The following is a 57,671-nucleotide window of genomic DNA, read 5'->3' as shown; positions in this document are numbered from 1 at the left end:
GTGATTATCCCAAACAAAATCTACGTCGACCAGGCGACTAAAATCAAATTTAGAATCCCAAGAAAATTGTTGCTTTAAATCTTCCGTTGACAAATGATCAGCATAAAAAACGTTGCCATCCTGACGATGTAACACTGGATCAACCAGTGCGCCAATTTCCATGCATCGATCTTGACCAAAGCAAATCCCATCCCGTAGACGCTGATGTCGTATCTCAACAAAAGAAGCCATAATCTTCACCACTACATAAAAAAGAAGGATTCACCAAAATGAATCCTTCTTTGAGAATTATAGTTTAGTAATTAATTATACAAGAGTAAAGTAGGCAAAATATCTTATTTTTCAATATAAACCAATTTACGGTTCACAAATTCCATAATGCCTTCTTTAGCCAACTCACGACCATATCCAGAATGTTTTACCCCACCAAATGGTAAATCTGGGGCAGTCCATGTTGGGCGGTTAATGAAAACCATACCTGTATCAATTTGGCTAGCAACGCGTTTCGCACGTTCAATATCTTTTGAGAAAACAGATCCACCTAAACCAAATTCAGAATCATTTGCCAATTCAATCGCAGCTTTTTCATCAGGAACACGGAAGAACATAGCCACTGGGCCAAAGAATTCTCTGTAAAATACAGGGTTGTCTTTAGTAATATTGGTTAAAATGGTTGCTTCCATAAATGCACCAGGGCGTTCTGGACGTTTACCGCCAATGACTGCTTTTGCACCATGTTTAATGGCTGTTGCTGTTAATTCGGCGATTTCTTGAGCTGCAGCTTCTGAGGATAGAGGACCAAGAGTCGTTGCACGATCCATTGGATCGCCCATGCTTAATTTAGAAAAACATGCTGTTAATCGTTTTAAAAATTCATCAGCAACAGATTCTACAACGATAAAGCGTTTTGCAGCAACACAGCATTGTCCTGTGTTGTTCATGCGACCCCATAGACCCCATTGACATGCTTTATCTAAGTCTGCGTCTTCAAGAACGATAAAAGCATCACTGCCCCCAAGTTCCATCGTTGATTTTTTCAGACATTCGCCTGCTTTACCAGCAACCGATGCACCTGCTTTTTCACTGCCTGTTACTGCGACACCACGAATACGACGATCTTCGATGATCTTACCAACATGCTTTGAATCGACAAACAGATTAATATAAGCACCTTCAGGTGCCCCAGCTTCTAGTAATAATTTTTCAAATGCTTCTGCACATTGTGGAACAATAGAAGCATGTTTCACAACGACAACGTTACCAGCCATTAAATTTGTTGCTGCAACGCGAACCAATTGATAATAGGGGAAATTCCAAGGTTCAACGCATAAAATAATTCCAACAGAATCGTGTTCGACGAAAGCTGTTCCACCATCTTTAGGTTTTAAAATTTCAGGAGCAAGGAATGTTTCTGCATTATCTGCATAATAATCAAAGATATCTGCGGTTAGATCAACCTCACCTTCGGCTTCTGCAATAAGTTTACCCATTTCCAAAGTCACTAATCGCGCAAATTCTGCTTTTTTAGCGCGTAAGATAGAGGCAGCTTTTTTCATAACCGCGCGACGTGTTGCAAAATCTGTTTGACGCCATTTCTTATATGCTGCATCTGCTTGATCAATCTTCGCAGCGACTTCTTGTTCTGTTAATGAAGTAAATGATTTAACTTCTTCATTATTAAAGGGATTAACCGTTTTGTAAGCCATATTTAGATCACACTCCTTAATTGTAATTTATTGATCAAACATGATTAAAATAGAACTAATTTGATCCTATATACTATATATATAGATTATTTTGCTAGAACATCAACCCAAATGATAAAATTTCACATTATTGTTACATTTAATTTTTTATATGCCGCTCTTAAGCCAACACAAATAAGGTTATCATTTATCATGGCAAGTTTATATAATTAAAACACAAATTTTATTGTGAATGTTAAATGAAGCTTAATTTATATTGCAGGAAATTCCATTATGAATTCAATTCTAGTTAGTGGCAGTCTCAATGCAGATCTTGAAACTGACGTTAAACGCTTTCCCAAGCCAGGGGAAACATTACTCGGAGGTCCTCTAAATATCAGTTGTGGCGGAAAAGGAAATAACCAAGCTGTTGCAGCGGCAAAATTGCAAGCGAATGTCACAATGTTTGGAGCTCTTGGACAAGATACTTTTGGTGAAATGCTGCTCAATAATTTAAAGGCTCATCATATCAACACGGACCATATTCTTATCCGTAATGATGTTCCATCTGCAACTGCATTAATCACACGCACCCATGATGATAATCACATTATCGTTACTGATGGAGCCAACAACACCCTAACCCAACAAGATATTATCAACGCATCAAATCTTATCCAAAGCCACGATATTATATTATTGCAACAAGAAATTCCAATAGAGGCTCAAATTAAAGCAATTGAGATCGCTTATGACTTAAAAAAAACTATTGTTGTTAATCCCGCCCCTGTGCGCCCCCTCCCCTTACATATTCTTAAAAAAATAACGTATTTATTACCAAATGAACACGAAATTATTGCATTGAGACAAACCCCATCCGATACTCCACAAGATATTATCTCACAGTCATCAGTACAAATTATTATGACCTGGGGGGCGAAAGGAGTTTTATTCAAAGATGAACATCAACAAACTAAACATCTGCCTTCATATAAAGTTGAAGTCATAGATACAACTGGTGCAGGAGACACATTCTGTGGGGCGTTTTGCAGCTTTTTACATCTAGGATTATCCAAAGCAATAGATAAGGCTTTACAAGCCTCTGCTTTATCCGTTACACGTTCAGGGGCCCAAGGAGGAATGCCAACCTTACAAGCACTTGAAGCCTATCACTTTCACAGATAATTAACCTTCTGTCCTAATTAATCATAACCACATGACTTACGACTTTTTCCATTATATTGATTTAATTGGTACCCTAGCTTTTGCTATCAGTGGCGCATTGGCGGCTATTAACCGTAATCTTGATATTTTTGGTGTCTTTGTCATCTCATTTATTACCGCCTGCGGCGGGGGAATTTTGAGAGATATTTGTATTGGCTCTTTCCCGCCAGCAGGCATGATTAGCCTAGAATATTTACTCATTATTACCTTATCAGTTTTCTTATGCGCCTTTTTTCAACGTTTGTTATTACGTCTTAACCACCCAACTCTATTTTTTGATGCTGTAGGGCTCGGATTCTTTGCCTCTTTTGGCGCGCATAAGGCTTATATCTTTACTGGGAATACAGAAGTCGCAATTATTTTAGGTGTTATTACTGCAGTTGGCGGGGGCATTTTAAGAGATACCCTAACCACAACCATACCTTCGGTTCTAACCAAAGAAATATATGCCTCTGCTGCGATCATTGGGGCTGTCATACAGCTATTGGGGGATAAAAACATTATCAATCCTGGCATTGCACCGTGGCTTGCGGTCATTATTTGCAGCTCTATTCGATTATTATCACTAAAATTTAAATGGAATCTGCCTTCAATCAAACAAGTGCAATAACTGTTTGAACTCAATTTTCTACTATTCTGAGAAAATTTAAAAGAAAAACTAGAAATTTCATAAAGAAGATAGTATTAAGTCATATCCTATAGGGACCCGTAGCTCAGCTGGATAGAGCGTCGCCCTCCGAAGGCGAAGGTCGTGAGTTCGAATCTCGTCGGGTCCGCCAATGAAATAACTTCTTTTCCAACAAACAATTTATAATTGAACACTTACATTCTTACTGCAGGAAGCATACGTATAAAATTTAAAAAACACGTTTCTTTGTACTTACTCGTAAAACAAAATCATATAGGCTAAGATGTGGCCGCACAATTGATTACGTGAACCAGCAATGAATGGTTTTACCATCCCTGAAAATAGTATTAAAATTTTATATTTTTAACAAAAAAAACCACAGCATAGAACTGTGGTTAAGAAAACATCAAATATTACAAAAACTAGTATGTAAACTTATTTTAGGCCTAATTGAGGGAAACGATATTTAACTTGTTCCCTAATTGCAGCTAAACTTCCAATGTTATTTAATAAGAAAGTTATAACACTCCCTAAAACGCCTAAAAATCCGCCTGCACCACCTGAAACAGCCTGCACTTCAACTGCGGATAACTCACGCATTGAACCTTTTTCAAAAGACATCCAAACAATCCTTATCTAAAAAATATTATTAACTACCTAACAGATAGAACGATATCATAACAAATATATTTAATCAATATGTTTTGTAGTCGAAATAATTTTTGAATCGATAGAAATTATATCACTATATTAATAAACTATTAAAAATAGTATTAATTATTTTTTTCTATTAAAACACTCTAAAATACGATAGAATATTGAAAATCATTAATCATCTTGATTTCAGTCACTTTTTTCCTAATTAATTAAGAGAAAGCCCCTATGATTGCCTTTTTTCAAACCCGTTATCTTTGGAAATTTATTATTTTTCTTGGGGTATTATTTTCTCTTATGATCCAATCTGGATATACAAAAACAATAACACTCTTGAATGTCTCTTACGATCCAACCAGGGCTTTTTATCACGAATATAACAAAGCATTTCAAAAATATTGGAAAGAAAAAACAGGTGATACGGTCGTTATCTACGAATCCCACGGACCATCTGGCAAACAAGCACGATCTGTCATTGATGGTATGCAAGCTGACGTTGTTACCTTAGCATTATCAGGTGATATTAATGCGATTAACAAATACCAACCTCTTATTGATCCGAATTGGCAAAATAAACTACCTAATCACAGCACACCCTATATTTCAACAATCGTATTTTTAGTCCGTAAAGGGAATCCTAAACAAATTCATGATTGGGATGATTTAATAAAACCAGGCGTGCAGGTTATTACCCCAAACCCAAAAACCTCTGGTGTCGCACGATGGAATTTTTTGGCTGCTTGGGCATATGCCTTGGAAAAATATGGCAGTGATGAAAAAGCTTATCAATTTGTAAAACAAATTTACCAACACGCCCCTATTTTAGATACGGGGGCCCGTTCTTCCAGTCTTAGTTTTATACAACGTGGTTTAGGGGACGTCTTAATCTCGTGGGAAAACGAGGCATATATGGCACTAAATGAATCTTCTAAGGAAGAATTTGAACTGATTACCCCTTCAACCTCCATTCTAGCCGCCCCACCTGTTGCTGTTGTTGATCAGATTGTAGACAAAAAAGGTACCAGGGCAGTAGCCACTGCTTATTTAACGTATCTATACAGTGACGAAGGACAAACCTTGGCTGCACAAAACTATTACCGTCCTAGCAATCCAGAAATTGCCTTAAAGTTTAAGGATAAATTCAAGGATTTAAAATTAATTACTATTGACAAAGTATTTAAAGGATGGAAACAAGTAAATAACAGATTTTTTAAGGACAATGCGATCTTTGATCAGATGATGCGTGAAATTAACCACTAATTTTTGGATAATAAAGGAAAGCGATGTCTTTTTCTAAATACTCTGTAATACCAGGATTTTGGCTCAGTTTAGGATATACGCTATCTTGGCTTTCCTTAATTGTACTAATTCCCTTGGCTGGACTTATTCTATATACCACTCATATTCACTGGCATCAATTAGTGACAACTTTGACAAATGGTCAGCTACTTAGTGCTTTGAAATTGTCATTATATACCTCTTTTTGTGCATCATTATGTGCTTCCATAATTGGCAGTTTTTTTGCATGGATGTTAACACGCCACAATTTCGTTGGTAAAAAAATCATAGACTCAATGATTGATCTTCCTTTGGCCTTACCCACTGCTATTGCGGGGATCGCCTTGACCACGCTTTATGCACCTAATGGGTTAATAGGATCGGTATTGCCCTTTAAAGTTGCGTATACTCCCCTTGGAATTATTATTGCCTTAGTTTTTGTCACTATTCCTTTTACCATCCGCACCCTTGAGCCCGTTATCAAAGACATCCCCGCTTCTGTTGAAGAAGCTGCCAAAACGTTGGGTGCAACACCATTGCAAAGTTTCTTGTATATTATTTTTCCAATGCTATTCCCAGCTTGGCTGACAGGATTTTCATTGGCCATGGCTCGCAGTCTGGGGGAATATGGATCAGTTGTTTTTATTGCCGCCAATATTCCTTATAAAACAGAAATTCTCCCCATTCTTATTGTTTCTAAATTAGATCAATTTGATTATGTCGGAGCCACGATTATAAGTGTGCTTATGCTTATTATTTCTTTTGGCATGCTTTTTATTTTCAATATTACACAGCGTTGGATTAAGCCCCATCGCCTAATCTGGTTTATTACCCATTTCTCTTTCCGTGATTTTACCAAGAAGAGATCATAATGATACCAACATCTTTTACACACAGATTTTTAAAAAGAATAAGTTTAATCACGACAACATGGGTTCTTTTTATTCTTATTTTCGTTGCCCCATTATCGATCATTTTGGTTCAGGGTTTGTCCAAAGGATTGATTTTTTTCTGGGATACGTGTTCAAATCCAATAGCAGTTTCTGCCCTGAAATTAACCTTATTAGCAACGTTGTTGTCCGTAATTTTGAACAGTATTTTTGGCGTTATGGCGGCATGGAGTGTAACGAAATATGATTTCATAGGAAAGAACTTACTTATTACCTTTATTGATTTACCCTTCTCAATCTCTCCAATTATTGTTGGTTTAATTTATACTCTACTTTATGGCTCTCAAAGTATTTTATATCCCTTCTTAACCAGTCACCATCTACAAATCATTTATGCTGTTCCTGGTATTGTTTTAGCAACCATTTTTGTTACATTTCCCTTTGTTGCACGCTCCCTAATCTCTTTGATGCAAGAACAAGGAAATCAAGAAGAAGAGGCTGCGCGTTTATTGGGGGCAAACGGTTGGCAAATCTTTTGGTATGTTACTTTTCCCAATATCCGTTGGGCATTATTACATGGCGTTGTTATGTGCACAGCCAGAGCAATGGGTGAATTTGGTGCCGTTTCGATTATTTCTGGACATATTGAAAAACTAACCAACACGTTGCCACTGCAAATTGAGATTTTATATAATGAATATAATTCTACAGCTGCATTTAGTATTTCTATCCTTCTTTTATTGATGGCAGTGATTATTTTATTCATAAGACAATGGTGTGAACGAAAAATGACGAATGTCAATCTCGAGATCAGGAAATAATTATGACTATTCGTATTCAAAATTTAAATAAATATTTTAATCACTTCCATGTCTTACAAAACATTAACCTAGACATACAAAAGGGGGAATTAATTGCTTTACTGGGCCCCTCTGGATGCGGAAAAACCAGTCTCCTTCGTATTATTGCAGGACTAGAACAACCCAGCAGTGGGAAAATCTTTTTTAATGACCAAGATATCAGCGATAAGACCATTCGAGACCGTCACATTGGATATGTTTTTCAGCATTTTGCCTTGTTTAAACATATGACTGTATTAGATAACATTTCTTTTGGATTACGTGTGAAACCAAAAAAAGAACGGTTATCCCCCCAAGCCATCAAGGAAAAAGCAACTTATCTGCTTGAAATGGTGCAGCTAGACAATTTAGCCAATCGTTATCCCGACGAATTATCGGGCGGGCAACGTCAGCGCGTAGCACTGGCCAGGGCACTGGCTACCGATCCCCATGTTTTATTACTTGATGAACCTTTTTCAGCTTTGGATACGAAAGTACGACGCGAATTAAGGCAATGGCTCTCTAAATTGCATCATGATATTCAACTGACCAGCATATTTGTTACCCACGACCAAGAAGAAGCCATGGAAATTGCCGACAGGGTGGTAATTATGAATAAAGGGAACATTGAACAAATCGGTTCCCCCAAAGAGATCCTGGACGGACCTGCAAACGACTTTGTTTATCACTTTCTTGGAGAATCCAATCATATCTCTATTGGTGAACGAAACTTTACGTTTAGACCACATGAAATTTTGGTCAGTATTCACGATCCTAAACAGGGATATTTCCAAGCAACAGCGATCGATATTCGCCCATTAGGTGCCATGACAAAAATTATTTTACAACCCCAAGAGACAGCCTATACAATTGAAGCACATATTCCCAACACAACGTTGAACCTTTATAAACTGGTTAAAGGGGATACTGTTTATTTCAAACCTATTATGGATTTCGAAATCTAGAAAATAATTTCTGAATTAATCAAATAAGATCCTTGATTGTAACGGTAAATATTATAAAAGTTGTTTGAAAATTACATTAGATCAAATATTATACAAATACCCTGGGTAATAAAGCCTTATCTTTTACCGAATAATCAAGATCCTATTTAAAATTATTTCACCACAAATTTCTATTTAGCATCATCAACTATGCTAAATGGCCATTTGATCTATAAAAGATCAAATTATAATCGTTCAAACCTTTAAAGATAATAATTCGCGTTTCACTTCATTGTTGATAGCTGTTATTTAAAACAAGCGTATTTTGCCTCTAGGTTAATTTTCCATCATATTTGAATGTTTATACTTCTTAGTTTTTCTTGGCTATTTACTTTATACCTATGGTGTAATTTTCCATTTATCTAGCATAATTCGTTTTCAGTTTCATCTATTGAACTTTGCTAAGATTTGTTTAAATAAATTTTACAAACCTACACTACAATAAAATACATAATAAAATGATATATAAATTATTATACTATTTTTATTGATTTATTATCATTAGTTCTTTATTTTGTACATAAACAAAATGTTTAAAATTTTTTATATTTCATGTATATCATGCACACGATACCTAGTAGATCTTCCTTCAAGGTTAAAAGATGGATTATTCTTTAATATCACTCGTTCCGTTCGTTAACAAACCTATTCAAAAGTGAAATTTCAATGACCCCAATCGAGCTTTATTCTAAGAATCCAAGTGATCAATATGATCGTAAACTCCTTGAAACACAGGAGATTCTGCGCCAAGCCGTGCAAAACTACAAACCTATTGTACAGGCCACCAGCCTTGGGGTCGAAGATATGCTGATCACCGACATAATTCGTCGTTTGAATCTGCCGATTACTGTAGCCATGTTGGATACAAAAAAATTACATAAAGAAACATTGGATTTAAAAGAAAAAGCAGAATCTTTTTATAACATAGAAATCAAAACTTATTATCCAGATCCAGAACAAGTCACTGAATATAACCAAAAACACGGTGAAGACGCAATATTTCGATCCGTTGAGTTGCGTAAGGAATGCTGCCATATTCGCAAGCTTGTTCCTCTAAAATCGCTTTTAAAAGGGCACGAAGCTTGGATTACTGGCCTACGAAAAGAACAATCAAACTTTAGAGCTAATTTGCAAGTTATTGAACAAGAAAACCCAAGCGATGCCACGCAGCCCAAGGTCAAAATAAATCCTTTATTAGATTGGACGATTGGGGATGTTTGGTATTATATCAAAGAAAATAACGTCCCTTATAACCAATTACACGATGAATTTTATGTCAGTATCGGATGTGAGCCTTGCACCCGTGCCATTGCTTTGGGTGAAGATTTCCGCGCAGGACGGTGGTGGTGGGAACAAGATGGCGCCAAGGAATGTGGGCTGCATGTGCATGAAGCATCACCTTTATCAAATAGACCTACAAAATAGTAAATGAATTACGTATTTGAATAATATTAAGGGAAATTTTATGACTTCTCATACACCAAACACCTATACCCCTCTGTCGGATTTAGAAGAGGAATCAATCTTTATCATGAGAGAAGTCGCAGGATCATTTGAACGCCCTGCCTTACTTTTTTCTGGGGGAAAGGACTCCTGCGTTATGTTGCGCCTTGCTGAAAAAGCGTTTGGGCAGGGCCAATTTCCATTTCCTTTGTTAATGATTGATACAGGACATAATTTTCCGGAAGTTATTGAATTTCGTGATCGTAGAGCCAAAGAACTAAATGCTAAATTAATTGTCCGCAGTGTCGAGGATTCCATGAAACGCGGGACCGTTCGACTGAGCCACCCCCTAGAAAGCCGTAATCCGCACCAATCTGTCACGTTGTTAGAGGCTATTGAAGAATTCCGCTTTGATGCCTTATTAGGTGGGGCAAGACGCGACGAAGAAAAAGCCCGTGCTAAAGAACGTATTTTCTCTCATCGTGATTCTTTTGGTCAATGGCAACCCAAGGCACAACGTCCAGAGTTATGGAATATTTTTAATACACGTATTTTGCCAGATGAGAATTTTCGCGTTTTCCCAATCTCAAACTGGACGGAATTCGATGTATGGAAATACATAGAACAAGAAGAAATCCCTTTACCAAACTTATATTATGCACATCAGCGTCAGATTATTCCACGCAAGGGACTGTTGGTGCCCGTTACAGAGGTCACCCCACCCGTTGAAGGCGAGACTGTTGAAACCCGTACCGTCCGTTTTCGTACTGTTGGCGATATGACCTGCACTTGTCCAATTGAAAGCACTGCTGCAAATGCCAGTGACATCGTCAAAGAAACTGCTGCTGTTACCATAAGCGAACGCGGCGCAACCCGTATGGATGATCAAACCTCTGAAGCATCTATGGAGAAACGTAAACTAGAAGGTTATTTCTAAGTTCACACTGTCACCATTTTAATCCGAGGAAACAAAACATGTCATCTTTACAAAATAAACACACCCTAAAATTTCTAACCGCTGGCAGTGTCGACGATGGGAAAAGTACCCTGATTGGGCGCTTGTTGTTGGACAGTAAAGCCATTCTTGCCGATCAGCTTTCTGGCATTCAGCATAAATTGTCAGATGATGAATCTTACGATTTAGCAAGACTGACCGATGGATTGCAGGCAGAACGCGAACAAGGTATTACCATCGATGTTGCTTATCGTTATTTTACGACACCAGACCGGAAATTCATTATTGCCGATGCTCCAGGACATGAACAATATACACGTAATATGGTAACAGCGGCCAGCAGCAGTGATGCAGCAGTTATTTTGGTTGATGTGACAAAATTAAATTGGGAGGCCGAAAACGTTGAATTGCTTCCACAAACACGCCGCCATACTTTATTAGCCAATTTATTAAAAGTACCTTCCATTCTTTTTGCAATTAATAAACTAGATGCAATTAAAGACCCAGACACGGCATTTATCAATGTTAAACGCGCGTTGGAAAAATTTAGTCAACAAGCCAATATTACGATTACAGATATTATCCCGATTTCAGCCCTAAAAGGGTTGAATATTATTACCCGCAATACTGACAAAAATGGCAATATTCTTTGCGAAAAAGTTTATCATGGTCCCAGTTTATTAGAAGCCTTAACAAAACTTCCTTCTCATACCGCCTCTAGCACGCAAGCTTTTCACTTTCCTGTTCAGTTTGTTCAAAAGTTACAGGATACTTATGATGGGTCATCTACCCAACATGGGCGTCGTATCTTTTGGGGCAGAATTGCTGCAGGATCTGTTAAAACTGGCGACGAACTGGTGGTCCAACCCTCTGGTGCCAAAGCAAAAGTAAGTAAGATCTTTGCCAATGCATTACAAGAAGAATTACAAACAGCATCGACAGGAACGTCTGTTGGACTAGTTCTTGATCAAGAAATTGATATTTCCCGTGGTGATTGGCTCATTACTCCCCCAGCGAATAATCAACATAAAGAAGCCAAGGCAACCTTGGCCTGGTTGGATGATGAGCCATTGATTGTTGGGCGTGCTTATTGGTTAAAACACGGACATCGTTGGATTAAAACCAAGGTAGCTGCTGTTAATTACCACCTAAATATACATACGTTGGAAACAGAACTTGCTGAAAATATAGAAAAAAATGGAATTGGTGAAGTGTCTTTGATTTTACAGCAACCCATTCCTATATTGCCTTATAATGATGCCAAAGACGTTGGTGCTGCAATCCTTGTCGATACTGCGACTAATCGCACTGCAGGGGCTGTTTTATTTAAATAATAAAAAAATCTTCCCTTGCATATCGAGGGAAGATTGAAAAAACTAAGTTTTTCTGTTGTTCAGATTACTTATGATGCAAAAGTAAATTTATTTAGGGCAAACAATTATACAAATCATAGCGTATGCATATCTGTGCTAATTACATTGAATTGAAAGCCCTTTTATTCTTTATATTTATACCTTCATCGCCGCTTTGATATTGCCACAAACGATCACTGAATTAATTTTTACATTTGCATTATATCGCTAGCAAAAAAATGGCTGCTATGTCGATGTAAGGACATTGACAATCTCATAAATATAAATTCTAATTATAATCAATGTATTATTGATAAAATGATTATATAATGCACCCACCTTTAATCCCGTCACTATGTCCTATATAAAAAATTTTATGTAAAAAGAGCTTTGTTGTGTTTAAAAATCACAATAAAAGAGAAAATATTTTTCAATAAAAATTTTCAATATTTATCAATTAATTCGCTATATTGTCCACTTGGCTGGGCATATAAAAAGGAACCTTTCCTTTACCTTTGACTGACATCCACGCCGAAGCAGCAACATCCCCACCAGACGGTAACCACTGATCAGAATTTTGGATCCAACTGATAATATCCTCTGCAACCACTTTACGATTTTGGTCGCGCAAAAGTAAATGATACCCACCAGGGACATAATCTTTACGCACTTGTTTTGGAAATTGTTTCCAAACCCGATACATCGCAGCAGCAGGGACCAATTGATCATTATCACCATATAATACCAAAGTCGGGACTTTGATTTGCGAACTGGCTTTGACAGCTTGATCCATTAATCGAACCAACCCGTACAAAGCGCCGATTTTTGTTTTATGCAAGGATAATGGATCAAAATATAATCGCATCAGGGATTCATTATTATCACTTGCCACGATTTTAACAGGCACTTTACGCCCACTCAGTCGCCAATTTGGCGCCACTAAATTCAAAAAACGCAAAGAAATATTCCCAACAACTCCAATTTGTTTGGATCCCCATACGGCAGGGGCTAATAAAATATATCCATTCACTTTGGGAGCATCCGCGCGCGCTGCCAGACACATTAACACAGCCCCGCCCATACTTTCCCCCATTAAATAAAGAGGCGTATTGGGGAAGCGTTGTTTTAAAATGGTGATTTCTTCTATAACATCATCAACCATACGACGATGTCCAGCCCATCCCCCCCTTAATGGTGCCTCTCCGAACCCGCGTTGATCAGGAGAATAAAGACTGATCCCCTGTGCAAGGAAATAAGAGGCAGAATCTTCCCATGCATCACGACTATCGTTAAATCCGTGTAATGCCAAAATAATTGCCTTTTGAGGGTAGGCTTGCCAAACACGTACTGGAATTTTTGCCCCATCAGACAAATTTAACCACTCACTAGCAGGAACAAACTGCTTAAATTTTGCATAAGGATCTGATGCCGACTGTCTGGGAATTTCAATAGTATTTTTTGTTTCCGCATAGGCGGTGTTATGATGACTATTAAAAAAACCACATCCCATTATAAAAGATAAACATGTGCGATAGAAATGTGTTAAAAAAGACTTATTGAAGATTTTCATGGGGCACTCAATACTGATAGTAACATCTTTGTTCAGTAATGACGGTTCTTTTGACAATAAACAAGGATATTTTTATGAAAACCGATCAAAATACAACTTCACCCAATCCTTCACAACGAGGTTATATTGAAACTGTCTATACGCTTTCAAAAACCGTCTCATGCGAAGGAAACACACAAAATGCGGCCCTTGGTCATCCACGTGTTTTTTTAAAACTTAAAAACGGCCAAGCAATCTGTCCTTATTGCTCTAAAACGTTTATCTTTAAAGATACTGCTGACAATTAATTAACATTTTATAGAAATTCATGTCCTCACACGCTTCTGAAGAAAAACATCTTATCTTGGTCGATGGATCGGGATTCATCTTTCGTGCTTTTCACGGTATTCCCCTAATGACGGATCCCTCTGGCACGCCTGTTAATGCTGTCTATGGATTTACGAATATGATGATGAAGCTTATTCGTGATCGTAAAGCTAGCCACATGGCCGTCATCTTTGATGCTGGTAGAAAAACATTCAGAAATGAAATTTATCCTGCTTATAAAGCACAAAGACCACCACCACCACCAGAACTTATTCCGCAGTTCGCTTTGGTTAAAGAGGCATCACGCCTGCTGGGTCTGCCCACCATTGAGCAAGAAGGATGGGAGGCAGATGACTTAATTGCCAGTTATGCCAAAGCAATGGTTCAAGCGGGTGGACAATGTACTATTATTTCTTCAGACAAGGATTTAATGCAGCTAATTAACGATCATGTTTGTATGCAAGATCCCATCAAAGAAAGATATATTCGTGCTGATGCTGTTTTTGAAAAATTTGGTGTTAAACCAAAGGATATGGTTTCTTTACAGGCGTTAATGGGAGACGCTGTTGATAATGTTCCTGGTGTTCCTGGAATTGGTCCTAAAACCGCAGCATCCTTAATAAACGAATATGGTAGTTTGGAGGGGGTATTGGCGGCAATCCCCACCATGAAGCCCTCAAAACGTCGTGAAAATCTGGAAAATCATCAAGAAGATGCGCGAATTTCTTATAAACTGGTTCAATTAAAAGATGATCTCCCCTTACCCACCCCTATTGACGAGCTGGGATGTTGTCATGGGGAATCAGAGCCCTTAATTGAATGGTTACAACAACGTGGGTTTCGCTCTATCTTAGCACGATATACCAAGGCCCAAATCTCAACGCCGTCTCAGACACCTACCGAACATAAATCAGAGCAGCCTGCTGATCATAGTGATATTTTGGGGTCAAATTATTTAAATTACGAAACCGTCACAACGTTATCACAATTACAACACTGGATTAATCAAGCCCAAGAAACCCATTATTGTGCTATTGATACCGAAACCAACAGTCTAGATGCGGTCCAAGCAACAATCACGGGTATTTCCATGGCCACTGCCCCTGGTACAGCGTGTTATATTCCCATTGCGCATCAGCAAGACGATGGTACTTTATGCCCTAATCAACTGCCCCTTAAAGATTTGATTGAAGCATTCAATCCGCTTTTTACAGATCCATCCGTTTTAAAAATCTTCCATAATGCAAAATACGATTTTTTGGTATTGCAACATAATGGATTTGCACTGCCTACGCCTTATGACGATACGATGATGATCTCTTACGTCCAGTCCTCAGGTAAGCATCGTCATAATATGGATGAGCTTTCTCAAATCCATTTAAATCATGACACGATTTCTTATGACAGCTTAACAGGCACAGGACGCAAACGGATCTCTTTTACACAAGTTGCCATCGATAAAGCTACCGAGTATGCTGCAGAAGATGCTGATGTAACCCTGCGGTTATGGCAAATCCTGCGCCCAGAATTACGATCTTTAAAAGTCCTAAGTCTATATGAACAAATCGAACGTCCATTAATCCAAATTTTAACCCAGATGGAACAAGATGGAATTCTTATCAATCCTGAACTATTGAAATCTTTGTCAGAAGAATTTAGCCAAAAAATGATGGTTCAAGAACAAGAAATCCAAGAAATGACAGGAAAAGAATTTAATTTGGCTTCTCCTAAACAGCTTGGTGAGATCTTGTTCGATGATATGGGCCTGCCTGGTGGCAAACGTATGAAAACAGGAGCATGGGGAACCGATTCCAAAGTTTTACAAGATCTTAGCGACAAAGGTCACGTAATTGCAGATAAAATTTTGGCATGGCGGCAATTGGCCAAATTAAAATCGACTTATACCGATGCATTAATTGATCGAATCAACCCACAAACCAACCGCGTTCACACCAGCTTTAATATGGTAGGAACGGTTACAGGGCGTTTATCATCTACCGATCCAAATCTACAAAATATTCCAATCCGCAGCGAAGAAGGTGGAAAAATACGAGAGGCCTTTATTGCAGCCCCAGGTCATGTATTGGTTTCTGCAGATTATTCACAAATTGAATTACGTTTATTAGCCCATGTCGCCGATATTCCCCAACTAAAAGAGTCGTTTATTCAAGCCGAAGATATTCACGCCAGAACAGCCTCTGAAGTCTTTAACATCCCCATTGAGGGGATGGCCCCATTAGTACGTAGGCAAGCAAAAGCCATTAATTTTGGGATCATTTATGGAATTAGTGCTTTTGGCTTGGGAAAGCAACTTGGTGTTTCTGCAGCAATGGCAAAAAAATATATTGATACTTATTTCGCTCGTTATCCAGAAATTAAGGCATATATGCAAAATACACAAGAAGAGGCCAAGGAAAAGGGCTATGTCCTGACCCCATTTGGTCGCAAATGCTGGATCCCAGGGATCCAAACTGCTAAGGGCCCCTTACGTGCCTATGCTGAACGTCAAGCCATTAACGCCCCTCTACAAGGTGGGGCAGCAGATATCATTAAACATGCAATGCTGGATATGAACAAAGCCATCAAAGACCATGGATTACACGCAAAAATGTTGGTCCAAGTACATGATGAATTGTTATTCGAAGTTAAAGAAGAAGAAGCACAAGAACTGGTTTCTTTAGCAAAAACAATTATGGAAAAAGCAGTTACTTTGTCCATTCCATTAGTGGTCGAAGCTGGTATTGGTAAAAACTGGTCAGAGGCCCATTAAAATAAAAACTATAACCATAAATAAACAGATTATATTTAATGAAAAAGTTATAATATGTACGATAATATTTTTTCTTATTAACCTATCTTACACCAACGCCAAATCATGTCAAAACGTGGTTGGAACTTATCGTATTATTCCTTTTGCCCAACCGCCAGGACTAAATAATTTATCTGCAACTTTCATCAGTCAAAAACCTTTTGGCAGTCCTATACTTTAAATTATTAAAATCCAAATGATACACAGAAACTGCAGCTCATTTATGAAGATATACTGGTCCTAGCACCTGGGAAACATGTCTCTAATATATCCATTAATTCTGTTACAAAACAAAATACCACCTATATAGACATGCTTTTCAATGCTCATATATCCAATTGCTCTTTGCAACTTGAAAGAGATGTTCATATCATTCAGGTTGACCTCAACCCTCTTAGCAAAAAACATCTTAACCAAGGGATGGAAAATCTTCGTAAGCTATGGGAAAGATTTACCTATACTGATCAATCCACGCCAATGTCAGATAAACCCGTTCAACAATATAAGCTGGACATCAAATCCCTCAGCAAGATAAAATGTTTTTTAACATTTCATTTCTTTATGGTAGGAAGAACAACAGAAGCTATTTTCATTGTTCTACTAGAACAACTATCAGATACAACGCAATTGACTGCACACCGCCATTCTTTAACCGAGATTAAGTAAGCTATAATGACTGAAAAAAAGAAACTTCCCTTATGGATATTTTTTGTTATTGCCCTAATTATTGCTCTGGCTGGTGGGTATGCTGCCATTCATTATACCGTAAAATCTACCCAAGTTGCACCACAACAAAGCAACACAATTGGAGGTAGCTTTCAACTACTCAGCCCTTCTGGGAATGTCGTTAATGATGGTATTTTCAGGGGAAAATGGATGTTAATGTATTTTGGTGCATCCCGCTGTCTGCATAACGAATGCAGCAAGAACCTAATTAAAATGGGAAAAGTTATAGAATTACTGGGAAATAAAGCTTCTAAACTTTCCCCTATCTTTATTTCATTTGATATTCAATATGACACGCCCAGCCGCCTGATGCTGTATATGAAGCCTTTCAATCATAAAATCCTAGCTTTAACAGGTGGGGAATTAGCCATCAGAGATATCTCTATCTTGTATCATATTCCACTTAACAAAATAAAAGCAGGCGAAAAAACGGAATTGATAGTTCCATATAACCAGTTCATCGTTATGGATCCTCAAGGCATATATAATAGTTCGATTCCTACTGAAGATTCGGCAGAACAAATTGCCCAAAAACTTGACAAAATTATATAATAACTATTCAAGAACAGATTTAACTTATGATCTGTTCTCTAATTTTTATGTAATGTAAACGTAACAGGAATCACCGTTTTAATTATGGGTTGATCAGACGCTGCCTCGCACTTGACCGCTTTAACGGCTTGGACAGCGGCTTGATCTAAATCAGCGTATCCACTGCTTTCAACAATTGAAATCTGGTCAATTGCACCTGTTGGTAATACATGTACCCCTATTTGTGCTATTCCTTGTTCATGTCGTCTGCGCGCAGCAACGGGATATTGTTGAATTGGACTGCTACATCGTTGTTTAAAAGATAAAGGTTTTATGCTTTGTGTTGTAGCTGAGTGGTTCTTAGATGGTTCTTGACCCTTTCCTGTTGCATCTGCGTAAGAGGAATGATGCTCTGAATCCTTTTGTTGCTTTGAAGAAACAGTTGGCTTCTGAGCTTTTAAGACCACTTTATTGGAAACAACTGTTTTGGGTAATGGTATTAAAGCCAAACGATCAGTTTGTGGCAAAGACTCTGATGTGATTGGTAAGGATACAGATACTTCATTATCATCGATATCTGATAAAGCTGAAATATCATCAGGGACGGTTCGTGCTTCCTCTTCTTGATACTCTATTTGTATTTCAGAGATTGAAGGAACCGTATGTTGAGGAATAGTCATGCAGAAAACAGCAGCAATTAATCCAATAACATGCACCAACACAGCAAAAGTAAAACCACCCCCCAAATAGGAATACTGACCACCAACAGCCGTCAACATTCGTTTTGGAATATTTTGCGCAATGTTTAATTCATCCACTGAAGGTAAAACAGGATCTTGTTTCATAGTGCTTTTCTATATCGTATCGTGACATATTATGCCGATAATTGGTTTGACGTACCCGCCACATCTTAAGAACAACGCAGTAACATAAGCAAAAGATATTTGACAATTCGTCTTTTTTTTACCAAAGAAGGTAAAGCAATTGCACGAAAAGAAAAGACCATAATGCCCTTCTCCCTTAAACAGTTTTTGTTAACAGGAAACCATTTAAAAATATATTTTTTAAATAGCAGGTTAATTGTTCTTTTTTTATTTATTGTACAATTGTTGCTGGCCCCACTGACATTTACTAATTTATGGCATTGTCCAATGATGGTGGATAATAATCATCAAACGATGTCAGAACATGCAATGTCTGCTATGGATATGCATAAGATGAAAGGGGAACACCAAAAAAATATGACCCATTCTGGTCATGGAATTTTCATTTGCCCCTTATGCAACAGCTTTGCTCTACCCAGCCCTTTATTAAACCATACACCCGTACTGCCATCGCTGAGTGTAGTTACGGTTATTTATCGATACAAAGGATATTTAGCACAGGCCCCGCCTGTTTTACCCGTTAAAATCCATTATTCCCGAGCCCCTCCTCTCCTATGATTCTGATGATAGTATGCCAATAAAATGGCATGCATCTATACGCACATTTTGCATTCCTATTTTATATCAGAGTCAAGTCATGCCTTTTTTCCAACGTTCGAGCTATAGATTCTCGCTCCTACTCTCAATTTTTGTTGTACATCCTCCTGCCTTGGCACAAGGCCCATCAGACCATTCCACAACAGTTAACACACAAAACCGTACTATTATTCCTGCTATCAATATTGATGCTGATGATAGTCTCGAAGATTTTTCTGAGAACCCTCCTGGTGGGACCATATTAAAGCAAGATCAACTTAAAAATATCGTTAATAACAGTCCTGATACTGCTAATTTATTAAAAAACCAATTAGGGGTCAGTTTATATGGTGCAGGACGCATTTCATCCTTGCCTGCGTTAAATGGTATGGCAGATGATCGTGTAGCAGCCAATATTGATGGCGTGCGTATCACCGCTGATTGTCCAAATCATATGAACCCTGCACTATCTTATCTTGACCCCCATGATGTTGCCGTCGCTAAGATAGTGGCCGGTATCACGCCCGTCAGCATGGGAGGGGACAGTTTAGGGGGGACTATTGATATCGAACGACAATCCCCAGTATTTGCAAAAAAGAAAAACAAAATCCTAGTCGCAGGTCAAGTTTCAGGATTTTTTCATAGTAACGGAAAAGGATTGGGATCATCTGGAAATGTTACTGTTGCCAACGATCACCTCAGTATCCGTTATAATGGTTCATGGTCGCAATCGCGAAATTACCATGCTGGGGCTGGTGGGGGGAAAGTGCATTCCACCCAATATAAAATGTTCAGCCACGATGTCACTTTGGCTTATAAAAAGGATAACCACTTGTTATCCTTAACCATGGGGCAAACTGATACCCCTTACGAGGCATTTCCCAACCAATATATGGATATGACCAAAAATCAATCCATTTTTATTAACGGAAAATACCAAGGGGATTTTGATTGGGGAACCCTTGAAGCCCGTGGATATTGGCAACGGGTGACCCACGTTATGAATATGCTTGGCGACAAAGGTGGACATACCCAAACAACGGGTATGCCCATGAATTTAGTCAGTCGTTTGGCGGGATATTCGATTAAAGCCAATATATTTTTAAACGATACTAATACTCTACGCGTTGGCAATAGCTTTGATCATTCAGGACTAAATGATTGGTGGCCCCCCTTGCAAGGCAGTATGATGATGGGCCCATATACCTATCACAATATTAACAATGGGCACCGTAATCGTTTAGGCACCTTTGCAGAATGGGAATCCCAATGGACCCCTAAATTCACAACATTATTAGGGGTTAGAAACGATGTTGTTATGATGAATACAGGTGAAATATCAGGATATAAGGGCCTAAGCGGCATGAATGCTGCAGAAAGGTTGGCCATGAATCAGTTTAATGCTGCCAACCGTGGGAAAACCGATGTTAATTTTGATGTCACTGCTTTGGCAAAATGGCAAGCCAACCATTACATCACTTGGGAAGGAGGATATGCCCGTAAAACCCGATCACCCAATATGTATGAACGTTACAGTTGGGGAACAACCCCCATGGCCATGAAAATGTTGGGATGGTTTGGGGATGGAAACGGATATGTTGGCAATATCAACCTAAAACCAGAGGTTGGTAATACAATCAGCACAACGCTAACCGTTCATGATCCAAAGCAAGAAATATGGGAGGTTAAAATTCAACCTTTTTATACCTACATCCATCACTATATCAACGTTAACTACTTGGGCAAAATTGCTGGCCGCGGTGCACTGAAAACAGTTTCCGCACTACAATTTGCTAATCACAATGCACAGATTTATGGAGTTAATTCTTCTGGTTCGTATAAATTATGGGACAATAAAAACTATGGCAAAGGATTGATCCAAGGTAATTTGAACTGGGTCAAAGGGACTGACCTAACCAACCATAATAATTTATACCACATGATGCCTGTTAATGGGACTTTAAGCCTCAATGAAACCGTTGGACCATGGACAGGACGGGTAGAGGTCAATTTCGTTAATACAAAGAGCTTAATTGATCCTTTGCGTCGTGAGCCCAAGACCCCTGGATATATTTTGCTTAATCTAGGGGGCAGTTACAGCTGGAATATGTTCCGTGTTGATGCTGGTATTGATAATGTTATGAACAAAAAATATTATTTACCCCTTGGAGGCATGTCCTTGGGGGATTTGATTGCTACCAACACAGTAAGGGCTGTTCCTGGCATTGGACGTTCTTTCAATGTTTCCCTAACCGCCAGCTTTTAATGGCATCTGTTGTAATGCATGCCATACTGTATGCATTGCATCATCAAAGGAATGATTCATTTCAACCGTAATACAAGGTTCATCCCGACCTGGGGGTTCCAAGGTATCCAACTGACTGGTCAGCAGACTGGACGGCATGAAATGACCTGTGCGATCTTGCAAACGTTGACGTAAAATCTCTTTGGATGTTTTTAGATATATAAAATATAAGGCAGACTGAATATCATCTATTAAGATTTTTCTGTACTGTTTTTTCAAGGCAGAGCATGTCAAAATTCCACAGCCGTTATGATGTTGCTCGCAATTTTGCAGCCATGCATGGCATTTCGCTAACCACGGGTAACGATCTTCATCCGTTAAAGGAATACCCTTAGACATTTTTTTAATATTCTCTGAGGGATGTAATGCATCCCCCTCTTGGAATGGCCACCCCAATTTTTGCTTTAATGCTGTGGCCATTGTCGTTTTCCCACATCCAGAAACCCCCATAACCACCAATAAACAAGGTTGAATAGTCGCATTGTTCTTTACTGGGAAAACCATTTTAATAACCTTTATTTTCTTAAATGTTGAATACCATTTTGACCTGCAATAAGAACTTCATCCGTACAATCAATAAATAAACCGTTTTCCATAACCCCAACAATATCATTAATTGACTGACCTAATTTTACAGGATCATTGACCAGACCAAAATTACAATCCAAAATCATATTCCCACCGTCTGTAATAAAGAAATCTTCACAATCCTCTTTAAAACGAACACTAACCTTTTTGTAGCGGATACTGATTTCAGCACCGATTTTTTCCAAATGCTTGGCGGTTGCTTCCCATCCAAATGTTGATACCTCTACGGGGACTGGGGTATGATCCCCAAGGTTATCAACCATTTTGCGTTCATCAACGACGACCACAAACCGTTTAGCAGCATAACGTACAATTTTTTCACGTAATAACGCCCCGCCTAACCCCTTAATTAAATGAAAACCTTGGCGCGTAACTTCATCCGCCCCATCAATATCCAGATCTAGCTCTGGGCATTTGCCAAGCGTACTCAATTCTATTCCAAAAGATTGTGCTAGACGGGCGGTTTCTTCAGATGTTGGTACACCTATAAATCGTAATCCTTCTTCTTGCCACCGTCTTCCCAAGGCACGAACTACACAAGCCGAAGTACTACCGCTGCCCAATCCAACCTTCATTCCAGAAGTTACCAAAGATGCCCCGACCTCACCCACTTTTTCTTTGTAAACGTCGATTTGATTTTGATCTAAACTCATCAATATTTCTTTCAATCCAGCAAGATTTTAATTTTCCCATCACGGATCGTAATGAGATTTTTATCTTTATTCACCGCCCGCAGCTTTGTCTAAAACCCAATGTAATTCACCTTCTGTTTTAATCGCAGCAGAAGGATAAGGTTTATCCCCATCTCGAACTTCACGGATGATTTGTGTTTTGCTTTCTCCACTAACTACAAAAATAACAAAACGACTGGACTCTATTGCAGGATAGGTCAACGTTAATCTGGTATGTGGTGCATCAGAAGGCACACTCCATGATACCCATTTTTGTTTTTCTTGTAAGACTGGGGTTCCAGGGAACAAAGAAGCTGTATGACCATCAGCACCCAAGCCCAATAAAACAATATCAAACAAAGGCTTGCCTTTTTGTAGCTCGCTAGAACCATATTCCGCCTGTAACTCGGCCTGATAAAGTGCAGCTGCTTTTTCAGCATCTTCTAACACGGGCATTGGATGAACATTACGAAATGGAATATCTACATGGTTAAGCAATGCTTCTTTTACCATATGAAAGTTACTGGCTTCATCGGTATGGGGAACTAAGCGTTCGTCGCCAAAGAACAAATGAACACGATGCCATGGAATACGGTTGGCGTATTCTTCACTGCCCAATAATTCATATAAACGTTTTGGGGTTGATCCCCCAGACAATGCTATTCTTAAAGGGCCCTCTTTTTTCTCTTCGGCGTGATGTAAAATAGAACTGGCCAAATAATCTGCCTGGGCATTGGCATCAGATACAACCAAAACATATCCAGTTTTTGCAGTATGTCCCTTTTCACCGGTATTTTCTACTTTATCATTCATCGCTAATCCTTTTAAAATTAAGTTTATTTTTAAAAAATAATTGTTTAATTAATCATACTTTAAAATTTATTTTATCACATTAACTGTTTTAAGCTCTGGGTAAAATATATTTTTCAACAGCTTCGGCCCAGCCATTCTCTTCGTTTGTTTTGGTCTGAAAATGTGCATGTTGACAAACCCGCGATGAAGATTGTCCCATCGCAATAGATAATCCTGCAATTTCCAGCATCGGAATATCATTATCCATATCCCCAATACAGGCAACTTCGGAGATATCAATCCCATATTGTCGCCCCAACTCAATAGCAGCAAATCCCTTATTTGCTTTGGGGTGTGTAATATCCAAATAATGATCCGAAGACCTTAATGCTTTTACACGGCCCTCATATTTTTCATTAATCTTTTCTGCCATAGCATCCAACAAAACAGTATTTGTCGTGACCCCTTCGATTTTAACGATACGATTTTTATATTGATCAATACGATCTATCACATCAGGTTTTGATCCAACGACATCCATTTCATGAGCAATAAATTGATCATGTATATTAAATACAGACCAGTCAAATCCACCAAAAAGCCATGCATTCACATCATTTTGTTGTAATAGGTCACAAACCTCGCTGGCATCTTGAAAATCCATAGCCATACTGGATAAAATCGTGCCGTTGTTCCCAATAACCTCTCCACCGTTTAATGCTGCAAATGGGGTAATTATGCCAAGCTCTTTAAAGAACATCTGTATCCCTTGGGGTGGACGACTGCTAACTAGACACAAATGAATACCAGCATCTTTTAATTTTTTAACAGCAGCCAAAGTTTCCTGCGTTAATTTTTTATTATTAGGAATTAAAGTCCCATCAATATCTGAAACCAACAGCCTAATTTTCTTTGCCGCTTCTTTATTTTTCTTTGCTTCGCCTAAACAAGAATGATTCAAATCTACCTCCTGAATATAATTTACAATCCTTGACATAATCTATCACGAAATTATCCGTTCCCTCTATTCAAAAACTAAAGAGAATCTTTATTGTGTCGATAAAAATCAATAAAAAAACCTATCATTATAAAATAACGATAGGTTTTTATAGTTAAGATCGAATAACGTTTGCTTTATTAGCTTTTAAGACCAAAAACCACCGGGCTGACTTCACTGCCTTCAATAGAGGCTAATGTCTCATATTGTTTGAATTTGCGGTCGACTGCTTTCTGAGCCAAATCCATCATCGTTTCTGCTTCATTAGGCCTTACGCGTGCAAGGTTACGATAACGAATTTCATTGCCTGCATATTCTTTTAATGGAATTGTTGGTTTCTGAGAATCAAGTTGGAATGGATTTTTACCAATTTTACGCATCATCGGATCAAAGCGGAACAAAGGCCAATATCCAGAAGCGGTCGCCAAATCTTGTTGCACCAATCCATGTCGCATATCCAGACCCTGACCAATACAATGACTATAAGCAATAATCAAAGATGGCCCATCATAAGCCTCGGCCTGACGGAAAACGTCTAACGTATGTTGTGGATTTGCCCCCATAGCCACCTGTCCAACATAAACATTATCGTAAGTCATCGCCATTAATGCCAAATCTTTACGCACCGTTTCCTTACCAGAAGATGCAAATTTAGCCACAGAACCAAACGGAGATGCCTTAGAAGCCTGCCCCCCTGTATTGGAATACATCTCTGTGTCCATTACCAAGATATTGACATTTTGACCAGAAGCCAGAACATGATCCAAACCGCCATAACCAATATCATAGGCCCAACCGTCACCACCAACAATCCAAATACTGCGGCGAATGAAATAGTCCGCCACCGTTAATAAACGATTAGCGGTAATATCATTTAATTGGGACAATCTGGTTTTTAATTCACCAACACGTAACCGTTGTGCCTTGATTTCAGATTCATGGGTTTGAGACGCATCTAAAATAGCATTAACCAAATCTTCACCAATTTGGTCCTTTAATTTTAACAGATAGCCTGTTGCAATTTCCAATTGCTTATCCGCAGCAACTCGGAATCCCAAACCAAATTCTGCATTATCTTCATAAAGCGAATTTGACCATGCAGGTCCTTTACCCTCGGCATTCATAGCCCAAGGTGTTACAGGCATATTTCCACCATAAATCGAGGAACAACCCGTTGCATTTGCCACCTGCAAACGATCCCCAAACAACTGTGTCAATACTTTTAAATACGGCGTTTCACCACACCCAGCGCAAGCACCAGAGAATTCAAATAATGGTTCAAGGAATTGCACACCACGAACATTTGAAAAATTAACTTTACTGCGATCATTAACGGGCAATGTTTTAAAAAATTCCAGATTTCTTTTTTCTCGATCCAACAAAGTTTCCTTTGCCGTCATGTTAATTGCTCTGACATCGGGTTCGGTTGGACTGTGGGCAGGGCAAACGCTGACACACAATGTACAACCCGTACAATCTTCAACATAAAATTGTAATGTAAAGTTTGTATTTGGATAACCGCGCGCATTTACAGGGGCTGTTTTAAAACCATCTGGCGCACAACTTAATTCTTTTTTATCATAAGTTTTGGCACGAATAACACTATGTGGACAAACATAACTACATTGACCACATTGCACACATAAATCTTCACGCCATTCAGGAACAAAATCCGAAATATTCCGTTTTTCATACGCCGCAGTCCCAGATGGGAACGTCCCGTCCGCTGGCATCAAACTAACTGGAATTTCTTCCCCACGGCCAGAAAACATGGGAACGATAACATCATGAATAAATTTCGGTGCATCTGCAGGTACTGGATTTTCCTGTGCAAGATTGCTGGAAGCATATTCTGGAACGTTAACTTCAAATAAATGACTACAAGCCGCATCTACAGCTTTATAGTTTTTTTCAACAACTGCGTCCCCTTTTGAAGAATACGTTTTCTTAATTGATTTCTTGATATAATCAATAGCCTCGTCACGTGGCAATACACCAGAAATTGCAAAGAAACACGTTTGTAAAATCGTGTTCGTACGCATGCCTAAACCAACCTCTTGGGCGACCTTAGATGCATTTACAACATAAAATTTAAGCTTTTTATCAATAATGCGCTGTTGCGTTAATCGCGGTAAATGCTGCCAAACTTCATCGGCGCTATAATGTGAATTTAATAAAAAGGTTCCATTTTCAGCCGCATTTTCCAAAATATCTTGACGATATAGGAAATGAAACTGATGACATCCGACAAAATCTGCCTGTTGAACTAAATATGCAGCTTTAATTGGATGTTTCCCAAAACGTAAATGAGAAACTGTTTGCGCACCAGCCTTACGAGAATCATACACAAAATACCCTTGGGCATATTGTCCAACATCCTCGGAAATGATTTTCACACTATTTTTATTCGCACCAACCGTACCATCTGATCCCAAACCAAAGAACATCGCCCGCTTTGTATCGGCACCTTCAATATTAAAGGCAGGATCATAATCCAAACTAGTATGGGTTAAATCGTCTTTAATTCCCACTGTAAAACCATGACGGGGTTTATCAACCTTTAATTCATCAAAGACAGCTTTAACCATTGCAGGGGTAAAATCTTTAGAAGATAAACCATAACGCCCCCCAATAATCAATGGTAAATGTTCACGCGTACCGCGGGCAACAGCCTCGGCCAGGGTTGCCATAATATCCAAATATAATGGTTCACCCAAAGCACCAGATTCTTTGGTACGGTCCATAACGGCAATACGTTTTACCGTCTTAGGCAATGCCTCCAAAACTTGTTTTGCAGGGAAAGGACGGTATAATACGACCTTTAAAACCCCAACAGATTCCCCAGATTGACGCAAAACTTCAGCAGTCTGTTCTGCTGTTTCCGCAGCAGAACCCATTAAAACAATAACATGTTCCGCATTTGGATCGCCTTTATATTCAACCAACCCGTAATGACGTCCTGTTAGTGCCTCTAAACGTGCCATATATTTTTCAATAACTTCGGCAGCTTTATTATAATAAGGATTGACCGCCTCACGTGCTTGAAAGAAAGTATCAGGATTATGCGCCGTCCCACGGATAAAAGGATTTTCTGGGCTTAATGCACGGGCACGATGTGCTGTAACCAGATCATCATCAATCATTTTTTCGATTAAATCATTGGAAAGCAAATCCAATGTGTTTAATTCGTGCGACGTTCTAAACCCATCAAAAAAATGAATAAATGGAACCCGTGCCTCTAAAGTTGCAGCATGAATAATTAAAGAAAGATCATGAGCCTCTTGTACAGAGGCCGACCCTATAATACCAAACCCTGTCATTCTGGCTGCCATCACATCGGAATGGTCACCAAAAATAGATAAAGCAGAAGTTGCAATTGAGCGTGCAGCAACATGAAAGACGGTCGAGGTCAATTCGCCAGCGATTTTATACATATTTGGCAACATCAGCAACAAGCCTTGTGATGCGGTAAAGGTTGTTGTTAACGCCCCAGATTGTAGGGCACCATGCACCGTGCCAGCAGCCCCACCCTCACTTTGCATTTGTTGAACGAAGGGAACATTCCCCCAAATATTTTTTAACCCTTTTGCCGCCCATGCATCGATATCCTCAGCCATCGGAGAAGAAGGGGTAATTGGAAAAATAGCACAAACCTCATTCACACGATACGCGATATGCGCAACCGCAGTATTTGCATCCATAATTGTTTTAGACATATATTTTACCCTTATCTCTTAGACGTTCTCTGCCACCATATCGATGGCCTGACATGGACATGTTTCAAAACATACAGAGCATCCCGTGCAACGATCCATATCAACTTCATATCCCTTGCCTGGGCCTAATTTCGTTAGTGCCTGTTCTGGACAAGCCGCTAAACAGTTGTCACATTCGTAACAGTTGCCACAAGACAAACAGCGTTGTGCCTCGTAAACGGCTTCATCTTCACTAAAACCAATGAGTGTTTCTTTAAAACCGATACGTTCTTCGACAGATAATTCTTTTTGAATGGTTTGAGGTGTATCTGCAAGTAGTGGCAGATGTAAATCTTTATAATACGTAATTGGATTTTTTGGGGGAATTTGATAAGCATTCCCACTTAACCATCCGTTTATAAAACGGGCTGCCTTCTTACCAAGCCCGACCGCAGTGGTCACACTACGCGGACCACGAATTGCATCCCCACCCGCAAAAATACCAGGAGCCCCTGTCATCATGTCAGGTCCGATATCAATGGTACCGTCTGTATTTAAAACAATCCCTTCAACGACTTCCAAAAAGCTACTTTGTGGGCGTTGCCCCAATGCCATAATAACCGTATCCATAGGCATATCTTCAAATTGTTCTGTAGGTTCTGGGCGACCAGATGATCCCACAACCATTTTCCTTAGAACAACTTTATCTTTTTCGATCGAAGCAATCGTACTCATGCATTTAAATTGAGTACCTTCCATTTCAGCATCCACGATTTCAAAATCGTGTGCTTCCATATGTGGACGATCCCAAAAGAAAATAATCGTTACCCGTTTTGCACCCATACGAAATGCAGAGCGCGCTGCATCCATCGCTGTATTACCAGCACCATAAACCAACACATGTTCACCAACTTTGGGTTGTTTACCAGCACTGACATCATGCAAAAACTCGACAGCAGATAAAACATGAGAGCCTTCTTGCGTTGGAATATCTAGCAAAGATGGTTTACCCGCACCAATCCCCAAGAAAACAGCATCAAAGTTACCATCTTGTTTTTCCTTCATCAAATCGTCGACGCGATGATTACAGACGATTTTAACCCCCATTTCCTGGATACGATCGATATCTTGTTTCAATATATCCCTTGGCAAACGATAGGCAGGAATACCATATTGCATCATCCCACCAGGAACAGAAAAGGCCTCTCTAATTTCAACTTCGTGACCCATACGGCGTAGATGATACGCAGCAGATAAACCACCAGGGCCCGCCCCAATAATTAAAATACGTTTACTATTCTTATTTTCTGCAATGGGAACTTTCCATCCTTGGGCGTTTGCCATATCTCCCAAAAATCGTTCTACAGCATGGATTGTAATTGAACCATCCAAGTCCCCACGATTACATGAATCTTCACAAGGATGATAGCATGCACGCCCATGCACCGCGGGCATTGGGTTATTCATCAAAATATGTTCCCATGCTGCTTGAAATTTACCTGCCTGGGCCAAGGCTAACCATCCTTGAATATCTTCACCAGCAGGACACGCATGATTACAGGGGGGTAAATGATGATTATAAACAGGTAAGTTTTGTCGAACTGGTCCAGCAAATCCCTTCTTTGTCAATTCGATAACTGGACTCATGTCATGTTGTTTTATAGCCACTCTATACCCTCCTAACATGATGCTGTATTTTCTTTATTCATCAGAATACATACATCTGTTGATTATTTTATTTCTTGAAACCAAAATGATACAACGCTTGTAATTTAAAATTACAAACAAAGATACCTCTAATACCGCAAACGTAATAAAAAATTTTTGTGTTTTTTCCGTAATAATTTCTATTCTTTTTTTGGCCTAAACACATTATTTGTTTTTCTTTTTCGAGATATTATTATCCAACCCATGTCTGTCTACTAAAATACTATTTTTACTCATAAAACACGAATGATCACTTCAAAATTAATTGAGCGAACTGCCATTTTATAGAATGAAATAATATTCATTTAAAAGTCTTATTTTAGTAATAAACATACAAATTTTTCATAAAAAAAGCTTTAACCAAAAAGATTAAAGCTTTTTCTTTAAATTCTGTAATTCTGACGCAGAATTTTATTTCTTTTCTACGTGACCACCGAATCCAAAACGCATGGCTGATAACATTTTTTCAGCATAAGTATTACCAGAGCGTGAACGGAAGCGCGTAAATAGTGCTGCAGTAATAACAGGTGCTGGAACAGCTTCCTCAATTGCAGCTTCAATCGTCCAACGACCTTCACCCGTATCAGCAACATCCCCTTGGAATTTAGACAGATCACCATCTGCAGCCAATGCGTCTGCGCAAAGATCTAATAACCATGAAGGAATAACGCTGCCACGACGCCATACTTCAGCGATGTCAGCCATATTTAGATTGAAACGTTGATCTTCTGGTAAACGGTCTGATCCTTTCATGCGCATAATGTCAAACCCTTCTGCATAGGCTTGCATCATACCGTATTCAATACCGTTATGAACCATTTTTACAAAGTGACCAGATCCTGCTGGACCACAATGTAGATATCCTTTTTCTGCGCGCGGATTTAAATTCGCACCACGTCCTTTTGTACGAGGAATATCACCAATTCCAGGTGCTAAGGATTCCAAAATTGGATCAATATGATCAACGGCTTCTTGATTTCCGCCATACATCATACAATAACCACGTTCAAGACCCCAAACCCCACCAGAGGTTCCAACATCTACGTAGTGAATCCCTTTAGCATGTAATACTTTTGCACGACGAACGTCGTCTTTATAACATGTATTACCACCATCAATAACAATATCACCCTTGCTTAACATATTACCAAGGGTTTCAATAGCTTTTTCAGTTACATCACCAGAAGGTAACATCACCCAAATAATTTTAGGAGAAGGAAGTGCTGCAACCAAAGCTTCTAAATTATCTGCGATCGAACTTTTAGGTGCTTCAGCATGTACTTTTTCACTGACAGCACGGGTACGATTCAACAATACAACTTCATGGCCATGACGAGCCAAACGAACAGCCATATTGCCACCCATTCTGCCCAAACCATACATACCTAATTTCATAATATTGATATCTCCAAAATAAATGAATAAAATAATTATGCCTTATCTTTCAACAAGGTAAGGCATAAAATTTTCAAACTACAAAGCGCTTAACACAGCTTTACTAAGGGATTCTAATCCTGATTTCATATTCCCTTTAACGTGAATGCGGATTACTCTTCTATCACGTTCTGATAAAACATCAAAATCACCCCGAGCTTGAGCCTCTTTTACAATGCCAAATGTATATTTTTCTTCAGGCACTGGCAAGTCATTGGCATCATCAACCGTAATTTGCAAGAAAACGCCCGTTTTAGGCCCACCTTTATAAGCTTGCCCAGTAGAGTGTAAGAACCGAGGACCAAATTCAGCAGCGGTTGCCACTTTTTTCTTATCGCGAATGGCCAATCTTAATTTTTGAATCCAATCGCGTGTTTCCAAGTCCCGCTCAATGTAAGCCAAAACACCGACATAGTCACCTGGTTGAACTTGTGAAAACACGACCTTTAACGCATCGACCAAAGAAGATGCCTCTTTCAAAGGTGCAACTTCGACTTTACCAGCATAAACCTCGAAAATACCATCGGTCACCACTGGGGTGATGGTTGGTAATGATCCGTGTTCATTATAGGCAGTGGTGATTTTTTTAGTTTCAATCTTACTGGCTTCAACGTCAGGTTGATCGAATGGATTAATACCAATAAATGAACCTGCAACCGCTGTCGCAAACTCGGTTTGAAAGAACACTTGTACAATTTGATGCTTGTCATTCAAACTTAGCGTAACGACAGGCTGACCCGCTGATTTTAATGCTTCGATGGCTTTATCTTGTTGCGCATCAACATGACCATTTAATTTCAAATAAATAAATAAACGATCATTTCCATAATATTCAGGGGCATTTAAAGTTTCTTCATCAATTGGCACGATCCCTTTACCAATTTTCCCTGTAGATTCAGCCAAAAGCTGTTCCAACCACGAGCCAAGTGACCCAATGGCAGGCGATGCAATAATAGTGAATTTATCACGCTTAAAGTTTGCAACCGCTGTTCCCCAAATGGCACCTAACTGCAGGCCAAGATTTTGAGATAAAGGTGCATCGGCAGAGCAAGCATGTTCCATTTTTTGTGCAGAATGCAACAAAGTTTTTAAAGAAAGCCCTGCTGCTGCTGCTGGAACAATACCAAAATTGGAAAGAACAGAATAACGCCCACCGATATCTTTTTTCCCATAAAAGATTTTCCAAAACCCATCACGTTTTGCGACATCTTCCATATGGGATCCTGGATCGGTGACTGCAATGAAATGTTGTCCAACCTTGTCCCCAACAACTTTTTTAGCTTCGTTAAAGAAATAAGCTTTTAGAATATTGGGTTCTAAAGTCCCACCCGATTTAGAGGAAACAATGAACAAGGTTTTACCCAAATTCACCTTTTGTTGAAAAGTATAAATCTGTTGTGGATCAGTACTGTCTAGAACATGCAAGGTTGGAAAACCTGCTTGATGACCAAAAACTTCACCTAAAACTTCTGGGCCAAGGCTTGATCCACCCATGCCTAGTAATAAAATATCAGTAAAGCCTTTTGCCTTTACTTCATTTTGAAACGTTTCCAGCGCTGCAAGATCTGCAATTTGATGATCTACGATATCCAACCAACCAAGCCATTGACCTTCATCTTTACCAGTCCAAACTGAAGCATCTTTTGCCCAAAGTTTTTTGACTTTTCCCTCTTTATCCCAAGCATTTAAACCGTCTTTTACAGCTCTTTCATGGTCTGCGGGCAAGGCAGACTGCATATGAATTAAGTGTTCATCCTGCATTACATTATTTCCCACTTTGCAAAGTTGATAATTTTTCTTTAACAGAACCTAATAATTGATCAAACGCAGTCGCAAATTGAGCAACACCGTCACTTAGTAATTTATCTGTAACGCCGGCAAGGTTTAAATTTAAACGTTGTGCTTCTGCTAATACCTTTTTAGCACCTTCAACGTCTTGATCCAGTGTCCGTGATACTGTTCCATGATCACGAAATGCGTCCATTGTTGCGGGCGGAATAGTATTTACCGTATCTGGGCCAATTAATCCGTCAACATAAATTGTATCTGGGAAAGTTTTATCTTTGCATCCCGTGCTGGCCCATAATAGACGTTGAGGTTTTGCACCAGCAGCAGCCAGTTTTTTCCAACGTTCACTTTGCATCACTTCTAAATAGTGTTGATAAGCCAATTTGGCATTTGCCAATGCAACTTTACCACGCACTGCTTTTAAGGCTGCACTTTCTTTATCGTTTGCTGCAACACGAGTATCAATCTCTTTATCAATTGCTGTATCGATACGACTAACAAAAAAGGATGCCACACTGGCAATGTGACCAATTTCATGACCTTTGGCCAAATGCTTTTCTAAGCCAGAAATATAGGCTTCTAAAACACTTTTATAAGCATCTAGAGCAAATAACAAAGTGACGTTTACGTTAATACCTTCAGAAATTGCGGTTTCGATCGCAGGAACACAAGGTTTGGTTGCTGGGATCTTGATCATCAGGTTCTTTTCGTTAACCTGTTTCCACAAACGACGGGCTTCTTCAATCGTTTTTTGACCGTCCATCGCAATATAAGGGGAAACTTCAAGGCTGACATATCCATCGACGCCTTTGGTTCTTTCCCATACGGGGAACATGACTTTGCATGCTGCACGGATATCATCAATTGCAGCGGTTTCGTATAATGTTGCAACATCGGTAACACCAGATGCAATTAACTTCTTAAATTGAGGATCATATTCTGTTCCATGACCCATTGCTTTTTCAAAAATAGCAGGGTTCGAGGTAACACCTTTTAAATTATCTTCATCAACCAGTTTTTTTAGACTGCCATTTTCAGTATAAGAACGTTGAATGAAGTCTAACCAAGGGGATTGACCATATTTTTCTAGTTGGACAAGAGGATTTTCAGCCATTTGACTATGTTCCTTCTAAAATTAATTAAGATACAAAACTAATTTTGTACTATTTAAATATATATTTCAAAGATTAAAGCCCTCTTTAAACAATATCTAAAGAAGGCTTTGATTTATCCGATTTATTTTTTCAGCTGTTCTTTAGCAGCTGCCAAAACATGTTCTAATGTAAATCCAAAATGTTCACGTAACCTATCATAAGGGGCAGAAGCACCAAAACTGCGCATTGCAATGATGGTTCCATTAGGGCCTGCATAACGATCCCAACCAATAGGAGACGCTTGTTCTATTGCAATACGTTTTGTAACTTGTGGGGGCAATACTTGATCGCGATATGATTGTGGTTGCTCTTCAAAAATTTCCCATGAAGGCATAGAAACGACACGAACCTTTTGTCCTTCTTTAATCAGGACTTCATAGGCTTCCATGGCCAAGCCAACTTCGCTGCCCGTTGCGATTAAAATTAATTCGGGTAATTCACCACAACATGCTACGACGTACGCACCTTTTTTCAAGCCTTCTGCTGATGCATATTTAGAACGATCAATTGTGGGCAAATTCTGACGACTTAATGCCAATAATACTGGATGCTCATTTTGTTGCATTGCCAATTTCCACGCTTCAACCACTTCATTAGCATCCGCAGGACGGATCATCCGAATACCAGGGGTTGCACGGAAATGAACTAACTGTTCAATAGGTTGATGGGTTGGCCCATCTTCACCAACGCCAATACTATCATGGGTAAAGATATAAACAATTGGCAGCCCCATTAACGAAGACAAACGAATTGGATTTTTCATATAATCTGAGAAGATAAAGAATCCAGCCGCAAAAGCACGAAGGCCACTGACAGCGATACCATTAACAATGGCACCCATCGCATGTTCGCGAACACCGAAATGAATATTCCGCCCTGCATATGATCCTTTGTATTCAGGGTTTTGGAATACATCAGCGCCAGGGAATTCCAGCCAACTTTTATTTGATGGTGCAAGATCAGCAGATCCGCCAATCATCCAAGGAACATTTTTTGCAATCGCATTCAATACCTTCCCAGAACTTGCACGAGAGGCAATCCCCTTTGGATCTGCTGGGAATACTGGGATATCTTTATCCCATCCCTTTGGCAAGCGATTATGAATAATATCCTCAACCTCTTGACCTAATTCAGGGTATTTTTCCTTGTAAGCTGCGAATAGAGCATTCCATTTCTGGCTGGCTGCCGCACCCCGTTTGCCAATTCCTGCTGCAAAATGTTCCATAACCCCATCTGCAACATAAAAATCTTTATCTTCAGGCATTCCATAAGCTTTTTTGGTAGCCTTAACTTCATCTACACCCAAAGGTTCACCATGCACACCATGTGTACCAGCTTTGTTTGGAGAACCATATCCAATAATGCTATCCAAAATAATTAAGCTTGGTGCATCTTTTTCTTTACGTGCAGCTTCTAATTTCGCTTGGAAATCTGCAATATCGTTCGCATCTTTAACTTGGTGGATTTTCCAACCCAACGCTTTAAATCGATCTGCAACATTCTCAGTAAAGGCAATATCAATAGAACCCTCGATAGAAATACGGTTACGGTCATAAACCCAAATCAAATTGCCCAGTTTTAAATGACCCGCCAAAGATCCTGCTTCGTAAGAGATCCCTTCCATCAGATCCCCGTCCCCACAAAATGTATAGACATAATAATCAAACAGTGGAAATTCAGGTTTATTATACCGTGCAGCAAGCCAGCTTTGAGCAATCGCCATCCCAACAGAGGTTGCGATCCCTTGTCCTAGTGGACCTGTGGTTGTTTCAACACCTGTTGTATGATGATATTCAGGGTGACCCGGAGTTTTTGAATTAAATTGTCTGAATTGTTTCAAATCTTCTAATGTTAATGAAGGCTTGTTTTCAACCTTACCGTCATGACCAACATTTTTAATACCAGCCAAGTGAATCATAGAATACAATAATGCAGATGCATGACCACCCGATAGTACAAAACGATCACGAGCTGGCCATAGCGGTTGTGCAGGGTCATAATTTAACACATTATTCCACAACGCATACGCTGCTGGGGCTAGATCCATTGGGGTTCCAGGATGGCCGGAATTTGCGGCCTGAACCTGATCAATCGCTAGACCACGAATTGTATTAATACAACGTTCATCAATATTCATTCAAATCTCCAAAAAAAGTCATTTATCCTAATAAAAATAGGATATTGGTATATGATTGTAATACCCATAAAAAAAAAGAAAACAAAAATCATTAATAACTGATAAAATACGAAACACTTTATATATAAGACGTGTTGATTATAACTTCACTCCTTATAAAGACTCTTTTGATATAAGCGTCAAAATTGTTAATATTTCGAACTGAGAATAACAATAAACAAAATACATAAAGAATTAGATACTCTTTCAAAACGCTTAATGATATAGGCCTAGTAATCCGTCAGCATCAGACACCACACCATTTATACTGTGCAATCAATCTTCTTTTTCTTTATTTTTTACACAAATATGTTCACCCATATCGAAAAGTAAATATACATAACTTACTTTTAATATATACCTATTTTCTTTACAAATTGCTATAATAAATCACATCTTCACTTAAAAGCTGTACCATTAATGAATTAATACGAAGAGTATCATATATTAAAAAAAAATCAAATTGACTTCCTGATCCGCTGTTAAGAAATATTATGCAATAAATAATAAAAATTAATCAAAATAAATCTAAAAGAGCTTAAAACATGATAAAGGCAAAAGGTCTTTATAAAATTCTACAAGATCACTTTTCTTTCTTCCATGATCCCGATACAATGCAGCTACTTTTCAGCTTCATTGTTCGAGGTAACGACCATGTCTCTTCCCCCTAACGATAAAACGACTTCACCCACCCCTCAACAAACTTTTACTCCCGAGCAAATCGAAGCTTTTTATTTTAGTGCTGCACGCACTGGAGAAACCGAATTACTGCAAGAATTTATTAAAGCAGGTATGGATATTAACCATCAAAATCATGATGGTCATACTGCCCTTGTTATCGCCAGCTATAACAACCATATATCCACCACCCAATACTTGTTGGCCGCAGGGGCAGATCCAAATATTAAGGATAAAACTGGAGCAACAGCCCTTACAGGGGTTGCATTTAAAGGCTATACACAAATTGCAAAAATGCTAATTCAAGCAGGAGCCGAGGTCGATTCACAAAATACCTTAGGCCGTACCCCCCTAATGTTTGCCATATTGTTTGGTCGCACTGAAATTATTAGTTTGTTATTAGCAGCAGGTGCAAACCCAGAACATAAAGATGGTGAGGGTGTCACCCCCATTCAACTTGCGCAACATCATGGCAATATTCACCTAATTACATCATTTAAACGCGATTAAAAATTTTATTAAAAATTAGGAATTAAATTAATGCACAATCAGTATTGGAGCCCATTTGTAAACAATATTGTACCCTATGTCCCTGGGGAGCAACCCAAAGCAACCAATCTTATCAAGTTAAATACAAATGAAAATGCCTATGGGGTATCCCCAAAAGTTTTACAAGCCTTAAAAGAAACTGTTCAAGATACCTTAAAATTATATCCAGACCCCACTGCCCAAGGTTTATGTGACGCACTGGCAGATCTTCACGAAATCGACTCTGATCATATTTTTGTTGGCAACGGCTCAGATGAAGTTTTAGGATTGGCATTTTTTGCCCTATTAAAACATGAGAAACCTATTTTATTTCCCGACATTACATACAGTTTTTACTCCGTCTACTGTAATTTATTTAATATTTCTTATAAATGCATTCCCTTAACCAATGATTTTCATATAAATCTTCAAGCATATGAACAAGAAGATGCCGCTGGAATTGTAATAGCCAATCCAAATGCCCCAACGGGTCTTTTACTGGACAATCAAAATATTGAACACTATTTAAACCAACACCCCAAACAAGTGGTTATTATTGATGAGGCCTATATTGATTTTGGTGGAAAAACGGTTATTCCTTTGACAAAGCAATATCCAAATCTACTGGTTATTCGTACATTTTCAAAATTTTACGCTTTGGCTGGATTGCGCGTTGGTTACGCTGTAGGCAACCCCCATCTTATCGAAGGGATCAGACGCGTCAAAGACAGTTTTAATTCTTATCCTTTGGATCGCCTTGCTCAAGCTGGTGCCATTGCTGCTGTGCAGGACATCAAGTGGTCCCTTAATAGTGCAGATAGAATTATTAAAAACCGCAATTATTTAACTCATGAATTGGCACAATTAGGATTTACTGTTTTAAATTCAAAAGCTAATTTTGTTTTTGCTTCCCACCCACACATTAATAGCGAAAAAATCGCAACCTATCTAAGACAAAACAATATTTTAATTCGACATTTTAGTACACCAAGAATAAAAGACTGGCTACGAATTACTATTGGTACGGAAGATGAATGCAAAATATTAATTGATAAGTTACAAAGAATGTAACCATCTTTATTGTTAATATATAGGATGGATATTATATTATAAATGTCACTATAGTGTATTTTCAAAAATAAAGAATAAATAATATTTGACAGAATATAAGGGGCCTTTATACCTTTTGAAAGGTCTCACGATACTATTTTATAACTATTATAAATAACATTTTATAATGTTGGGGTGTTCCCTTATGTCTGTTCAATTACACCATCCTTTAAACAAACCTTTTATTTACTTTAAAAAAATCTTTAATATAGGTATTCCTATTTCCTTCGCACTCATTGGAATATATCATACAAGCTATGCTCGTACCTCTGCCATAATCAGCCAAGACGCCTCCCCTTCTTCGAATTCCAGTGGGGCAAATCCCACTAAAAAATCTGCTCCACCTGCCAAAATCCTTGATAAAGACACAGGATTACATCCTGAAGACAATGATATGTTATTACGCGATATGTGGGGGGTCAGACCATGGTTGGCGCAATATGGTATTACCTTTACTGCTGTTGATATCAATGAAGTTTGGGGGAATCCCTCAGGTGGCATTAAGCAAGGGGCTGGGTACGAAGGAATGACAACCTTAACCTTAAACTGGAATCCAGAAAAATTGTTAGGTATTAAGCATGGTGTTTTCAATATCAGTGCCTTACAAATTCGAGGCCGCCAATTTACCGGTGAAAATTTGGGAGACTTAAATAATATTAGTGGCATTGAAGCCAACCGTTCAACACGCCTTTGGGAATTATGGTATCAACAAGGTTTTTGGAACGATAAATTCAGTATTCGCATTGGTAAGCTTAGTCTAGATCAAGAATTTAATATTAGTGACTATGCCACACTGTTCTTAAATTCTTCTTTTGGATGGTCAATGATTAACTCTGTTGATACCTATAGTGGTGGTATTGATTACCCACTTGCCGCACCTGGCATTCGATTTGCCTTTCAACCCAATGACAATTGGACGAACCTATTCGCAGTTGCCAATGACAATCCAAATGATAGCTCGTTTTGTAATCCCTCTGGCCCATTTACTTGCGATCCTCAAGAAAAACACCTATCTGGAACGCATTTTAATTTTACAACAGGTGTCTTTGTTATTAATGAATTACAATATCACTTAAATCCAGCCACAGATGATAATAAAAATAATGGCTACCCAGGGACTTATAAACTTGGTGCTTATTTTGACAGTGCTGGTTTTCCTGATCAACGGTTTAACGCCAAAAAACAGCTGCTGGGAGATGCCAATACTCCTCAAACGATGTTTATGCACAGACATAGCTGGTCGGTTTATGGTATTGCAGACCAAATGATTTGGCGTTCACGTCATAATCCAATTAAATCCGTCGGTGTATTTGGTCGTATCCAGACTTCCCCTGGGGATAGAAATCCCATCAATTTAGGAGGTGACGCAGGTATGGTTTATAAAGGATTATTTAACAAAGAACATGATTCTATAGGGTTTGGTTGGGGATTTGGCAGTTTTGGTAATCGAGCGAGGCAATATGATCGCGATTATAAATATTTCACCAATCCAAATTGGCGCACCAGAAAAACGGAACACCACATAGAATTAACCCTGCAAGTCGAAGCAACCCCTTGGTTGGAATTAAAACCAGACTTTCAGTATATATTTAATCCTGGCGGTGGTCTAATTCTTAACGAGGGATCTCATAAACGTATTCAAAACGAAGCTATTTTGGGATTAAGAACAACGGTCAACTTTTAATATTATAAGATTATCTATATTTAGAAAACTATATATAGATAATCTTATAAGTAGCATCAATATCGGTTATATTTAGATTTATCATATTTATTTTCAAATCAATAATATAATCTGTTCAATTATATTAAGTATAAATAATGCTTGTGACCATTACTATAATATTACTTTATCAAGCCGTAATATAAATAAAAAAAGGCTGTGTTCTGATTAAACACAGCCCTGTAATCATTTACATAAGTAATAAGTATAACTTTAAGAATTCAATTTTTTCAAAAGACTGTCTGCAAACTGGGTTACCAACAAACAACATGACGTTGCCCCTGCATCCAATACGCCCTTTGAACGCTCACCCAAACGACTGGCACGGCCAATCTTAGCAACTAAATCTTTTGTAGAATCACGCCCTTTTGCAGCCGCATCTTTCATAATTGTCAAAGATTCTTTAAAGCTTTTACCCTCTTTTACAGCCTGATCAAAGCTTTCCGCAGCAGGGAATAAAGTATCCACTAGACATTTATCCCCCTTCTTAGCAGGGCTAATATCTTGCAGTTCACTAAGACCATTCGCAAACATCGCATTAACGTCTTCTTTACTAAGCTGGATTTTACCCTTAACACTATCTGCCCAACCTGTAAAAATACAACCATATAAAGGCCCCATGGATCCGCCAATGCCTTCCATCAAAGAATCACTTAACTCTTCTAAAGCCTCAGATAAGGAAAGTGTTTTTCCTTCAATCCGCTGCTTACAAATATTGAATCCTTTCGCCATGTTTATACCATGATCACCGTCCCCGATGGCGCCATCGATTTCACTTAAATAATCACGATTACTGACAATGACTTGGATTAAATCATTAACAATATCAACACCATTTTCGATATGAACAACTTCGGACATAATAATTAACCTTGCACAAAACCTAAAGATTGAACGGGAACATCAACCAGCTTTTTCAATTCATCATCTAATTTCATCATGGTAAGCGTTACCCCCATCATTTCAAGCGAGGTAAAATAATTTCCCACGTAACTACGATGAACCTTAACCCCTTTTTCTTTTAACAAACGATCAACTTCAGCATAATATATGTATAATTCCATTGTAGGGGTTGCCCCTAAACCTGAAACCAACACCACAACTTCAGTCCCAGGTTCGAATATGCCTTCATTCATAATGGGCTCTAACATTGTAGCAGCCATTTCTTTTGCAGACTGTAAAGGCAGGACATTAATACCTGGTTCACCGTGGTGACCAATCCCTACCTCCATCATCCCATTATCGATGTTGAAATTTGGATGCCCTACCGCAGGAATGATACAAGAACTTAATCCAACACCAATAGAACGACAATTATCAATGGCTTTTTGTGCAGCAGCAATCACACCATCAAGGTCATACCCTTGGGCAGCAGCAGCACCGCCAACTTTCCACATTAAAATTTCACCAGCAACCCCACGACGTTTATCTTTTTCCGTTACGGGGGCAGAGGCAACATCATCATTAGCAACAACGGTTTTAACTGTAATTCCAGCGGAGGCTGCTTTTTTCACAGCCATTTTAACATTCATGTTATCGCCAGCATAATTCCCATAAAGGCAGGCAACACCTGCACCACCATCAGCAGCTTTAATAGCATCCAAAAATGCGCCCGCTGTTGGGGAGGAAAAAATCTCCCCAATAGCCACCGCATCAACCATATTCTTACCTACATAACCAAGGAATGCAGGCTCATGACCAGAACCACCACCAGTTACAATTCCAACTTTGCCTTTTTGAGGAATAGAAGGATATTTTAATACCCTTTCATGATTTGTTTTGGCAAACAAATCAGGGTGGGCTGCTACATACCCTTCGATCGCATCTTCAACAACGAGATTGGGATCGTTAATAATTCTGTTCAATTTCATAATTTATATACCTTAGTTTAAATACAATAACGATTTAGCTTATTGGACTGTAAAGCCACCATCGATCACTAAATTCGCCCCATTAATAATGGATGCTTCGGGACTTGCCAAATAAACTGCAGCTGCAGCAATTTGTTCTGGTTCAGCAAAGCGACGTGATGGAATTTTTGCCTTAAATTCTTCGCCAATCTTACCAGCCCAAGCCCGTTTTCCAAGCTCTGTCAGCACAACCGTTGGGGAGATTGCATTAACGTTAATATTTGAAGGTCCCCATTCCAAAGCCAAAACTTGGGTTAATCCGATTACCCCTGCTTTACTAGCACAATAGGCAATGTGATTAGGTAACGCAACAACACCAGCTTGGGATGCAAGGTTAATAATTGAACCGTGGCCTTGCTTTAACATAATATTTCCAACGGCCTGACAAACCAAAAAAGTGCCTTTTAAATTAATAGAAAGGGTTGCATCCCACATATCTTCGCTAAGATTTTCTGCTGTATCTAATAAAGCTACGCCAGCACAATTTACTGCAATATCAATACAACCATAGTGATCAACAACAGCTTTAATAGCATTATTTACTTGGTCTTTACTGGTCACATCGACTTGAAGCCCGATGGCTTTGTCACCGCCAAGGGTCTTAGCAATATCAACAATGGTATCAGCACGATCCAACAATGCAACTTTCGCCCCTTTTTCAAGATAGGTTCTAGCTATTTCATTACCGATACCAGCACCACCACCTGTAATAACGGCTACTTTACCTTCTAAATTAAACATTTGTTTTTGTGACATTGCTATGTCTCCTAACTTCTTTTACGATAATGATTTATAGAGCTTCTTTAACAGCCATTTCGACTTCATGTTCGATACTGTCATTTTGCTGTTGTTTAACATTCACAAAGATCATTAAGAATGCAGCGATTAAATATAGTCCTGTATAAATATAAATTACACCAGCGCTGCCAACTGACGAAATGAATAAAGTCACAATGAAATAACCAAAAAAGTAACTCATCCCAGCACCAAAGTTAAGAATAGACATCGCTGCCCCTTTGTCTTTGGGGGCCAACATTGGCATAATAGCAGACAATGGGACAAATGCTGCAAGAAAACAGCCATAGACACTGGCAATTAATGTAAGTGTTAAAACAGAAGCTTGCATTTCGATTGCATAGTAAAACAAAAATGTTGTAATCGCACAGCCAACACAACCAAACCACATCACAACGTTACGCCAGCCTAATTTATCACCAATAACACCCCAAATTAGATTAAACGCAACGTTGACCATCCATAACCAAAAAACAACAGAAAGCCAAACGCTGCTGTCATAGTGTTTTGCAATTAAAAGGGCTGGGATAAATACAGGGAATCCATACGCGGCACTGGTATTAATCATACGAACAATACCACCCATGGTTACTTTTGGTTTTTTGACTAAGATTGTTAGGCCATTTAACAAATAAGAGAAAGATGCTTTTTCTGATTTTGTGCTACTATTTGCACCATCCTTACTTAAAGCAAGGGCGATCACAGCACCCAAAGTTACAAAAATCAAAGCAGTCCACAAGACATGAATATGCTCAATATGATAGTAATTTAACATAATATCAGAATATTTAGTTCCAATAACTGCAACCCCACCAGAATACATAAACCAAAAAATCCCAACTGCTGACCCTAATTTTTCAGCAGGTGCTTCATAGGCAACCCAAACCAAAAAACCATAAGCAAATAAAGGATAAGCCAATCCCCGAATTGCATATGTCGGAATAATCCAATACAAATTATGACTGGGCATTCCAAAGACTAAAAAGAAGAATGAACCAATATAAAATAAAATCAACCCGATAAACATAACGCGTCTTACACCGTAAATTTCGGCCAAGACACCAGAAAACCAGGATGAAATCGCAACCATTAATCCATACACAGTATAGATTAATCCTGTTTGTTGCTCAGTCATACCATTATGCTGTAAATATTCTGGCAACCAGTTTAACTCTAAACCTTCACCAGCCATAAAAATCATCACACCAAAGTAACCCAACATTAATTTTGGTGAAACGAAGATTTTATTAATTATATTGGACATATAATCTTCCCTTATCGAAAAAAGCCCAACCCGTGGGTTGGGCTTTTTATCCAAAAAAATTTATTATTTCATATTCGGATCTAATACGACTTTCAAAGAACCGACACCTTTTTTCATAACTTCAAAGGCTTCCATATATTTCTCTAATGGGAAAACGTGTGTTACAACGCCCTCTGTTGGGAAATCACCATTTTGAATGCCTTTGATCGTCATTGGATAGCAATATGGTCCAAGATGGGATCCCAATACATCCAATTCTTTACGATCGCTGATAATGCTCCAATCTACGGCAACAGGATCTTTGAACACAGAGAACTCGACAAAACGACCCAATTTACGGATCATTGCCAACCCTTGTTCAACTGACTTTCCTGCACCCGTAGCTTCGATATAAATATCGCAACCATAACCTTCGGTCATATCTTTAATTTTTTGAACCACATCCTCTTTAGCTGGGTTCATGACAAGATCTGCACCAAATTGCTTAGCTAGTGCCAAACGTTCTTCACTAAGATCTAAAACAATTAATTTATCTGGGCCTGACTTTTTAATTGCGCCAATCATTCCCAAACCAAGTGTTCCAGCACCAGACAAAACAACAACATCGCCTAATTTCACATTAGCACGTTGTACGGCATGCAAAGAACAAGCATAAGGCTCAATCAAAATTGCCTTTTTCATTGGAATATCGTCAGGGACATGAAAATTGATGGCTTCTTTAGGCAATTTAATATATTCGGCCATACCGCCATTTACATTATTTTGGAATCCATACAGATCATGCTTTTCACACATCCAGTATTCGCCACGGTTACAAAAACGACAATCCCAGCAAGGAACGATTTGTTCGGAAATAACACGATCGTTTAATTTAAAATCTTTCACGCCTTCGCCATGGGCGACAACATGACCAATAAACTCGTGACCTGGGATCATTGGGGCTTTGATATAAGCGGGTTGTTTGTCATCCCCCCAAAAGCTTGGGGCACCTTCAAAAGATTTTACGTCACCAGCGCAGATACCACATGCTTCGACTTTTAATAAAATTTCGTGTGGACCAACTTCGGGAACTGGCACCTCTTCAAAACGATAATCATGAGGAGCATAAGCAACAATTGCTCGCATTGTTTTAGGAATGTTGTCTAATCTAGCTGCAGGGGCAGCTTTTTCTTTTGTGTCCATGATGTAATACCTTCATTATGCAGTCCTGAGACTTTGCTCCACATCATCGGATATCTTAATCGTGAACACAAATAAAATACTTGTGATTTGACCCATAAAAACGATAACTTGTTGGTATAAAAAGATAAAAATGTTATACTTTCAAAATTCATAAAAAATACAACAATTTTTTTTGGTGTATTTTTATCGAATTTATCTTATAAAAACTTAATAAGCTCTTAATTTTGATCTAAGGAAAATACGATGCTACCTATTGCAATCGGTTGTGACGATGCTGCTGTTGAATTAAAAAATACATTAATCAAATGGCTAGAAGCAAACAACTACAAGGTCGTTGATTACACTACAGATTCCCAACGTGACTCCAATTTGTATCCTGATATTGCTTGGTCCGTATGTCAAGCAATCAAAGCAGGGAAGCACGAACGTGGGATTTTGGTATGTGGAACAGGAATCGGTATGGCTATTACAGCCAATAAAGTCCCTGGTATTCGCGCAGCACAATGCCATGACACATTTTCTGCTGAACGTGCCAGAAAAAGCAATAACGCACAAATTATAACCATGGGCGCCAGAGTTATTGGACCTGAATTAGCAAAAAACATCCTGAGATCCTGGATGGAATCTGAATTTGAAGGTGGTGGTTCTGCACCCAAAGTGGAACGTATCTCTTATTATGAACAAAAGGGACGTTCATAATCTTATACGTTTAAAATAATTTTAAAAAGCTGTCTTAAAACCTAAGAGCAGCTTTTTATTTAGCGTCCACTCTCGAATAAAAAGACAGCTGACATTTCATATCGTCACTCCACCCAGCGATACGATGATATTGCCTTGGTGAAATAAAGTCGGGCTGATGGTCAACTGAATAACGACATTTTTGAATGACCTGTTTACCATCGTCTGATAAGAATTCCATTTCTATTGACCCTGATATAATGTGCAATTTTGCCCATACACCAGACTTTGTATTATGACATACTTTAAAAGCCTCAGGTAATGTTGAAGGTGTCCATATCTGAAGGGTTTTATAGCATATCAAATCTTGAGATTGTTCTGTCAATTTAATACCTTTGTTTAGCTGCTATTATTAAAATCCTCTGTGCCAAATCATATCAAGATATTTAAACATAACAAAACATTATATCTTTAGGACTGTATAAGTTAAAGTATCATCACGTGTTAAAAAAAGTTATAAATCCCCTTCTAAAAATTGAGCTCGACCTAACCCAAAAGACCAATCTTCATCACTATTTACAACAATACTGACCATAACATCAGAAGATTCAATATGACATTTTTCCTTTAATAATTCACACACAAGCCTATAAAATTCCTGCTTTTGATTGGCAGATCGGGGGCGGGAAACCATTTGGATCATGACGAACTTATTGGTTCTGGGGATATCTAATCCTGTATCTTCTGCAACTAAAAACCCTGGCTTATGCTCTGTTAATATTTGATAGCGATCACGCTGTGGCACTGCGAACGCCTGAACCATCGCCTGATGGATTGTTTCTTTTAACTGCTCAATTTCTTGCGCTGTCCGTCCTTCAATAACATCTATTCGAATAAGAGGCATTACATTCACCTTAAAATTTAGTTTGCTGCAAAGCAGATATCCATCACTATACATCATCTTAAAGATAATAATAGAATTTAATTTCTAAATTTAGGTTAAATTTCCGTGAATATAGAAAATTATTTTTAAATTACCTATATTTTTTTCATTCTTTTCTGACTGATCGCAACTGCCAACATACTTGCCAACGAGAAGGTAGCTGTCAAGGATCGAAATCCTGCATAATTTGCCTCTGTCACCTCTAGCCACGTTGTTGATTTATGAACCAATGGTGAAAAAGAAGAATCTGTAATCGCTGCAATAGGAATACCCAAATCTGCCGCATGAAAAACTAGTTCTAAAGTTCGTGAAGCATAAGGTGTGTAACTCATGGCTAAAACAACGTCATTTTTACTTAATAAATCAATTTGGTTGCGTGCAAAACTGCCCGCATCGTTGGCGTATTCACATCTAATCCCCGCCCTGCGGAAAATATATGTCATATAAACCACAACTGAATACAGCCGTTCTGCACCAATAAAACAAATTGTCTCAGCATCTGCCAGTAAATTAACAATTTCATCCAGACGTTGATAATCCATATTATGTTCTAGAATATCAATAGAATGATGGGCAGATTCTATAAATCCCCGCAATAGCGCTTTAGGATTCGTTAAATCATTACATGATGAGGTATGTTGATCAATATTTTGAATTCGTTCGGAGTAATCTGGCCAAAAGCGGCTGGCATGGTCTCTGAAGATGGCTTGCAATTCTGAAAAACCGCTATAACCAATATTTTTAGCAAATCTGACCAAAGCCGAAGGTTGAACCCCAGCCTCTTTGGCAATTTCTGTAATCTTTCCAAATGCAATCGTATAAGATGGGGTAGAAATTAAAAATTCTGCAATTTGAATCAGTCGTTTTGGAAAACTATCTTTGCGCTCTAAAATCAATTGATGCAAATCATGAAAATTATCTGGAAGTAACGTAGAAACATTCTGAGCAGATTTTTTCACAACAACTTTTTTCATCAACATCTCATTTCAAATAATATTTAGGGTATAGATGATTTTAATATACAAAATTCAACTTACCGTAAATTATATTGCTTCACATAAATCTTTTTTATATTAAGCACTAGAGATTGTTAAACTTGTTAAAAAAATCCACCTATTTAAAGGTGGATTTTTTATTTTATTTATAGAAACTTGGGCAATTGGGTAAAGAAATAGGCTCTACTTTTCCTGTTTCTTGGGATTTTACGCAGGCCTCTGCAGCGACAGTTGCAACATATCCGTTCCATGAACTGGGTCCTGTTAGCTTGCCAGCCAAGCAGCTATCTATAAAATCTTGTACCTCAATATCATAAGCATCAATAAACCGTTCTTTCCAATCCGTTAAGATGCTTTTAGATAATTTTGCATCCGAACGCATTGTCACGGATGCGGGTTCAGGTAAGCTGACAATCCCCTTTTCACCGACAACCGCACACTGAATATCGTAACCATATTGACAATTTACGAAAACCTCGACATCAATCCGAATTCCAGATTTGGTCTCAAGTAATATAATTTGAGGATCTCGTAGTTTTGCATGCGTGTGGCGTGTGGAGCGCGGAAAAATGACTTGTGCAGATACATAATCATCTTCAAGCAACCATCTTAAAACATCCAGTTCATGGATCAATGTATCGACAATCGCCATATTGGTTACATAATTTTCCCCAACACTTTGATTGCGATGAGCAGCATGCACCATTAAAGGCATCCCTATATCCCCATTCGCAATGGCATTTCGAAGTTCACGATATCCCTTGTCATAGGGACGCATAAATCCAACCTGCACCAAGCGTTTTCCACAAGCTTGTTCAGCCTCTATGATTTCCTGACAATCTTTAATGGTTGTCGCCAAAGGTTTTTCGCAAAAAACATATTTACCTGCTTTAATCGCAGACAATACATATTCTGCATGGGTTTGTCCCCAAGAGGTTACCATAACAACATCAACATCCTCAGCCTTGATTAAATCATGACCTGAATCATATACTTTTGCATTTATATTATATGAGGATACGGCTTTTCTGGCGTTGTCGGAATTAACATCACCGACAGCAACAATTTGTGCACCAGATAGCGTTTGTGTACATCTTCGAATATGGTCAGAGCCAATTGCCCCCGTACCAATAACACCAATTCGAAGAACGTTTTTTTTAGTCATATTGTATACTCTCACTATTTTGCTCAACAGTAATAATTCTAGGAGTTGTTTTCTACAACGACTGATGAAGCATTATATTTTTTATTTTTACGCTCTAACCAAATATTTTGGATTTCTTCCAAACTGCGACCTTTGGTTTCTGGGACAAAGAAAATTACAAAAAATGTACCTAAAACACCCATAATACCGTAAATAATAAAAGGGAAACCATGGTTAAAAACAGCATTTAAAGAAGCATTTCCATCCATTACTTTAAAGGACCAAGAAACAAACAAATTAACCGTCCATTCGAAGAAAACAGCCAAACTCATTGCACGACCCTTAATCGCTGTTGGGAAAAGTTCAGCCAACAATACCCAAGCCATCGGTCCCCAAGATATTGAAAAGCTAGCGCAATAAAAGAGAATCATGAACACAGCAATCATGCTGTTTAGTTTAAATATGAAGGTTGCAGCCAATCCTAACATCGCAATGGCTTGTAAGATACTGCCCACGATTAACAATGGTTTTCTGCCTACTTTGTCCACCATTTTCATCGCAATTAAGCAAAAAATAACCGTGATAATCCCAACGAAAATAGTTTGGAACAATGCGCCTCGTTCGCCAAAGCCCATATTTTTAAACATTTCAGGAGCGTAATACATAACAGCATTAATCCCAACCAACTGTTGGAATGCTGCGACCATAATCCCAACAATCACAGCTGCGGCACCGAATTGAAACAATGATCCCAATTCCGTATTTTTATTTAAACTTTCTTTAATTTCAGCTGCGGTCTGACGGGCTTCATTAGGATGGAAAATATTATGTAAAACAGATAAAGCATCTTCATCACGTTGCTTTAACATCAACCAACGAGGTGTTTCAACTGCAGGAATTAATAAAAACAAAAAAATAAAAGCAGGGATAATTTCTGAGACTAACATGATTCTCCATCCTGTTGTCATCAACCAATCATGATCACCCAATCCTGCAATAAACCAGTTGACAAAATATACCCCTGCCTGACCACTAACGATGGCAATCTGGTAATAAATAATCAAACTGCCCCGAATGGTTGCTGGCGCAATTTCCGAAATATACATAGGGGCCAATGTGGACGCAATTCCAACCCCAATACCACAAATAATACGGTAAAATATAAAAGAACAGACGATTGCCACAGGATCATGCAAAGGATAAATCACACCATATTCAGGCCATGCTGATCCCAGCGCTGAAATTACAAAAAGAATGGCAGAAAGAAATAATCCCCTTTTTCGACCAATAAAATCGGCAACAAAACCACTCATTATACTGCCGATCATACAACCGACCAGCGCACTTGCAATGACAAACCCAGAAATAAAATCTTCCCAATTACTGGTCAGATTTAGTGGTTTTACCAATTGATGATCAATAGAGGCCACAGCCCCAGAAATAACAGAGGTATCATATCCAAATAATAACCCCCCTAATGCCGCAACCAGAGTCGTTTTTGTAATAAAACTTCTTTTTGAATCAGACATGGATAACTACTCTTTCATCTAAAACATCCGTCAAAAATTCCCCACTTCGTCAGGATAATTTTCTATTTTGATAAAAATGACCATCTAAATGGTCTTAATCAAAAGCAAAGGGACTTGCCCCCTCTTTTCACCGTTCCCTTAAAAGATATAAAATCCAATATAAGTTTTTGGAAAAATTTTTCTAATCTTAACAAAAACCAAAAAACGAATATAGAATCTATATATTCTATTGAATTATATATAAAATTATAAATTTCTTAATAAACTTATTGTGTATGAAACGATTATATTACTTATTATTTGAAAAATTTTTTCTAAAATTTATATAAAAACGAGCAATTTACGCCTTAAAATGATCATCATTGGAAATCGAATAACGTTTTAGTGAAGATCTATCCCTCAAGAATCGAACTTTAAAAACAAAGAATTAACACATCAAATTCTTCACAAACCTGTGAATTTAAATATTATCACGTAATCTTCATTGTCAAAGATAGCTTCTATGTTGTACTTTTGAAAATATTTTTCTATTTATTTTCAAAATAGAATTTTTTTATTATCTGGTTGGAGATTGCTGCATGCACAGTGACAAAATTGATGTCATTACCATAGGTCGATCCTCTATTGATTTATACGCACAACAAATTGGTTGCCGTCTAGAGGATACTTCATCATTCAACAAAGCTGTGGGCGGGTGTCCAGCAAATATTGCTATTGGAACTGCACGACTTGGTTTGAAATCTGCGATCATCACACGGGTTGGGAATGATCATTTTGGTAATTTTATTATCGAACAAATGCAACGGGAAAACGTCAATACCACTGGCATTTATCAAGACCCCGACCGTTTAACCGCATTGGCAATTTTAGGGATCAGAGACAGTGAGCAATTCCCCTTATTATTTTATCGAACAGATTGTGCAGATTCCGCATTATGTGAAGCCGATATCCACGCCAATTTTATTAAACAAGCCAAAGCCATTGTGGTAACAGGCACGCATTTTGCCCAACCTCATAATGAACAGGCCCAACGCCTAGCAATGAAAATCATGCATGAAAATAATGGCAAGGTCATCATTGATATTGACTATCGACCCAATCTGTGGGGGGTTGCAGCCATCGGTGATGGCGAGGCAAGATATGTCAAGGCAAAGCAAGTCACCGAAAAACTGTTAACCATTTTGCCAGAATGTGACTTAATTATTGGTACTGAAGAAGAGTTACATATCGCCAGCGGATACGAAGATACCCTACAAGCTATAAAACATATCCGCACAATAGCCCCAACCGCCACCATCGTTTGTAAACGGGGCCCTAAAGGATGTGTTGTTTTTGACAGCGATATTCCAGACCATTTGGACAAAGGAATCCAAGGAAAAGGATTTTCAGTCACCGTATGTAACACACTGGGGGCTGGTGATGCATTCATGTCTGGATTTTTACGAGGCTGGTTGCGCCATGAACCCATTGATGTCTGTTGCACCTACGCCAATGCTTGCGGGGCTTTCGCAGTATCGCGCCTGCTTTGTTCACCCGAATATCCGACCTTTACAGAGCTCAGCCATTTTCTAAAAGAAAATAATCAACACCACGATATTCAACAAGATCAAACCTTAACGCATTTACATCAGGCCACAACACGCAGACCACAGACATTTCCAATCATGGCCTTGGCGTGTGATCATCGCCTGCAATTAGAAGAAATGACAGATCAATATGGTATTTCACGCAATAAAATCAGTGAATTTAAATTATTGACTGTTAAAGCAGCAGCACAAATTGCCAAAAAACGGGCTGGGTTTGGGATCTTTATGGATGGACGGTATGGGCAAGAAGCATTGTTTTTGGCCTCTCATGAAAATCTTTGGATTTCCAGACCCATCGAATACCCTGCCTCTCGCCCCCTTGATTTTGATGGAAAAGGCAGCCTTGGCGCACAAATACTGTCATGGCCAGCACAACATGTCGTAAAATGCCTGTGTTTTTACCACCCAGAAGATTCTGCAGAATTAAAAGAAAGACAAATTCGCGAATTGCAACGCGCGTATGATGCGTGTCAACGCTTACAACGGGAATTCCTATTAGAAATAATTGCTGGCAAAAATGGTCCACTTACCTCCAATACCATTGCAACTGCATTACAAGAACTCTATGACGCGGGGCTAAAACCCGCTTGGTGGAAGCTGGAACCACAAAATGATCAAAATGCTTGGGCTGCCATCAATGCAGTCATTGAACAAAATGATCCTTTATGTCGTGGAGTTGTCGTCCTAGGGCTAGATGCCCCCATCGACACGATTACCACCGCTTTTCAAGCCGCAGCTAAGACCCCCTATGTCAAAGGATTTGCCGTTGGCAGAACAATTTTTGGAGAGCCAGCCCGTCAATGGTTGACAAATCAAATCAATGACGAACAAGCTATTCAAAAAATGGCTGATATCTTTCAAAAACTGGTGGATGCTTGGCACCACGCTTCACAATCAACCGCAATCTAATTCACCATGAAAGCAAAAGACATGAAAATACAACGCCTTACAATGTCTCAAGCCCTTGTTAAAGCGATGATGGCACAAAAAATAAAGCTCGATGATGGCAGCATTCAACCCTTCTTTGCAGGAATGTGGGCTATATTTGGTCATGGAAACGTTGCGGGATTGGGCGAGGCACTACAAGAGGTCAAACATGAATTCCCAACCTTCAGGGGGCAAAATGAACAAAGTATGGCCCATACTGCCATTGCCTATGCCAAAGGAAAGCGCAGAAAACAGGTAATGGCCTGTACAACCTCAATTGGTCCTGGATCATTAAACTTGGTAACCGCGGCTGGGGTTGCCCATGCTAATCGTTTACCTATTTTACTGCTGCCCAGTGATGTCTTTGCCACGCGCATGCCTGATCCTGTTTTACAGCAACTGGAGGATTTTGGGGACGGCACAGTATCCGTTAATGATTGCTTTAAAACGGTTTCCCGTTACTTTGACCGTATCACCAGACCCGAGCAAATTGTCCCTGCTTTTCAACGTGCAATGACCGTACTGACTGATCCTGCAGAATGCGGACCAGTGACCTTGTCCCTGTGCCAAGATGTACAAACCATGGCATGGGATTTTCCAGAAAGTTTCTTTGAAGAACGCATTCATTATATCCGTAGAATTCATCCCGATCCGTTCGAGCTTGCAACCATCAAAGAGATTTTACTGCAAGCCAAAAAACCATTGGCAATTATAGGAGGCGGCGTTGCATATTCAGGGGCAGAAAAACTGTTGGAAGCTTTTTGTAACAAGCATGGCATTCCTGCTGGTGAAACCAATGCTGGTAAATCCGCGATTCCTGATCAATCTCCTCTTAACATGGGAGGTATAGGAGTTTCTGGAACCGCTGTTGCCAATGCACTGGCCAACGAGACTGATGTGATTTTAGCCATCGGCACAAGATTACAAGATTTTACCACAGGATCATGGGCTGTATTTAATAATCCCAACCTTAAAATCATCAGTATTAACGTGCAACCTTTTGATGCCACCAAGCATCTATCCTATCCCATGATTGCAGATGCAAAGGTTGGTATTGAATTGCTGTGTCAAGCCATTGGTGAATATAAGGCCGACCCAACATGGACCAATAAAGCAACCAGTTTAAAAGCAAAATGGTATGAAACTGCTGATCGTTATATGGCATTGCCTGATTCAAATGCTACGAAATTACCAAGTGATGCCCAAGTTATTGGTGCGGTAATGCGGTCAACCCCTGATAATACAATTGTTGTTTGTGCAGCTGGTGGCCTGCCTGGTGAATTACAAAAATTATGGCGAGCCAAAGAAAGTGGCGGATACCATATGGAGTATGGTTTTTCCTGTATGGGATACGAAGTCGCTGGGGGTATTGGGGCTAAAATGGCTGAACCTGACCGTAATGTCGTGGTAATGGTTGGTGATGGTTCTTATATGATGTTAAATTCTGAAATTATCAGCTCGATCATGCTTGGGGTTAAGATTACCATCGTCTTGCTAGATAATCGTGGATATGGATGTATTAACCGCTTGCAACAGGTGTGCGGGGGAAAACCTTTTAACAATATGTTAATTGATACCCACCATAAAATCCTGCCTGATATTGACTTTGCCCAACATGCCCAAAGCATGGGTGCCATCAGCCTTAAAGTAGCGTCAATATCCCAATTACAAGACGCATTAAAGCAGTCAGAAAAAAATGATCGTACAACCGTCATTGTTATTGATACCGAAGCGGAAAGTATTACCGAAGAATGTGGTTATTGGTGGGATGTAGCCGTGCCAGAAGTTTCAAAGCAAAAAACCGTTAACGAGGCCTATGAAGGCTATCTAAATTATAAAAAAATCCAAAGACATTGGAATTAAATAGGAGAGACGTAATGGCTATTCGTATCGGTGCCCACGCTATTTGTTGGTCAAATGATGACATGCCTGAATTAGGTGGGGATATTCCACTGGACACATGCCTATCTGAAGCCAGTCAGATCGGCTTGGAAGGTATGGAAATGGGAAACAAATTTCCTAAAGAGGCCAATGCACTGAAAACAACACTGGGAAAATATAATTTGGATTTAACCAGTTGGTGGTTTTCTGGTGCGCTACTCTTACGCTCTGCTAAAGAAGAATTCGCAGCAATGCGGTCTCAATTGGATTTATTAAAAGCAATGAATTGCGATTGTGTTGTTTACGCAGAAACCGCTAACACAATCCAAGGCAGGCTGGATATTGGTTTGGCCCACCGCCCCATCATGCCACTAAGTGAATGGTCTGAATATTTCAGAAAACTAAACGAACTTGGCAAACTGACCCAAGATTACGGTATTAAACTGGCTTTTCATCACCATATGGGCACGATTATTCAATCCCATACAGATATTGATCGTTTGATGACTGCAACCCAAGACAACATCTATTTGTTGTTGGACACAGGTCATGCGGTGTGGGGTGGGGCAGATCCCATTAAATTAGCCAATGATTATGCATCCCGTGTTGCTCATATTCATACCAAAGATGTCCGTGAAAACGTATTAGCCCAAGCCAACAAAGAGAATTGGCCATTTCTTAAGGGGGTTTTACAAGGGGTCTTTACCGTTCCTGGCGATGGCAGCGTTGACTATGTCAAATTTTTCAAACCTTTTCAGAACTATTCGGGATGGATCGTTATTGAAGCCGAACAAGATCCTCAAAAAGCCAATCCATTACAATACGTCACCAAAGGATATAATCATCTGATTGCATCCCTAAATAGTGCTGGTTTAAAACGATAAGGAGGCCAAAATGAGCAAATTATTAGTACGCCCTCAACATCCAGACAAAGAAGGAGTTGTTACCCGTATTACCCCCGAAAGTGCAGGGTGGAAATATATTGGGTTTGAAGTAACCCATTTATCCCCAAACCAAATCTTAAGTCGTCAGGGCAATGACAATGAAATCTGTCTGGTTATTTTGACAGGTAAGGCAGAGATTTTCACAGACGACCAAAATTTCGGTGTTCTTGGGGAACGTATGTCTGTTTTTGATGGAAAACCCTCTGCAGTCTATCTGCCACCACGCATGAAATGGACAGTCAAAGCCACGACCAACCTTGAACTTGCTATTTGTCAGGCCCCTGCGAAAAAAGGGAGCGCCCCTTATGCTATCAAAGCACAAGATATCACAACCTTAAAACGTGGCAGTGGTACTAATGTGCGCTATGTTAATAATATGCTTACTGACACCGACCCTTCAGAAACCTTACTGGTTGTTGAAGTCTTTACCCCTGGGGGAAATTGGTCTAGCTATCCCCCTCATAAACATGACACCCCGATTGAAGGCAAAGAAACCTATTTGGAGGAAACCTATTACCATCGCGTTAAACGCAAAGGGGGATATGTTTTCCAACGTGTTTATACGGATGATCGCTCTTTGGATGAAACAATGTCTGTCTATGATGGGGAAACCGTGATGGTACCCAAAGGTTACCACCCTGTGGGGGCACCTCATGGCTGCGATTCCTATTACCTCAACGTCATGGCAGGGCCAACAAAGCAGTGGAAATTCAGCCAAAGCCCAGACTTCCTTGATCTGGCATTTCAATAATCAATAACAAAGATATCTATTATGAATAATAATAATAATAAAACTCTGGGTGTAGGCGTTATCGGCAGTGGTTTTATGGGCAAAGCCCACGCCTGGGCCTTTGGCAATGTGGCCCGTTTTTTTCCAAATCTACCAATTCCTATTTTAAGAATACTGGCCGATGTTCCAGCAGAACGTGCAGCAGAAGCAGCACGTCATTTAGGATTTCAAGAATCAACAGACGATTGGAAGGCATTAATTCACCACCCCGATGTTGATATTGTCTCTATCACTACCCCAAATCGTTTGCATGCCCCCATGGCTTTTGAAGCTATTCAAGCCAAAAAGGTTGTCTATTGCGAAAAACCCTTGGCAACTACCCTTGATGACGCAATTAAGATGACCAACGCCGCCGAAAAAGCGGGTGTCATTACAATGGTGGGATTTAACTACCTGCGTAATC

At 39.0% G+C, this 57,671-nt stretch carries 49 protein-coding genes and 1 tRNA gene (2 of these 50 running past the window's edge); 25 read left to right on the top strand and 25 right to left on the bottom strand.

Annotation, left to right across the window (positions count from 1 at the left end):
- Positions 1 to 231 carry the 5' portion of a methyltransferase domain-containing protein gene (locus QJV27_RS08585; RefSeq protein ID WP_281448520.1) on the bottom strand. Its footprint begins 774 nt before the window's first position, so only the first 231 of its 1,005 coding nucleotides appear in the window; its start codon is at positions 229 to 231; the stop codon falls past the left edge of the window.
- A 104-nt stretch (positions 232 to 335) separates the two neighbouring features.
- Positions 336 to 1,706, bottom strand: a complete 1,371-nt coding sequence (locus QJV27_RS08580) for an NAD-dependent succinate-semialdehyde dehydrogenase (protein ID WP_281448519.1) — start codon at positions 1,704 to 1,706, stop codon at positions 336 to 338.
- Between the two features lie 273 nt (positions 1,707 to 1,979).
- Here QJV27_RS08580 and QJV27_RS08575 point away from each other — a divergent pair, with 273 nt between their 5' ends.
- From QJV27_RS08575 to QJV27_RS08565, 3 genes are all read left to right on the top strand, one after another.
- The gene (locus tag QJV27_RS08575; RefSeq protein WP_281448518.1) at positions 1,980 to 2,870 is read left to right on the top strand and encodes a ribokinase; all 891 of its coding nucleotides are present in this window, start codon (positions 1,980 to 1,982) and stop codon (positions 2,868 to 2,870) included.
- A gap of 31 nt (positions 2,871 to 2,901) precedes the next feature.
- Positions 2,902 to 3,519, top strand: coding sequence for a trimeric intracellular cation channel family protein (locus QJV27_RS08570; protein ID WP_281448517.1), 618 nt, complete (start codon positions 2,902 to 2,904; stop codon positions 3,517 to 3,519).
- 92 nt (positions 3,520 to 3,611) lie between these two features.
- Positions 3,612 to 3,688: transfer RNA gene (locus tag QJV27_RS08565), tRNA-Arg, on the top strand.
- 284 nt (positions 3,689 to 3,972) lie between these two features.
- Here the strand turns inward: QJV27_RS08565 and QJV27_RS08560 are convergent.
- Positions 3,973 to 4,158, bottom strand: a complete 186-nt coding sequence (locus tag QJV27_RS08560) for a hypothetical protein (RefSeq protein WP_281448516.1) — start codon at positions 4,156 to 4,158, stop codon at positions 3,973 to 3,975.
- A gap of 261 nt (positions 4,159 to 4,419) precedes the next feature.
- Between QJV27_RS08560 and QJV27_RS08555 the strand changes: the two genes are divergently transcribed.
- The 7 genes from QJV27_RS08555 to QJV27_RS08525 all read left to right on the top strand — a co-directional run bounded on the left by QJV27_RS08555 (position 4,420) and on the right by QJV27_RS08525 (position 11,934).
- Positions 4,420 to 5,451, top strand: coding sequence for a sulfate ABC transporter substrate-binding protein (locus QJV27_RS08555; RefSeq protein WP_281448515.1), 1,032 nt, complete (start codon positions 4,420 to 4,422; stop codon positions 5,449 to 5,451).
- 23 nt (positions 5,452 to 5,474) lie between these two features.
- Positions 5,475 to 6,341 (top strand): sulfate ABC transporter permease subunit CysT, encoded by an 867-nt coding sequence (cysT, locus tag QJV27_RS08550; protein ID WP_281448514.1) that lies wholly within the window; start codon positions 5,475 to 5,477, stop codon positions 6,339 to 6,341.
- A complete protein-coding gene (gene cysW / locus QJV27_RS08545; protein WP_281448513.1) occupies positions 6,341 to 7,180 on the top strand; it encodes a sulfate ABC transporter permease subunit CysW in 840 nt (279 codons plus the stop codon). Before cysT ends, cysW begins: the two co-directional genes overlap by 1 nt.
- A gap of 2 nt (positions 7,181 to 7,182) precedes the next feature.
- Complete coding sequence (locus QJV27_RS08540; protein WP_281448512.1) at positions 7,183 to 8,163, top strand: sulfate/molybdate ABC transporter ATP-binding protein; 981 nt, start codon at positions 7,183 to 7,185, stop codon at positions 8,161 to 8,163.
- Positions 8,164 to 8,868: 705 nt separating this feature from the next.
- Positions 8,869 to 9,627, top strand: coding sequence for a phosphoadenylyl-sulfate reductase (locus QJV27_RS08535; RefSeq protein WP_281448511.1), 759 nt, complete (start codon positions 8,869 to 8,871; stop codon positions 9,625 to 9,627).
- 40 nt (positions 9,628 to 9,667) lie between these two features.
- Positions 9,668 to 10,582 (top strand): sulfate adenylyltransferase subunit CysD, encoded by a 915-nt coding sequence (cysD, locus tag QJV27_RS08530; protein WP_281448510.1) that lies wholly within the window; start codon positions 9,668 to 9,670, stop codon positions 10,580 to 10,582.
- A gap of 38 nt (positions 10,583 to 10,620) precedes the next feature.
- Entirely contained in the window at positions 10,621 to 11,934 is a 1,314-nt protein-coding gene (locus QJV27_RS08525) for a sulfate adenylyltransferase subunit 1 (protein ID WP_281448509.1), read from the top strand.
- Positions 11,935 to 12,409: 475 nt separating this feature from the next.
- Here the strand turns inward: QJV27_RS08525 and QJV27_RS08520 are convergent, their stop codons facing one another.
- Positions 12,410 to 13,522 carry an alpha/beta fold hydrolase gene (locus QJV27_RS08520; RefSeq protein WP_281448508.1) on the bottom strand — a complete coding sequence of 371 codons (1,113 nt, stop codon included), beginning with the start codon at positions 13,520 to 13,522 and terminating at the stop codon, positions 12,410 to 12,412.
- 74 nt (positions 13,523 to 13,596) lie between these two features.
- On the opposite strand from QJV27_RS08520, the gene QJV27_RS08515 reads away from it, so the two are divergent.
- The 4 genes from QJV27_RS08515 to QJV27_RS08500 all read left to right on the top strand — a co-directional run bounded on the left by QJV27_RS08515 (position 13,597) and on the right by QJV27_RS08500 (position 17,915).
- Positions 13,597 to 13,809, top strand: coding sequence for a zinc-finger domain-containing protein (locus QJV27_RS08515; protein WP_281448507.1), 213 nt, complete (start codon positions 13,597 to 13,599; stop codon positions 13,807 to 13,809).
- Positions 13,810 to 13,829: 20 nt separating this feature from the next.
- Entirely contained in the window at positions 13,830 to 16,598 is a 2,769-nt protein-coding gene (gene polA / locus QJV27_RS08510) for a DNA polymerase I (protein WP_281448506.1), read from the top strand.
- Positions 16,599 to 16,949: 351 nt separating this feature from the next.
- Positions 16,950 to 17,303 (top strand): hypothetical protein, encoded by a 354-nt coding sequence (locus tag QJV27_RS08505; RefSeq protein WP_281448505.1) that lies wholly within the window; start codon positions 16,950 to 16,952, stop codon positions 17,301 to 17,303.
- A 6-nt stretch (positions 17,304 to 17,309) separates the two neighbouring features.
- Positions 17,310 to 17,915, top strand: coding sequence for an SCO family protein (locus QJV27_RS08500; protein ID WP_281448504.1), 606 nt, complete (start codon positions 17,310 to 17,312; stop codon positions 17,913 to 17,915).
- Between the two features lie 38 nt (positions 17,916 to 17,953).
- On the opposite strand, the gene QJV27_RS08495 is transcribed toward QJV27_RS08500, so the two are convergent.
- Positions 17,954 to 18,739 (bottom strand): energy transducer TonB, encoded by a 786-nt coding sequence (locus tag QJV27_RS08495; protein ID WP_281448503.1) that lies wholly within the window; start codon positions 18,737 to 18,739, stop codon positions 17,954 to 17,956.
- Between the two features lie 99 nt (positions 18,740 to 18,838).
- Here QJV27_RS08495 and QJV27_RS08490 point away from each other — a divergent pair, with 99 nt between their 5' ends.
- Together QJV27_RS08490 and QJV27_RS08485 are read left to right on the top strand one after the other, a co-directional pair.
- Positions 18,839 to 19,336 (top strand): DUF2946 family protein, encoded by a 498-nt coding sequence (locus QJV27_RS08490; RefSeq protein ID WP_281448502.1) that lies wholly within the window; start codon positions 18,839 to 18,841, stop codon positions 19,334 to 19,336.
- Positions 19,337 to 19,415: 79 nt separating this feature from the next.
- Entirely contained in the window at positions 19,416 to 21,620 is a 2,205-nt protein-coding gene (locus tag QJV27_RS08485) for a TonB-dependent receptor (protein ID WP_281448501.1), read from the top strand.
- On the opposite strand, the gene QJV27_RS08480 is transcribed toward QJV27_RS08485, so the two are convergent.
- The 10 genes from QJV27_RS08480 to tkt all read right to left on the bottom strand — a co-directional run bounded on the left by QJV27_RS08480 (position 21,603) and on the right by tkt (position 36,622).
- On the bottom strand, positions 21,603 to 22,163 hold the full coding sequence (locus QJV27_RS08480) for a gluconokinase (protein ID WP_281448500.1): 561 nt from the start codon (positions 22,161 to 22,163) through the stop codon (positions 21,603 to 21,605). The genes QJV27_RS08485 and QJV27_RS08480 overlap by 18 nt on opposite strands.
- A gap of 11 nt (positions 22,164 to 22,174) precedes the next feature.
- The gene (rpiA, locus tag QJV27_RS08475) at positions 22,175 to 22,900 is read right to left on the bottom strand and encodes a ribose-5-phosphate isomerase RpiA (RefSeq protein WP_281448499.1); all 726 of its coding nucleotides are present in this window, start codon (positions 22,898 to 22,900) and stop codon (positions 22,175 to 22,177) included.
- A gap of 66 nt (positions 22,901 to 22,966) precedes the next feature.
- Entirely contained in the window at positions 22,967 to 23,731 is a 765-nt protein-coding gene (gene pgl / locus QJV27_RS08470) for a 6-phosphogluconolactonase (RefSeq protein ID WP_281448498.1), read from the bottom strand.
- Between the two features lie 88 nt (positions 23,732 to 23,819).
- Positions 23,820 to 24,671: a Cof-type HAD-IIB family hydrolase gene (locus QJV27_RS08465; protein WP_281448497.1), complete on the bottom strand. Its 852-nt coding sequence runs from the start codon at positions 24,669 to 24,671 to the stop codon at positions 23,820 to 23,822.
- Positions 24,672 to 24,847: 176 nt separating this feature from the next.
- Positions 24,848 to 28,423: a pyruvate:ferredoxin (flavodoxin) oxidoreductase gene (gene nifJ / locus QJV27_RS08460; RefSeq protein WP_281448496.1), complete on the bottom strand. Its 3,576-nt coding sequence runs from the start codon at positions 28,421 to 28,423 to the stop codon at positions 24,848 to 24,850.
- Between the two features lie 18 nt (positions 28,424 to 28,441).
- Entirely contained in the window at positions 28,442 to 30,070 is a 1,629-nt protein-coding gene (locus QJV27_RS08455; RefSeq protein WP_281448495.1) for an NAD(P)-binding protein, read from the bottom strand.
- Between the two features lie 450 nt (positions 30,071 to 30,520).
- On the bottom strand, positions 30,521 to 31,504 hold the full coding sequence (gene gnd, locus QJV27_RS08450) for a phosphogluconate dehydrogenase (NAD(+)-dependent, decarboxylating) (RefSeq protein ID WP_281448494.1): 984 nt from the start codon (positions 31,502 to 31,504) through the stop codon (positions 30,521 to 30,523).
- A gap of 78 nt (positions 31,505 to 31,582) precedes the next feature.
- Positions 31,583 to 33,304, bottom strand: a complete 1,722-nt coding sequence (locus QJV27_RS08445) for a bifunctional transaldolase/phosoglucose isomerase (protein WP_281448493.1) — start codon at positions 33,302 to 33,304, stop codon at positions 31,583 to 31,585.
- 4 nt (positions 33,305 to 33,308) lie between these two features.
- Entirely contained in the window at positions 33,309 to 34,445 is a 1,137-nt protein-coding gene (tal, locus tag QJV27_RS08440) for a transaldolase (protein ID WP_281448492.1), read from the bottom strand.
- Positions 34,446 to 34,567: 122 nt separating this feature from the next.
- Positions 34,568 to 36,622, bottom strand: coding sequence for a transketolase (gene tkt, locus QJV27_RS08435; RefSeq protein WP_281448491.1), 2,055 nt, complete (start codon positions 36,620 to 36,622; stop codon positions 34,568 to 34,570).
- 693 nt (positions 36,623 to 37,315) lie between these two features.
- On the opposite strand from tkt, the gene QJV27_RS08430 reads away from it, so the two are divergent.
- From QJV27_RS08430 to QJV27_RS08420, 3 genes are all read left to right on the top strand, one after another.
- Complete coding sequence (locus QJV27_RS08430; protein WP_281448490.1) at positions 37,316 to 37,849, top strand: ankyrin repeat domain-containing protein; 534 nt, start codon at positions 37,316 to 37,318, stop codon at positions 37,847 to 37,849.
- A 30-nt stretch (positions 37,850 to 37,879) separates the two neighbouring features.
- A complete protein-coding gene (gene hisC / locus QJV27_RS08425; protein WP_281448489.1) occupies positions 37,880 to 38,938 on the top strand; it encodes a histidinol-phosphate transaminase in 1,059 nt (352 codons plus the stop codon).
- A gap of 184 nt (positions 38,939 to 39,122) precedes the next feature.
- Positions 39,123 to 40,661, top strand: a complete 1,539-nt coding sequence (locus QJV27_RS08420; protein ID WP_281448488.1) for a carbohydrate porin — start codon at positions 39,123 to 39,125, stop codon at positions 40,659 to 40,661.
- A gap of 252 nt (positions 40,662 to 40,913) precedes the next feature.
- Here the strand turns inward: QJV27_RS08420 and dhaL are convergent, their stop codons facing one another.
- The 5 genes from dhaL to QJV27_RS08395 form a co-directional block, all read right to left on the bottom strand.
- Entirely contained in the window at positions 40,914 to 41,561 is a 648-nt protein-coding gene (gene dhaL, locus QJV27_RS08415; protein ID WP_281448487.1) for a dihydroxyacetone kinase subunit DhaL, read from the bottom strand.
- Between the two features lie 5 nt (positions 41,562 to 41,566).
- On the bottom strand, positions 41,567 to 42,571 hold the full coding sequence (locus QJV27_RS08410; RefSeq protein WP_281448486.1) for a dihydroxyacetone kinase subunit DhaK: 1,005 nt from the start codon (positions 42,569 to 42,571) through the stop codon (positions 41,567 to 41,569).
- Positions 42,572 to 42,610: 39 nt separating this feature from the next.
- Complete coding sequence (locus QJV27_RS08405) at positions 42,611 to 43,366, bottom strand: SDR family oxidoreductase (RefSeq protein ID WP_281448485.1); 756 nt, start codon at positions 43,364 to 43,366, stop codon at positions 42,611 to 42,613.
- 34 nt (positions 43,367 to 43,400) lie between these two features.
- A complete protein-coding gene (locus QJV27_RS08400; protein ID WP_281448484.1) occupies positions 43,401 to 44,669 on the bottom strand; it encodes an MFS transporter in 1,269 nt (422 codons plus the stop codon).
- Positions 44,670 to 44,732: 63 nt separating this feature from the next.
- Complete coding sequence (locus QJV27_RS08395) at positions 44,733 to 45,851, bottom strand: MDR/zinc-dependent alcohol dehydrogenase-like family protein (RefSeq protein WP_281448483.1); 1,119 nt, start codon at positions 45,849 to 45,851, stop codon at positions 44,733 to 44,735.
- A 243-nt stretch (positions 45,852 to 46,094) separates the two neighbouring features.
- Between QJV27_RS08395 and rpiB the strand changes: the two genes are divergently transcribed.
- Positions 46,095 to 46,550, top strand: a complete 456-nt coding sequence (rpiB, locus tag QJV27_RS08390; protein ID WP_281448482.1) for a ribose 5-phosphate isomerase B — start codon at positions 46,095 to 46,097, stop codon at positions 46,548 to 46,550.
- A gap of 55 nt (positions 46,551 to 46,605) precedes the next feature.
- Here the strand turns inward: rpiB and QJV27_RS08385 are convergent, their stop codons facing one another.
- The 5 genes from QJV27_RS08385 to QJV27_RS08365 form a co-directional block, all read right to left on the bottom strand.
- Positions 46,606 to 46,914: a DUF1971 domain-containing protein gene (locus QJV27_RS08385; RefSeq protein WP_281448481.1), complete on the bottom strand. Its 309-nt coding sequence runs from the start codon at positions 46,912 to 46,914 to the stop codon at positions 46,606 to 46,608.
- Between the two features lie 129 nt (positions 46,915 to 47,043).
- The gene (locus tag QJV27_RS08380) at positions 47,044 to 47,433 is read right to left on the bottom strand and encodes a tautomerase family protein (RefSeq protein WP_281448480.1); all 390 of its coding nucleotides are present in this window, start codon (positions 47,431 to 47,433) and stop codon (positions 47,044 to 47,046) included.
- 134 nt (positions 47,434 to 47,567) lie between these two features.
- A complete protein-coding gene (locus tag QJV27_RS08375; RefSeq protein WP_281448479.1) occupies positions 47,568 to 48,446 on the bottom strand; it encodes a MurR/RpiR family transcriptional regulator in 879 nt (292 codons plus the stop codon).
- Positions 48,447 to 48,609: 163 nt separating this feature from the next.
- Complete coding sequence (locus QJV27_RS08370; protein WP_281448478.1) at positions 48,610 to 49,632, bottom strand: Gfo/Idh/MocA family protein; 1,023 nt, start codon at positions 49,630 to 49,632, stop codon at positions 48,610 to 48,612.
- Between the two features lie 38 nt (positions 49,633 to 49,670).
- Positions 49,671 to 51,140: a sugar porter family MFS transporter gene (locus QJV27_RS08365; protein ID WP_281448477.1), complete on the bottom strand. Its 1,470-nt coding sequence runs from the start codon at positions 51,138 to 51,140 to the stop codon at positions 49,671 to 49,673.
- 578 nt (positions 51,141 to 51,718) lie between these two features.
- Here QJV27_RS08365 and QJV27_RS08360 point away from each other — a divergent pair.
- The 5 genes in view from QJV27_RS08360 to QJV27_RS08340 are tightly spaced (at most 21 nt apart) and all read left to right on the top strand, a layout consistent with a single transcriptional unit that may run on beyond the window.
- On the top strand, positions 51,719 to 53,635 hold the full coding sequence (locus tag QJV27_RS08360) for a bifunctional 5-dehydro-2-deoxygluconokinase/5-dehydro-2-deoxyphosphogluconate aldolase (RefSeq protein WP_281448476.1): 1,917 nt from the start codon (positions 51,719 to 51,721) through the stop codon (positions 53,633 to 53,635).
- A gap of 21 nt (positions 53,636 to 53,656) precedes the next feature.
- Positions 53,657 to 55,516, top strand: coding sequence for a 3D-(3,5/4)-trihydroxycyclohexane-1,2-dione acylhydrolase (decyclizing) (gene iolD / locus QJV27_RS08355; RefSeq protein ID WP_281448475.1), 1,860 nt, complete (start codon positions 53,657 to 53,659; stop codon positions 55,514 to 55,516).
- A 14-nt stretch (positions 55,517 to 55,530) separates the two neighbouring features.
- Positions 55,531 to 56,418: a myo-inosose-2 dehydratase gene (gene iolE / locus QJV27_RS08350; RefSeq protein ID WP_281448474.1), complete on the top strand. Its 888-nt coding sequence runs from the start codon at positions 55,531 to 55,533 to the stop codon at positions 56,416 to 56,418.
- A 10-nt stretch (positions 56,419 to 56,428) separates the two neighbouring features.
- Entirely contained in the window at positions 56,429 to 57,229 is an 801-nt protein-coding gene (gene iolB, locus QJV27_RS08345) for a 5-deoxy-glucuronate isomerase (protein ID WP_281448473.1), read from the top strand.
- A 21-nt stretch (positions 57,230 to 57,250) separates the two neighbouring features.
- Positions 57,251 to 57,671, top strand: partial view of a Gfo/Idh/MocA family protein gene (locus tag QJV27_RS08340; protein WP_281448472.1) — the start only. The gene runs 722 nt beyond the window's last position; the window shows 421 of its 1,143 coding nt (coding positions 1-421); it begins with the start codon at positions 57,251 to 57,253; the stop codon falls past the right edge of the window.

Source organism: Commensalibacter oyaizuii (assembly GCF_029953265.1).
Taxonomy (GTDB): Bacteria; Pseudomonadota; Alphaproteobacteria; order Acetobacterales; family Acetobacteraceae; genus Commensalibacter; species Commensalibacter oyaizuii.
The sequence above is the reverse complement of the archived record's forward strand: the minus strand, read 5'-3'. Positions and strand labels throughout refer to the sequence as shown.

Coding starts and splice junctions, on each gene's coding strand:
- QJV27_RS08580 (WP_281448519.1), bottom strand. CDS start 1,706: ATGGCTTACAAAACGGTTAATCCCTTTAATAATGAAGAAGTTAAATCA.
- QJV27_RS08575 (WP_281448518.1), top strand. CDS start 1,980: ATGAATTCAATTCTAGTTAGTGGCAGTCTCAATGCAGATCTTGAAACT.
- QJV27_RS08570 (WP_281448517.1), top strand. CDS start 2,902: ATGACTTACGACTTTTTCCATTATATTGATTTAATTGGTACCCTAGCT.
- QJV27_RS08560 (WP_281448516.1), bottom strand. CDS start 4,158: ATGTCTTTTGAAAAAGGTTCAATGCGTGAGTTATCCGCAGTTGAAGTG.
- QJV27_RS08555 (WP_281448515.1), top strand. CDS start 4,420: ATGATTGCCTTTTTTCAAACCCGTTATCTTTGGAAATTTATTATTTTT.
- cysT (WP_281448514.1), top strand. CDS start 5,475: ATGTCTTTTTCTAAATACTCTGTAATACCAGGATTTTGGCTCAGTTTA.
- cysW (WP_281448513.1), top strand. CDS start 6,341: ATGATACCAACATCTTTTACACACAGATTTTTAAAAAGAATAAGTTTA.
- QJV27_RS08540 (WP_281448512.1), top strand. CDS start 7,183: ATGACTATTCGTATTCAAAATTTAAATAAATATTTTAATCACTTCCAT.
- QJV27_RS08535 (WP_281448511.1), top strand. CDS start 8,869: ATGACCCCAATCGAGCTTTATTCTAAGAATCCAAGTGATCAATATGAT.
- cysD (WP_281448510.1), top strand. CDS start 9,668: ATGACTTCTCATACACCAAACACCTATACCCCTCTGTCGGATTTAGAA.
- QJV27_RS08525 (WP_281448509.1), top strand. CDS start 10,621: ATGTCATCTTTACAAAATAAACACACCCTAAAATTTCTAACCGCTGGC.
- QJV27_RS08520 (WP_281448508.1), bottom strand. CDS start 13,522: ATGAAAATCTTCAATAAGTCTTTTTTAACACATTTCTATCGCACATGT.
- QJV27_RS08515 (WP_281448507.1), top strand. CDS start 13,597: ATGAAAACCGATCAAAATACAACTTCACCCAATCCTTCACAACGAGGT.
- polA (WP_281448506.1), top strand. CDS start 13,830: ATGTCCTCACACGCTTCTGAAGAAAAACATCTTATCTTGGTCGATGGA.
- QJV27_RS08505 (WP_281448505.1), top strand. CDS start 16,950: ATGCTTTTCAATGCTCATATATCCAATTGCTCTTTGCAACTTGAAAGA.
- QJV27_RS08500 (WP_281448504.1), top strand. CDS start 17,310: ATGACTGAAAAAAAGAAACTTCCCTTATGGATATTTTTTGTTATTGCC.
- QJV27_RS08495 (WP_281448503.1), bottom strand. CDS start 18,739: ATGAAACAAGATCCTGTTTTACCTTCAGTGGATGAATTAAACATTGCG.
- QJV27_RS08485 (WP_281448501.1), top strand. CDS start 19,416: ATGCCTTTTTTCCAACGTTCGAGCTATAGATTCTCGCTCCTACTCTCA.
- QJV27_RS08480 (WP_281448500.1), bottom strand. CDS start 22,163: ATGGTTTTCCCAGTAAAGAACAATGCGACTATTCAACCTTGTTTATTG.
- rpiA (WP_281448499.1), bottom strand. CDS start 22,900: ATGAGTTTAGATCAAAATCAAATCGACGTTTACAAAGAAAAAGTGGGT.
- pgl (WP_281448498.1), bottom strand. CDS start 23,731: ATGAATGATAAAGTAGAAAATACCGGTGAAAAGGGACATACTGCAAAA.
- nifJ (WP_281448496.1), bottom strand. CDS start 28,423: ATGTCTAAAACAATTATGGATGCAAATACTGCGGTTGCGCATATCGCG.
- gnd (WP_281448494.1), bottom strand. CDS start 31,504: ATGAAATTAGGTATGTATGGTTTGGGCAGAATGGGTGGCAATATGGCT.
- QJV27_RS08445 (WP_281448493.1), bottom strand. CDS start 33,304: ATGCAGGATGAACACTTAATTCATATGCAGTCTGCCTTGCCCGCAGAC.
- tal (WP_281448492.1), bottom strand. CDS start 34,445: ATGGCTGAAAATCCTCTTGTCCAACTAGAAAAATATGGTCAATCCCCT.
- tkt (WP_281448491.1), bottom strand. CDS start 36,622: ATGAATATTGATGAACGTTGTATTAATACAATTCGTGGTCTAGCGATT.
- QJV27_RS08430 (WP_281448490.1), top strand. CDS start 37,316: ATGTCTCTTCCCCCTAACGATAAAACGACTTCACCCACCCCTCAACAA.
- hisC (WP_281448489.1), top strand. CDS start 37,880: ATGCACAATCAGTATTGGAGCCCATTTGTAAACAATATTGTACCCTAT.
- QJV27_RS08420 (WP_281448488.1), top strand. CDS start 39,123: ATGTCTGTTCAATTACACCATCCTTTAAACAAACCTTTTATTTACTTT.
- dhaL (WP_281448487.1), bottom strand. CDS start 41,561: ATGTCCGAAGTTGTTCATATCGAAAATGGTGTTGATATTGTTAATGAT.
- QJV27_RS08410 (WP_281448486.1), bottom strand. CDS start 42,571: ATGAAATTGAACAGAATTATTAACGATCCCAATCTCGTTGTTGAAGAT.
- QJV27_RS08405 (WP_281448485.1), bottom strand. CDS start 43,366: ATGTCACAAAAACAAATGTTTAATTTAGAAGGTAAAGTAGCCGTTATT.
- QJV27_RS08400 (WP_281448484.1), bottom strand. CDS start 44,669: ATGTCCAATATAATTAATAAAATCTTCGTTTCACCAAAATTAATGTTG.
- QJV27_RS08395 (WP_281448483.1), bottom strand. CDS start 45,851: ATGGACACAAAAGAAAAAGCTGCCCCTGCAGCTAGATTAGACAACATT.
- rpiB (WP_281448482.1), top strand. CDS start 46,095: ATGCTACCTATTGCAATCGGTTGTGACGATGCTGCTGTTGAATTAAAA.
- QJV27_RS08380 (WP_281448480.1), bottom strand. CDS start 47,433: ATGCCTCTTATTCGAATAGATGTTATTGAAGGACGGACAGCGCAAGAA.
- QJV27_RS08375 (WP_281448479.1), bottom strand. CDS start 48,446: ATGAAAAAAGTTGTTGTGAAAAAATCTGCTCAGAATGTTTCTACGTTA.
- QJV27_RS08370 (WP_281448478.1), bottom strand. CDS start 49,632: ATGACTAAAAAAAACGTTCTTCGAATTGGTGTTATTGGTACGGGGGCA.
- QJV27_RS08365 (WP_281448477.1), bottom strand. CDS start 51,140: ATGTCTGATTCAAAAAGAAGTTTTATTACAAAAACGACTCTGGTTGCG.
- QJV27_RS08360 (WP_281448476.1), top strand. CDS start 51,719: ATGCACAGTGACAAAATTGATGTCATTACCATAGGTCGATCCTCTATT.
- iolD (WP_281448475.1), top strand. CDS start 53,657: ATGAAAATACAACGCCTTACAATGTCTCAAGCCCTTGTTAAAGCGATG.
- iolE (WP_281448474.1), top strand. CDS start 55,531: ATGGCTATTCGTATCGGTGCCCACGCTATTTGTTGGTCAAATGATGAC.
- iolB (WP_281448473.1), top strand. CDS start 56,429: ATGAGCAAATTATTAGTACGCCCTCAACATCCAGACAAAGAAGGAGTT.